Source organism: Campylobacter concisus (assembly GCF_001298465.1).
GTDB classification, from domain to species: Bacteria; Campylobacterota; Campylobacteria; order Campylobacterales; family Campylobacteraceae; genus Campylobacter_A; species Campylobacter_A concisus.
Genome location: NZ_CP012541.1, coordinates 288,358 through 346,028 on the forward strand (window position 1 = coordinate 288,358; position 57,671 = coordinate 346,028).

Here is a 57,671-nt window from a genome sequence, read left to right on the forward strand (position 1 = left end):
AGCGGGCTTGATAATGAGACAAAACAAAAGATCATAAATTTGCTTTTAAGCTTGGATGAAAAGATCAGTATTATTTTCATCACGCACGATATTTTAAGTGCGATGAAGATAGCGCAAAAGGTGCTAATAATCGAATCTGGCAAGCAAGTGGCGTGGGGTAAATTTGATGATCTTGCAAGCCAAAATGTCCTTAAAAAATACCTTGACGCAGCTAAATTTTATGACGATAAACTTTGATATAATGCAAGCAAAAAAGGTCAAATTTGCTAGTTCATATCTGCTGCTCGGTCGATAGCCACTACTTTTTACAGCGCCTACGAAAAGATCATCCAAATGAACGAATAGTAGGCTATTTTTACGATCCAAACATACATCCATATAGCGAGTTTTTACTGCGTTTTGAGGACGTGAAGCGAAGCTGCGAGAAGCTTGGCATCAAGCTAATATGCGGCGAATACGACTACGAAGCGTGGCTTGGTGGCACAAAAGGGCTTGAAGACGAGCCAGAAAAGGGCAAAAGGTGCGAGTACTGCTTTGACTTTCGTATGAAAGACTCAGCTAAAAAGGCACTTGAGCTTGGTCTAAATAAGATCACGACGACGCTTTTGATGAGCCCAAAAAAGGACTTTTCTCAGCTTAAAAAGGCGCTTGATGAGGCGGTGGCTGGCTCAAATTTAGAGGCGGTTGCGGTTGATTATAGAAAAAATGGCGGCACAAGTGAGCAGTTTATCCTCGCTAAAAAAGATAAGCTCTATCACCAAAACTACTGTGGCTGCGTCTTTGCGCTAAAAAAACAGCGCGACTCGCAAAATTTGCCACAAAGTGAGCTAATGAGCGAGCTACATGCAAGGGCGCTTTATGGTAGCATAGAAGCGAGGCTTGAGCTTTATAAAAAGGTGCGCGAGTGCGAGGCAAAGGGGGAGAAATTTCACCTTTTTAGAAGACGATTTTTAAACTACAGACTTTTACGTGCTTATGTAAAATTTGAAGGTCACGTGACACCGAGTTACTTTGTGCTCTACTCTGGTTTTAAAAGAGAAAATTTAAAGCTAAGTGTAGCAAGAGATTGCGAGATGGATGATGAGCTAAAAGAGGGCGTGGTTTTTATGAGCTTAAATCGATTTAATAAATTTACAAATAGCAAATTTAAAAGCGTAGATGAGCTTTGCAAAAGGCCGCTTGAGCTTGATAAGGAGCTAAAATTTCGCCGTGATATAAGCGGAGAATTTTCGCAAAATCCTATCATCGTCTTAGACGAGGTCAAAAAGGGTAGCTACGAAATTTACGCAAAGGCTGTTTTTTATAACGATAGCGAAGAAATTTTGGTTTTAGACTAAAAGGTGGGTTTATAAAATTTATCTTAAAGCAGTGAATTAAATTTTTGCCACATAAGGCGAAATTTAGAGATTTTTAAAAGAGGCTAATAATTTTTTTCTTAGTATAAATTTGTTACAATCGCCACAAATTTACATTACTAAGGCTAAAACGTGATAGACGTCGTAGAAATTCAAAAAATTCTCCCACATAGATTTCCATTTTTACTTATAGATAGAGTTGTTGAGCTAGAGCCAGCTAAGAATATCGTGGCTTATAAAAATGTAACCATTGGCGAGCCGATATTTCAGGGACACTTCCCAGGTCACCCGATATATCCTGGCGTAATGATAATCGAAGGCATGGCGCAAGCTGGCGGTGTGCTAGCGTTTAAGAGCATGAGTGATGAGCATCAAGCTGGTATTGAGAATAAAGTGGTTTATTTTATGAGTATAGACGGAGCAAAATTTCGCCATCCGGTCCGTCCTGGAGATAGACTAGAGTATAGACTAAATGTATTAAAACACAAGGGAAATATCTGGGTGCTTGAAGGCAAGGCATATGTAGATGACGCACTTTGCGCTGAGGCTGAGCTAAAAGCGATGATAGTCGATAAATAGGCTTTAAGAAAAAGAGAGACAATGAAGAATATCCACCAAACAGCCGTTATAGAAGATGGAGCGATCATTGGAGATGACGCAAATATCGAGGCTTATGCATTTGTAAGTAAAGATGCAGTCCTTGGCAATAACGTCACGATAAAGCAAGGCGCAAGGGTGCTTGGCAAGACTAAGATCGGCGATAACTCTCGTGTATTTAGCTACGCGATCGTGGGCGATATCCCGCAAGATATCAGCTATAAAGATGAGATTGATACCGGCGTTATTATCGGAGAGCACGCAACTATACGTGAGTTTTGCACGATAAACTCAGGCACGCACAAGGGCGATGGCATAACAAGGATCGGAGATAATGCCTTTATCATGGCATATTCTCATATTGCACACGACTGCATAATAGGCAACAACGTCATTTTAGCAAATAACGCAACTCTAGCAGGTCACGTCGAGCTTGGTGATTATGCTGTTGTGGGCGGTCTTACACCTATTCATCAGTTTGTTAGAGTGGGTGAGAGCTGCATGATAGCAGGTGCAAGCGCGCTAAGCCAAGATGTAGTGCCATTTTGCCTAGCTGAGGGCAACAGAGCATATATAAGAAGCTTAAATTTAGTCGGCATTAGGCGTAGATTTGACAAAGAGCAGGTTGAAGAGCTTGTTCGCGCTTATAAATTTTTGTTTAATCAAGGTATAAGCTTAAAAGATCAAGCAAATGAGCTGATCGCAAAAACCAGCGACGAAAACGTAAAGAAAATGTGTAAATTTATATTAGAAACGACAAGAGGAATTCCGCTTGCAAAAGGAAGAGATTAATGGCTAGAAAGTGTAATTTTTGTGGAGAGGCAGAGTCTGCCGAGAGAAGATTACTCGCTGATATCGAAGGAAATGCCTATATATGCGAGTACTGCATAGCAGCCGCATACGATATGATACATGGAGATACTAGCGTAGAAGAGAGTAAAAATGACGAAACGATAGAGTATCAAAAGCTCACTCCAAAGGAGCTAAAAGCTGTACTTGATAACTATGTGATCGGTCAAGATAGGGCTAAAAAGGTCTTTAGCGTCGGCGTATATAACCACTATAAGAGAATTTTTAAACAAAGCGACATCAAAGACGATACTGAAATTTCAAAATCAAACATCTTACTTGTTGGCCCAACTGGAAGCGGAAAGACGTTGATGGCTCAAACTTTAGCGAGATTTCTTGATGTGCCTATCGCAATTTGTGATGCCACAAGCCTAACTGAGGCTGGATATGTCGGTGAGGATGTTGAAAACATCCTAACAAGGCTCTTACAAGCTGCAAATGGTGACGTGAAAAAGGCGGAGCAGGGCATTGTTTTTGTAGATGAGATTGATAAGATCGCTAGAATGAGTGAAAATAGAAGCATTACAAGGGATGTTTCAGGTGAAGGTGTACAGCAAGCGCTTTTAAAGATCATTGAAGGAAGTGTTGTAAATATCCCACCAAAAGGTGGCAGAAAACATCCAAACCAAGACTTCATCCAGATAGATACGACAAATATTTTATTTGTTTGTGGCGGTGCATTTGACGGGCTTATTGATATTATCGAGAGAAGGGTTGGTAAAAACGTACTTGGATTTAACCAAGAAAAACGTGGTAAAAATGAAAAAGAAAATTTACTAAGCCTACTTGAGCCAGACGATCTTGTAAAATATGGCCTCATTCCAGAGCTTATCGGCAGACTTCACGTAGTAGCCACTTTAAATGAAATAACAAAAGATGACATGGTAAAAATTTTAACTGAGCCAAAAAATGCGATATTAAAACAATACCAAAAGCTTTGTGCGATTGACGGTGCTACACTTAAATTTGATGATGAAGCACTTGAAGAGATAGCAAGTTTAGCTATCGAGCGAAAAACCGGGGCTAGAGGGCTTAGAAGTATAATGGAAGAGCTTATGACAGACATAATGTATGAGCTGCCAGAGTTAAAAGAGTATGATATTGTTATCTCAAAAGAGACTGTAAAAGATAAGGCAAAACCAATTTTAATAAAACACGATAAGAAAATAGCGTAAAGGAAATAGATGTTTTTAGATCAGGTTATAGGTTTTTTCTCAAGTGATATGGGCATAGATCTCGGTACGGCAAATACACTTGTTTTGGTAAAAGATAAAGGCATAATAATAAACGAGCCTTCTGTTGTTGCAGTAAGACGTGAAAAATATGGCAAACAAAAAATTTTAGCGGTCGGACATGCCGCAAAAGAGATGGTCGGAAAAACTCCAGGCGATATTGAGGCGATAAGGCCGATGAGAGATGGCGTTATTGCAGATTTTGATATGACCGAGCGCATGATACGCTATTTTATAGAAAAGACTCATAAAAGAAAAAGCTTTTTACGCCCAAGAATCATCATCTCGGTTCCTTATGGACTAACTCAGGTTGAAAGAAAGGCCGTTAGAGAAAGTGCCTTAAGTGCTGGTGCAAGAGAGGTATTTTTGATCGAAGAGCCTATGGCAGCAGCGATTGGCGCAAATTTACCAGTTCGTGAGCCACAAGGTAACCTAGTAGTTGATATCGGTGGTGGTACGACTGAGATAGGTGTTGTCTCGCTTGGTGGTCTAGTCATCTCAAAATCAATCCGCACAGCTGGCGATAAGATTGATATTAGCATTGTTAATTACATAAAAGAGAAATATAACCTACTAATAGGCGAGCGAACTGGCGAGGAGATAAAGATTGCCGTAGGTTCTGCCGTGCAGCTTGAAAAAGAGCTAAGCGTAGTGGTAAAAGGTCGCGACCAGGTAAGTGGTCTTTTAAGTAGAGTTGAGCTAACTAGCGAAGATGTGAGAGAGGCGATGAGAGAGCCACTAAAAGAGATCGCAGATGCGCTTAAAACTGTACTTGAAATGATGCCACCTGATCTTGCTGGCGATATCGTGGAGACTGGTATCGTGCTAACTGGCGGCGGTGCTCTTATTAGGGGACTTGATAAATTTTTATCTGATATCGTTAAACTTCCAGTTTTTGTGGCAGATGAGCCACTTCTCGCGGTTGCTAGAGGAACGGGCAAGGCACTTGAAGAGATTGGGCTTTTACAACAGCTGACAAATGAAGAGTAAGATTGTTCTTTTTGTTTTTATAGCATTGCTTGCTATGGTCTCAGTTTTCAAGGGAGAAATTTTAAGTAATCTTTCTATTGGGTTTAGTAACTATGCTACAAATTCATACGACAATTTTGCTAAAAGCGTGAAAGATTATATAAACGAATATTTTAGGCAGGCTAGCGAGATAGAAAAGCTAAGAGCGCAAAATGAAGAGCTAGAGCGCTCAGCCACGCTTCTTTCTACTTTTGCGAACGAGCTAAATCAAATTTTAAAAGATAAAAACTCAACTGCCTATGCCCCAGCTGTAAAGCTAGTAAAAGGGCTTAGCTACGTGCATATCGGGGATTATAATAAAATTTGGATAAGTGAGTTTGAAGGATATGACCCAAATAAAATTTACGGGCTCATCTATCAAGGAAATAGCGCTGGCATCGTCATCGCAAAAGATGGCAAGCCACTAGCTTATTTGCAAAATGACCCAAAAAGTATATTTGCAGTTTATATAGGAAATGACAAAATTCCAGGCGTCGCACATGGAAATCAAGGCCAAATAATGGTGAAATTTATCCCACAATGGCTCAGTCCAAAAGAGGGCGACGAGGTCTTTACGAGTGGGCTTGACGGGATATTTTTTAGTGGAGTGCCAGTAGGGCGCGTGAGTAAAATTTTAAAAGAGAGCTCCTATCAAAGCGTGATAGTTGAGCCCTATGCAAAACTAAACATACCAAACTATCTATACGTTGTAACAAAGGAAAAATGATGCCAAAAAGAACAGATATAAATACCATTTTGCTAATCGGCTCAGGCCCTATCGTCATCGGTCAAGCGTGCGAATTTGACTACTCAGGCACACAAGCAGCCAAGACACTAAAAGAGCTTGGATACCGCGTAGTGCTTATAAACTCAAACCCAGCCACTATCATGACTGACCCAAATTTCGCCGACGCAACGTATATAGAGCCGATCACAAAAGATAGCATTTTAAAGATCATCGAAAAAGAAAATATTGATGCCATTTTGCCAACGATGGGCGGTCAAGTAGCGCTAAATGCCGCTATGGAGGTCTTTGAGAGTGGTCTTTTAAAGGATGTTAAATTTCTTGGTGCAAATCCAGAAGCGATAAAAAAGGGCGAAGATAGGCAAATTTTTAAAGCGACTATGCAAAAGATCGGCATGGACTTGCCTGAGAGTAGATATGCCTACAACATGGACGACGCGCTAAATGCGGCAAACGAGATAGGCTTTCCGCTCATCATAAGAGCTAGCTATACGCTTGGTGGTGCAGGAAGTGGCGTGGCTTATAATATGGATGAGTTTAAAGAGCTAGCCAACACTGGCCTTGACGCAAGCCCGATACATGAAATTTTGATAGAAGAGAGCTTGCTTGGCTGGAAAGAGTACGAGATGGAGGTCATTAGAGATAGAAATGACAACTGCATCATCGTCTGCTCGATCGAAAATTTCGACCCAATGGGCGTGCATACAGGCGATAGCATCACGGTTGCGCCAGCTCTCACGCTCACAGATAAAGAGTATCAAGCTATGCGTGACGCTAGCTTTGCCATACTTCGCGAGATCGGCGTTGATACGGGCGGCAGCAACGTGCAGTTTGCTATAGATCCAAAAACAGGCCGCATGATCGTTATCGAGATGAACCCACGCGTTAGCCGAAGCTCTGCACTTGCCAGTAAAGCTACTGGCTACCCGATCGCAAAGGTCGCGACACTACTTGCAGTTGGTTTTAGCCTAGATGAGATCAAAAACGACATCACAGGCACGCCTGCTAGCTTTGAGCCGGTGATCGACTACATCGTGACAAAGATCCCGCGTTTTACATTTGAGAAATTCCCAGGATCAAACCCATATCTAGGCACTGCGATGAAGTCAGTCGGCGAGGTCATGGCGATAGGCAGGACATTTAAAGAGAGTATCCAAAAGGCTCTTTGCAGCCTAGAGCGTGATCTTTGCGGATTTAATAGCCTTAGCCTAGAGAAAAACGCTTTGATTTATGGCATCAGAAATGCAAATGAGAGGAGAATTTTATATCTAGCACAAGCCTTTAGAGATGGCTTTAGCGTGGCTGAGGTGTATGAGTTTAGTAAGATCGATCCATGGTTTTTAGAGCAAATTTATGAGATAGTTAAATTTGAAGATAAGATCGATATGGATATCTTAAACAACGAGGAGTTGCTACGAGAGGCCAAAAGCATGGGCTTTTCAGACAAGATGATAGCTGTGCTTATAAATGAAAAAGACGATCTTGAGCTTAGCCAAAATGATATATACTTTGCTAGGCAAAAGCTTGGCATAGAGCTTGAATATAACGAGGTCGATACTTGCGCAGGCGAATTTAAGGCGCTAACGCCGTATCTTTACTCAACCACAAATATCACTAAATTTCCTAAAAAAGAGCTAGTAAAAGACGCTAAAAAGGTGATGATAATAGGCGGCGGTCCAAACAGGATCGGTCAGGGCATAGAGTTTGACTACTGCTGCGTGCATGCAAGCTACGCTCTAAGAGACCTTGGCATAAAAACAATAATGTACAACTGCAACCCAGAAACCGTCTCAACCGACTACGACACGAGCGATATTTTGTATTTTGAGCCGATCGATTTTGAGCACGTTAGATCAGTCATCGAGCGTGAAAAGCCAGACGGCGTGATCGTGCATTTTGGCGGTCAAACTCCGCTTAAATTCGCAAAACGCCTAAGCGTGATCGGCGCTAAGATCATCGGCACAACCGCAAGAGTGATCGATGTGGCCGAGGATAGAAAGAAATTTAGTGAATTTATAAATAAAATAGGCGTCCTTCAACCTAAAAATGACACTGCCACTAGCTTAGAGGAAGCCTTACAAAAGGCCGCAAATATCGGCTATCCAGTGCTAGTTCGTCCAAGCTACGTCCTTGGCGGTAGGGCGATGAGAAGGGTACACAACGAGAGCGAGCTAAAAGAGTATATGAGTGAAGCGGTCAAAGTTAGCAATCACTCGCCAGTGCTACTTGATAAATTTTTACAAGATGCAAAAGAGCTTGATGTAGATGCGATATGTGACGGCAAAGAGGTCTATATCGGCGCGATAATGGAGCACATTGAGGAGGCTGGAATTCACTCTGGCGACTCAGCTTGCATATTGCCACCGATGAGTTTAAGTGATGAAATGATAAAAAAAGTGGAGAAGCAAACCAGAGATATCGCGCTAAATTTAGGCGTCGTCGGCCTTATGAATATCCAGTTTGCTATCTATGAAAACGAGCTTTATATGATCGAGGTAAATCCTCGCGCGAGTAGGACTGTGCCGTTTGTGAGCAAGGCTACTGGCGTGCCTATGGCAAAGGTAGCGACAAGAGTTATGTGGCAGGGAAATTTACGTGAGGCGCTTAAATTTTATGATGATTACAAAGTTGTTTATGAGGATGGCGACATCTTAAAACCTCGAGTTAGCTCGCATATTTGTGTAAAAGAGTGCGTGTTGCCATTTAACAAGCTAAGTGGCGCCGATCTCATCCTTGGTCCTGAGATGAAGAGTACGGGCGAGGTTATGGGTATCAGTCACGATTTTGCAAGCTCATTTGCAAAGAGTCAGATCGCTGCGAGCAATACTTTGCCAAGCAAGGGCAGGGTATTTTTAACGCTAGCTGACGCTGATAAATCTTACGCGCCTGATCTTGCAAGAGAACTAATAATGCTTGGCTTTAGCATCATCGCAACTGGCGGTACACATAAAATTTTAAGCGAGGCTGGTGTGGAGGCCGAGTTTGTCTATAAGATAAGCGAGGGTAGGCCAAACATCGAAGATAGGCTAAAAAACGGCGACATCGCACTTGTCATCAACACTAGCGATACTAAATCAAGCGTAGATGATGGCAAAAAGATCCGCCAAAATGTGCTTAGATTTAAGATCCCTTACTTTACAACGATCCGTGCAGCACTCGCTGCTGCTAAGTCGCTAAGCTCGGTACAAACCGGCAAAGCACTTGAAGTAAAAAGCTTGCAAGAGTATTTATCTAAAAAATAATAAATTTAAGGCAGTTTAGCTTATAGCTAAACTGTTTTTAAAGTATTATTAGAAGCAACAGATGTCCATATATGGCATTTTGCTTTGAATTTTAGTCTAGCTTTCATCAATCTAGTAATATTAAAGCTTATGTTTAATATAATCTCACCCAAAGGAGAGCTTATGAAAATTTTAAATGCTTTTTTTACAGGTATTATATTTGTCCTTGCTCCTATTTTTACGCTATTTGTTGGAATTTACAACAACTACTTTTCTTACTATGGCATAAGCGAGTATTTTAATGTTATTTTTGTTGATAACGTGCCTTTCTTATGGCTTTTGCCCGTATTTTTTATATTTGGGTATTGCTTTTTTTACGCGCCTTTTAGAAAAATTTTTAGAGCCTTTTATTTAGTTTTGCTGATAGTTTGTGCTTTTAGTTGGTATCCTGACTTTGGACGCACTTTAGGAGAGAATTATTTTATGAGCAAATCGCTATCTTTAGAAGATATCTCATCAAATTTAGAAAATGAGCAAAAGACTGATGGAAAGATACTTTATGAAGGACGAAGAGAAATTTATTTTTTAAGAAGCGATAATAATAAAGTCGTTAAAATTTCAAAGTAAAGTTTTACCTTTATTTAGTTAAAATGGCATAAAAATTTAAAGGTTTAAAATGCGTTTAAAACTCCCACACGTTCCGTATATTTCACATAAAATAGCAATAGATCTTCTAAATTGTGGTTTCGTAAGATTAAATAAAGGCATTGAGCCAATCGTATCAAAAACAAGCGAAATTTTAACAGTCGATATTCAAAAAGAAAGAGCTTTAGATGAGCGAGTAAATGAGCTTTTGGAGAAAAATGAAGATGAGATGCAAACTATGCAAATTGACCGCAAAAATATGTTTTGGCTCGTTAAAAAGAAGCTCGCAGGTGAATTTGATGTAATTTTAACCCACGAAGATAGATTTAGCAATATCGCTCACAAAGTGCTTGAAACTATTTGGAAGAGCGGTCTTGTTGATTATAATGTATCTGAAAATCGCGTAAAAAATGTGATTTATAACTCAATAGATGAGTACTTAAAAAGCTATGAGAAGATAGAAGATGATGTCTATGAAATGATACAAAATTATAAACATAAGCTAATCCCAGGAACTGATGAATATGATCTTGTCTTTGAGCGTTTATATCAAGATGAGCTTAAAAAAAGAGGCATGCTTTAATGAAAGCTTATATCTATATTGAAAATGGTGTTTTTTTAGAAGCAAAAGCTTTTGGTGCTCATGGTGAGTGTGCAGGTGAGCTCGTTTTTAATACCTCGATGACTGGCTATGAAGAGATCATGAGCGATCCAAGCTATGCTGGTCAGTTTATCGTCTTTACGATGCCAGAAATAGGCATAGTAGGTATAAATGAAGATGATATGGAGAGTCTTAGAATTCATGCAAGTGGCGTTATAATGAGAAGCTACAACGAGACCCCGTCAAACTACCGCTCGCAAAAATCTTTGGGTAAATTTTTCGAAGAGCAGGGCAAATTTGGCGTTTATGACATTGATACTAGATACCTTACAAAGATGCTACGTGACGAGGGTGCGCTTATGGCCTATATTTCAACGCAAATAAGTGATAAAGATGAGCTAAAACGCAGGCTTGAAAGTAGCGGGCGCATCGAAAATATAAACTACGTAAAAACAGTTAGTGCGATGGATGAATATGAGCACAAAAGAGGTGCATGGGATAGAAATTTAAAGTCATATAAGCCGTTAAAAAGTATTGGTAAAAAGATAGCTGTTTTTGACTTTGGTGTAAAGAGAAATATCTTAAACGAGCTATGTGAAACTGGTCTTGAAGTCATTGTCGTGCCACACGACACTAAGGCTGAAATTTTGATAGAAAAATTTAAAAATGGCGAGATAAATGGGGTATTCTTATCAAATGGTCCTGGTGAGCCAAAAAATTTAAAGGCTGAAATAGGCGAGATCAAAAAGATGATAGAGGCTAGGATACCTATATTTGGCATTTGCCTTGGACATCAGCTACTATCAAATGCCTTTGGATATGAGACATATAAGCTTAAATTTGGTCAGCACGGAGCAAATCACCCAGTGCTAAATTTAGAGACAAAAGCGATCGAGATAACAACACAAAATCACAACTACAACGTACCTGAGAGTATCGCAGAAGTAGCTGTTGTGACTCATAGAAATTTATTTGACAACACGATCGAGGGTGTGAGATACAAAGACTATCCGATCTTTTCAGTTCAGCACCACCCAGAAGCAAGTGGTGGTCCAAGCGAGAGTAAATATATATTTAAGCAGTTTTTAGAAATTTTATAAGATGCAAAACATAAACCTTTACATGATTGTCTCAGTTGCATTTTTAAGTAGCTTTAGTCATTGTGTAGGTATGTGTAGTGGATTTTTAAGCTTACAGACTCTATTTTTTAAAGGCAAAAGTAAGAGAGAAATTCTAATGCTAAGCACACTTTATAGTCTAGCTAGAATTTTTGCTTATGTAGTTTTAGGAGCTTTGTTTGGCGCCTTTGGAGCTGTTATTAGCTTTAGCATGCAAGTAAGAGGTTTGATATTTTTCATAATTGGCTTAATGATCGCGTTTATCGGCATTGCCTTACTTTTTAGGGGCGAGCTTTTAAAATTTGTAGAGAATCAAAAGGTGCTTAATTTTGTAGTAAGAATTGCAAAAACAAGGATTCAAAAGAAAAATTTAGCAAATTTTTTATTACTTGGTTTTTTAAATGGCTTTTTGCCTTGTGGTGTGGTTTATTATTTTTTGGCACTTGGGATTTTAAGTGCAAATTTTATTAATTCAGCTTTTATAATGCTTGTATTTGGTCTTTGTACATTGCCAGCCATGCTTTTAGCTAGCTTTGTATTTGGGATTTTAAATGAAAAATTTAAAGACATAATGTTTAAGATTTCGGCTAGCATAATGATAATAAATGGAATTTATCTATCATTTTTAGGATATAGAGCAAATGCCTAAGATAGTTAAAGTAAGAGAGATAATTGTTAATTGCGTCAAAATTTATGATGTTTGATAAATATAACCAAAAAGGAAGAATAAATGAGCAAGATTCTTAATAATCTAACCGTTCTTATCGTTGAAAATGAGGGAGATGGTAAAAAAATAGTACAAGAAGTTATGCGAGATAAATTCGAAAAAGTTATCACTGCTCAAAATGGCGATGAAGGACTTAAGAAATTTAAAAAATATAATCCAAATATGGTTATAACAGACGTTTTTATGCCTATAATGAATGGCCTTGATATGGCTAAAAGCATTAAAGAAATTTCAAAAGATACACCTATTATAGTTTTTAGTACAAATAGTGAAAAAGAAACACTTCTGAAAGCGATAGATGTTGGTATTGATAAATACGTTTTAAAGCCGATTGATCTTGATGATTTTTTAGTTACGTTAGAAAATGTCGCTAAAAATAAGATAGAAACAGCAAATATTATTCAGGTTACAAATGGATATAGTTTTAATAAAATAAAACGTGTGCTTATCAGAGATGGTATTGAAATTTCTCTTACAAAAAAAGAACTTGCTTTTATATCTTTACTCATAAAAAGACTTGGTACGCTTGTGCTTCACGATGAAATAAAAAATGTTGTTTGGGTTGGTGAGAGCGTGACAGAGGCTGCTATTAGGACCTTTGTTAAACGTGTTAGAGATAAAGTCGGTAGTAATTTTATAAAAAATGTTCCTGGACTTGGTTACAAAATAGATAGAAGACTCTCTTAGTAAAAGATAATTTATATTAATTAAGTCTTTTTATAGTTTTTCTACTCTAAAATAACCGAAAATTAATATAAATTTAACTAGGAGGAAAATTTATGCGACCATCCCAGTTGCTACATTATGATTATAGTGTGGCAAAACTCTTTATGTTTTCCACGATATTTTTTGGTATTGTTGGCATGGCTATTGGTGTTTTGGTGGCTTTTCAGCTTGCCTGTCCTGATCTAAACTATATAGCTGGTGAGTATTCGGCCTTTGGAAGGTTGCGTCCTCTTCATACCAATGGCATTATATTTGGTTTTATGCTTTCAGGTATTTTTTCTACTTGGTACTATATCGGACAGCGTGTTTTAAAAGTTTCAATGAGTGAGTCGCCATTTTTGATGTTCATTGGTAAGCTTCATTTTTGGCTTTATATATTTGTTATGATTCTAGCTGTTGTGACGCTTTTTATGGGCGAGAGTACATCTAAGGAGTATGCCGAGCTCGAGTGGCCACTAGATATTGCAGTAGTAGTAGTCTGGGTGCTTTGGGGTGTTAGTATATTTGGACTTATTGGTATACGCCGCGAGAAAACACTTTACATCTCAGTTTGGTATTACATTGCTACATTTCTTGGCGTTGCCATGCTTTATCTATTTAATAACATGGAAATTCCAACAAGGCTAGTTAGTGGATATGGCTCATGGCTACACTCAGTTTCGATGTATGCTGGCTCTAATGATGCTTTGGTTCAGTGGTGGTACGGTCACAACGCAGTTGCATTTGTATTTACAGTAGCGATCATTGCCCAAATTTATTATTTCTTACCAAAAGAGAGCGGACAGCCAATATTTTCTTATAAGCTTTCGTTATTTTCATTCTGGGGCCTTATGTTTATCTATCTTTGGGCTGGCGGTCACCACCTAATATATACTGCTGTGCCTGATTGGATGCAGACTATGGGTTCGGTTTTTTCTATTGTTTTGATTTTACCTTCTTGGGGTTCAGCTATTAATATGCTTCTTACAATGAAAGGCGAATGGACACAACTTCGCGAGAGCCCGCTTATTAAATTTATGATCCTAGCTTCAACTTTTTATATGTTTTCAACTCTTGAAGGCCCTATCTTAGCCATCAAATCTGTAAATGCACTGGCTCACTATACTGACTGGGTGCCAGGACACGTACATGATGGCGCACTTGGCTGGGTTGGTTTTATGACTATGGCAGCACTTTATCATATGACGCCACGTGTCTTTAAGCGCGAAATTTATTCAAAATCCTTAATGGAAGCTCAATTTTGGATACAAACAACAGGTATCGTTTTATACTTTGCTTCGATGTGGATTGCTGGTATTACGCAAGGTATGATGTGGAGAGCAACTGATAGCTATGGAAATTTACTCTACTCATTTATTGATACTGTTGTAGTGCTTATACCTTATTATTACATTAGAGCTATTGGTGGACTTTTATATTTGATTGGCTTTTTGATGTTTGCTTACAATATCTACAAATCAACTTCTGCTAAAGCTATTTTGGTAGAGCCAAAAAGTGCAACGCCTATGGGCGGTGCTAAAGCCAATGCGGAGGTGATGTGATGTTTGCTTGGTTAGAAAAAAATCCATTCTTTTTTGCAGTTTGCGTCTTTATCGTCATAGCTTATGCTGGCGTGGTAGAAATTTTACCTGACTTTGCAAATAGAGCTAGACCACTTGAGGGTACAAAACCTTATACAGTTTTAGAGCTTGCTGGAAAAAATATATATATACAAAATGGTTGCAATACTTGTCACTCACAGATGATACGTCCGTTTAAAGCAGAGACTGATAGATACGGCATGTACTCACTAAGTGGCGAATTTGCTTATGATCGTCCTCATCTTTGGGGTTCAAAAAGAACGGGCCCAGATCTTATGCGTGTGGGTAATTATAGAACAACAGATTGGCATGAAAATCACATGCTAAATCCAGCCTCTGTAGTGCCAGGCTCGATCATGCCAGCATATCCATTTTTATTTAAGAAAAATGCTGACATAGAGACTGCTTACGCTGAAGCACTAACTGTTAAAAAGGTTTTTAACACACCTTATGATGAGAAAGATATGCCAGCTCTTGGTACTTTTGAGCAAGCAAATGCTAACGTGAAAGAGCAGGCTGCAAGTATCGTTGAAAATATGAAAGATGAGCAAGTAAAAAGTGCTTTTGCAAAGGGTGAAATTCGCCAGATCGTGGCACTTATCGCCTATCTAAATAGCCTAAAATAGGAGTTAATAATGGATATTAGAGAACTTCAAGCTTATGGCTATTTTATTTTGACAGCATTCTTAGCTATCACTTTGTACGCTTATTTTTTTCATCTTTACAAAAGTGAAAAGCAAGGTAGAAGAAATTATGAGAAATATTCGAAATTAGCCCTAGATGATGAGATCGGAAGTAAAATTTTAGAGCAAAAGGCTACAAAGGAGAGCGTATGCAATGGCTAAATTTAGAAGATAATATAAATTTACTTGCGTTAATAGGTGCCATCTTAATTATCGTACTAACTGTCGTTGTAGCTGGCAAGTATGTTGGTCAAATGAAAGTTAAAAAAGATGAAAGCGTAGAACTTAGCGAGCATAACTGGGATGGGATAGGCGAGTATAAAAATCCAGTTCCATTTGGTTGGGCAGTAGTTTTTTTACTAACGCTTGTTTGGGCGATTTGGTATTATTTACTTGGTTATCCACTAAATTCTTACTCACAAATCGGTGAATATAATAAAGAGGTAAAAGAGGCAAACGCTAAATTTGAAAAAGAGTATTCAAACCCAAGCAAAGAAACGCTTCACGCTATGGGAGAGAGCGTATTTTTGGTGCAATGCTCAGCATGTCATGGCATCACAGGCGATGGCATTGGTGGCAAAGCTGCAAATTTACAAATTTGGGGTAGCGAACAAGGAATAGTTGATACGATACTAAATGGCTCAAAAGGGCTTGATTATCCTATGGGTGAGATGCCAGCAGGGCTAGCTGATGCTGATGGAGCAAAGGCTATCGCAGCTTATGTTGCAAAAGAGATAAGTGCTATAAAAAGTACAAAAAATGAAAATTTAGTAGCTATGGGAAAAGAGCTTTACGTAGCTTGTGCAGCTTGTCACGGAGATGATGGCAAAGGCATGGATGGTATGTCGGCTGATATTAGTAAATATGGTTCAAGTGAGTTCATCGTAGATGTACTAAATCGTGGTAAAAACGGCAACATCGGTGTTATGCCTAAATTTAATGATGGTAGATTAAACGAGATACAACAAAAAGCAGTTGGCGAATATGTCATATCGCTATCAAAGGGCGAATAATGGAAAATAAAAATAGAAACATCTTTGCTTTAAATGGCATTAGCGGTTATTTGGTGGCAGTTTTGCTTTTGCTATCTATCCTTGGTGTACTTACTTATATTGGTATTGGCTTGCAAAAAGATGTAGCAACCAAGCCTTACTCATTAAAAGATGCAAGTAGCATTGAGATGAAGAGCGTTGATAACGCTAAACACGTCATTATAAAGGAGTAGTGATGCTAAGCATAATAGAAAAAGCCATAATCTTGCTTATAGTTGTTGCAGGAGCTATTTGTGCGTGGTCAGTGCTTACATCAAACCACCTTTTTGTAGGCTAGGTGTGAGAAAATTTATACTCATTTTTATATTTTTGCTCTCACAAAGTTTGGCTTTGGGAGCAAATTTTGTGATAAATAATGATGAAATTCTAAGCCAAAAAGTAAGTGTAAAGCTAAATGAGATCGGCAGTGAGCTTTACGCAAAAAGCGGTATAAATTTAGTAGTTGGCGTATATAAAGATGGTGAGCTGGAAGCTCTTTTTAAAGATCAAAACCTTAGCTCGCCTTATGCTTTTTTACTGCTTATAAAAGGCAAAAAGAAAGTAGAAATTTTTGCCGATGCTAATACTTCAAAGCTTTTTAATAAAGAACAAATTTTAAGTGTAAATCCAGAATCAGGAACGATAATTCCTATTTTGGTTTCTAAAAATGGCAAAGATGTCTATAATGCTGCTATATTAAATGGCTACGCTGATATTGCCGAGCAAATCGCATCTAGCTTAAATTTACAGCTTGAAAGTAGTGTTGGAAATTCAAATAAAACTACGTTAAATTTTTTAAGATTTTTCATATATGGCTTGGTTGCATTTTTTATAATTGTTATCTTTTATAAAAAGGTAAAAAATGGATAAAAAAACCTTTTGGCCTTATGCTATCGTACTTAGCTTCATTGCTATCATTATCGCTTGCGCAGTAACGATCATCATAGCACTGAAACATCCAGTCGAAATGGATAGCTCTTATATGCAAAGCTACCAAAATGTCGATGAAAACATAACCTTTATCAAAGAGAGTGAAAAACGTTTTGATGAGAAATTTGATCTAAAATTTGAGCCAAATTTTAATGCTCTAAATGCTAAGTTTAAATTTCATCCAACTCCTAAAAAAGGAGAAATTTCAGCTTTAAAATATGAAATTTTACTCACTCGCCCACAGACAAATAAAGAAAATAAAATTTTAAGAGCTTCATGGCAAGAAAATGATCTAGTAAGCGAAGAAACAAGTCTAAAAGAAGGCAGGTGGCAGCTACTTTTAAGGCTAAGTGACACTAATGATACAAGGTATTATAAATTTGACCTTAATGTCACAAAATGATCTTAAAATCGCAGCTTTGGTATCTAAGAAAGATCTCAAAGCCAGATTTAAATTTTAATAAACTAATCTTTTTGGCTAAATCTAAAACCAAGTTGCTAAGTTCTTATCAAATAAAGCTATAAATCAAATCTCTTTAAATCCAAAATTTAATCCCAAACGCTCGCAAGTGCCGACATATTCTTTAAATTTATAGATTAGTGGATGCCATTTTTGCGTATCTATCTTTTCATCTTTTAGTAAATTTTCATCTACAAAAATGCCTGTAATCTTGCAAGTAACGATGCTAAACCACTCTTTTAACTCTATCTTTTCTACAACCGTTTCTATCTGTATCTTGCACTCTTTTATCCTGACGGTTTTTGCATTTATGCCAGGTTCTTTGCTGAGATTTGCTACCTTAAATTTGTCGTGCTCGTAGGTGTAGCCAAGATTCTTTTTTTCTTCTGGCACGTCACTATCACCAGTTAGTTTTTCCATTTTTTGCACAGCTTCTAGCAGACTCTCATCACATAAATTTAGCGTGATATCTGAACCATTTTTGATATTTTTAAAGCCTTGATTTTCAATGCCTATGCCAAGCACCACTGTATTTCCTAACGTCCAAGAGGATGAAAGCACTGTGATATCATCGTTTGCATTTTTATCTTTTGTGGTGGCTAGCAAAACCGGAAAGCCGTAGTAAAAACCTTGTCTGTTTAACTCTTTATGCATTTTCGCTCCTTTTTTGTGATTGTAGCTTTTGGCTCTTTAAGGCTTAAAATTTTAATGTATTTAGATAAAAATTTAAAGCTTTAGCTAAGCGTAAAAAGCGCTCTTTTATCAGCATTTAGCTATCATTGCTTAAAAATTTAAGAGAGAAAAATGCATAACCTAAACCAACTTTTTGTCTTTACGAACTCGCGTAAGATTCGTGAATTTAATGCAAGTTTTAATGATGAGCTAATCCCAAAAAGCCTAAGCATTGCCGAGTTTTATAAAAAGATAGTTTATGTAGATGGTAGATTTGAGATTGATAGCACCTATGCTTTAGTGCTTATGAATAGAGCCTGTGCTAGCGTCAAAAAGGCAAACTCTGTTCTTAAAATTCCAACTGAGTTTTTTGAATTTTTGAAAAATAATGACTATCTTTTTTCATTTTTTAAAGAGCTAGCTATTAGTAAAAAGAGTATCGCTGAGATCAAATTTAACGATATTTACGCTGACTTTGAGGAGCATTTAAACATACTTGAAGAGGTTTTAAAAGAGTATGAGAGCTTGCTTGATAGAGAAAATCTCTACGATGATATAACCTTGCCAAAAATTTACTCCATTAATGAAGGCTATATCAGAAGCTTTAGTGAAATTTCACTGCACATAGATGGCATTTTAAGTGAATTTGAGTGGGAAATTTTAGAGAAAATCTCAAAGCTAACTACGCTAAAAATTATCTTTCAAACCAGTGTTTTCAACACAAAGCTAATCAATAAAATAAAACAAATTTCAGCTATTAGCGAGATTGAAAATTACAAAAAATATGAGCTAAATTTAAAGACAAATGAGCTAATTTGCTTAGAAAATATCAAAAAATTTGAGCCAGTTTTAGAAAAGCGATTTGCCACTAGAAGCCTGCAATGTGCCTACGCTATGGCAAAGGCGAGCGAGTTTGTGCGTGATGGAATAAAGCCTGAAAATATCGCTGTCATATTGCCAGATGAGAGTTTTAGTGAAATTTTAAGGCTTAATGATAGCAATAAAATTTTTAACTACGCTATGGGCGAGAGCTTTAAAAATACAAAATTTTATGAAGCGCTTTACTACATCACAAGAGCGATAAACGAAGAGGCAAGACCGGTTTTTGATCAAAGCAAGTGTGAGAGCTACGAGGAGCTTGGCTTTATCTTGAACACGCTTAGCGTAAGTGAAGAGCTTTTTAATAAATTTAAATCAAGCTACTTTGATCTTTATGACTTTGCTAAATTTAAAGAGCTAATAGACGAGCTTTTAATGCTTGAAAATGAGCCAAGATGCGAAGAGAAGCTCGCGCTTGAGCTTTTTAGGATTGAGAATTTATGTAGGTATTTTAGCTTTAGCTTAAAGCAGTTAAGTGAAATTTTTTTGCTAAATATCTCGCGTCTTAGCATCGATGATGTGGGTGGTGGAAAGATCAGTGTCATGGGCATGCTTGAGAGCCGTGGAATGAAATTTGATGGTGTGGTCATAGTTGATTTTAATGATAACTTCATCCCAGCAAGAAGCACAAACGAGATGTTTTTAAACTCGAAAGTGAGGCAAAAAGCAGGGCTTATAAGCTACCTTGAGCGTGAAAATTTGCAGAGATTTTACTACGAAAGCCTTATAAACAATGCCAAAAAGGTCGCCATAAGCTGTGTTTTAAACGAAGAGAGTATTCCTTCAAGATTTTTAAAAAATTTCAAAACAATAAAAGACGAGAAATTTAGTGACGAGGCGTATTTAAAATTATTTTTAAAAGGAAATACAAGCCTAAATTTAAGCGATGATGAGATCATTTTGGAGCATGATTTTTTCACTAAACCGTTATCATTTTCTACACTAAATTTATTTCTAACCTGCCCAAGAAAGTATTATTACGCAAAGATAGCTGGTATAAAAGGAGCAAAAGCAATAGCAACTGAGCCAGGATCTAAGCAAGGAAATAGCGTGCACAAGGCGCTTTATGAATACTACACAAGTGATTTTTATAGACAAAAAAATATATTTGATTTGGCTATTTTTAAAGAAATACTTGCAAAGCAAGATTTTTCTTCGCTTGAGCTTGAGATTTGGTCACAGAAATTTAAAGAATACGCAGAGTTTGAAAATGAACGCTTAAGTGCTGGCTTTAGGGTGCTTGAGTGTGAAAAAGATATAGAGAGTGATTTTTGTGATGTAAAGATAAAAGGCATTATCGATAGGATCGATGCTAGCCCCGATGGTGAACCTTTTATACTTGATTATAAAACTGGTGAGGCAAATGCGAACTCGCTTCAGCTTGCATTTTATGAAGCACTTTATGGTAGCGAGGTAAAAAGTGCTTATTTTGCTCTAAAGAATGAACCTGTGCTTATTAGCTCAAAAAAAGGCGTGGATGATCTAAAGGATGAGATAGAAAATCTAAAGAGCATAAATAACACTAAGATAAATTTTGAAAGAAAGAGCGGAGCTTGTAAATTTTGCGAGTATGCCATACTTTGTAGGAGAGAGTTATGAAAGATTTTTTAGCCCTAAAAGCAAGTGCTGGAAGTGGGAAAACATTCGCTTTAAGCGTTCGTTATATCGCTTTGGTACTTAGAGGCGAAAATATAAACGAGATCATCGCTCTAACCTTCACCAAAAAAGCGGCCAATGAGATGAAAGAGCGCATAATCACAACTTTTTTGGACTTGCAAAACAAAAAAGACGAGCTTGATAAGCTTTGCAAAGAGCTTAGTTTGAGCCAAGGTGAGGTCATAAAAAGACGCGATGAGAAGCTTGATAGATTTTTGCAAAGTGAGCTAAAAATTTATACATTTGATGCATTTTTCTCTGGAATCCTAAAGAAATTTAGTCAAAATTTAGGACTTAGTCCTGATTACAGCGTGCAAGATAGTCTGCAAGATCTGGCGTGGAAAAAATTTGTAAAAGAGGCAAGTAAAGATCAAAAGCTTCTTAGTGAGCTTGCACTCATGATGATCATTTCAAGTCAAAAAGAGGCGAGCTTTTCGCAGACTTTGGCTAAATTTTATGAGAGTTTTGGCGGCGAGCTAAAAGATAGTGGCGCGAGCTATCCAGATGATAGCAAGGTAAGGGCAGCACAAAAGGAGATAAATGAGCATATAGCCTTGCAAAATGGTGCTAGCGATGCGGCTAAAAAGACATTTAATGAGCAAAATTTATTTGAGCTTTTTAAAAATAAGGTCTTTGAAAGAGAGAGCCTAAATTACCGCACTTTTAGCAAAATTTACACAAGTGAGCTTGACGAGCTTTTTGTAAAGCTAAAAGAGGCGGCAAAAGAGTATATTTTAGAGGTTGAAAGATACAGACTTAGCGGTTTTAGCAAGCTCTTAAATGTTTATAAATACTCAAATTTAGAGCTAAACAAAGAGATAAACGCTTTAAGCTTTGCTGATATAAATAAGCTGGTCTTTAAGCTTTTGGTTGAAAATTTTGATAAAGATGTGCTTTATTTTAGGCTTGATGGCAGGATAAATCACCTTTTGATAGATGAGTTTCAAGATACAAATGTGATCCAATATGAGATCATCTTGCCACTTATAACTGAGATCGTTTCAGGATACGGACAAAACGGGCTCGGGAGCTTTTTTTACGTGGGCGACACAAAGCAGAGTATCTATAAATTTAGGGGTGGTAAAAAAGAGCTTTTTGATAAGCTTGGAGAGAAATTTGAGCAAATTTTGGTAGAAAATTTGCCTCGCAACTACCGTAGTTTAAAGGCTTTGGTGAAATTTAATAACGCTGTTTTTGAAGAAATTTATCATAGATATGGGCTTAGCTTTGAGCCACAAGAGCCAGCTAAAAAAGATAAGGAGCTAAGCTACAAAGTAAGTGGCGAGTGTCCTTATTTTGAAGCCGAGGAAGACGACTACGGCTACTTGCGTGTGCTAAGCGATGAAGATATCGCGGGTGCAGCACTTTCACAAGTAAAAGAGCTACTTGCTGCTGGCGTAAATGCAAGTGAGATAACTGTGCTTTGCTGGAAAAATAGTGACATCAGTCTCATCTCAGAGGTGCTTAGCAGTGAGGGGATAAAAAGCGTAAATGAAGGCACCTTGGAGCTAAAGCGAACGCCGTTTGTTGCAGCGATCATCGAGTATGCGAAATTTTGTCTTTTTGGCGAAGAAATTTATGAAAAAAATGTAAAAGCACTCGTAAATACAAATCCTAAAAGGCTAAAAATAAAAGCTGAAGATAGTGCGACAAAAAGCCTATTTTATCTAGCTAAAAATTTATACATAAATATGGCTGATGTTGATATATTAAGGCTTTTTGAGCTAAGTAACGGCTACAAAAATTTAAGCGATTTTATCTTTAATCTTGAAAATTTTAGTTCTAAAATCAGTCCTAAAAATGCTGACGGCGTAAAGATAATGACTGTTCATAAGTCAAAAGGGCTAGAGTTTGCTCACGTGATAGTTTGTGATATGATGAGTAAGGGCAGGGGCGATGACTCAAACTTTATAACAGAATATAACGAAAAAGGCGAGTGGATAGTAAAAAGTAGAATTTCTGGCAGAGAAAATTTTGACCCTGAGTATGCTGGTGTGTTAGAGCAAATAAAAGAGCTTGAGAAGCAAGAAAATATCAATAAAATTTACGTTGCTTTCACTAGGGCTACAAAGTCGCTTATCATCATTAAACAAGCTGCTCCAAGTGGAAATAGTCCTAGCTTTTTTTCTTTTTATACTAGAAGCGATAAAAGCAAAGTAAACGATTATCTTGATCTAAAAGAGTTTAGCTTTGGTAAAATTTTACCTAGCAAGAGTGAGCAAAAAGAGGCAAAAAAAGATGAAAGAATGCCTGAAATTTTAAAGATAGAAAGGCAAGATGTAGAGGCAAGAGAGCAAAAAACGAGCGGTAAAAATTTAGAGGCAATCTATTTTGGTTTAGCGTTTCACTATTTGCTCGAGATGAGTGAGAAATTTGATGAAAAATCGCTTTTAAAAGCTAAGAGTTTAATGCTAAATAAATTTTATAAATTTTTCTCACCTGATAGACTTGAAGATGCCTTTAAACGGGCAAAAATGCTAATAAATGAGCCAAAATTTCTAGAGTGTATAAAAGATAAAGAAATTTACAAAGAGCAGCCATTTAAAGTAAAAAACGAACTAAAACAGATGGACTTATTTTGTATTGGAAAGAGCGAAATTTGTGTGATTGACTATAAAACGACAGATAAAAATATTGAGGAAAATAAAAAACAAGTTGGAGAATACAAAGAGGCATTAAGTAAATTTTATCCAAAGCATAGTATAATCGCCGTCATCTTCTACGCTCTTAATGGAAAAATTTCATATATTGAAGTTTAAATGCTACTTAATTTAAGCTTTATAAAAGCATTGTTTAAATACAATCACAACTCAAAAATTAACTTGGCAAAGGTAAGAAAATGACAAAAATAACAAAGCCAAACGAAGTTAAGCGAGACTGGATCGTTGTTGATGCAGCTGGTAAACGTTTTGGTAGATTGCTAACTGAGGTAGCAGCTATACTTCGTGGCAAAAACAAACCATGCTTCACGCCAAACGTAGATTGTGGCGACTATGTTATCATCATAAATGCTTCAAAAGTAGAATTTACTGGTAATAACAAAGCTGAAGATAAACTTTATCACAGACACTCAGGATACTTTGGTAGCGTAAAGAGTGAAAAATTTGGCGATTTGATAGCAAATAAGCCAGAAAAACTATTTAAATTAGCTGTTCGTGGGATGCTTCCAAAAACTAAACTTGGAAGAGAGATGATAAAAAAACTAAAAGTTTATGCTGGCAGTGAGCATCCTCATACGGCACAAATAGCTAAAAAAGAAGGAAAATAATTATGGCAAAAGTTTATGCAACTGGTAAAAGAAAAACTGCCGTAGCAAAGGTTTGGGTAAAAGCTGGAAGCGGTAAAATCATAGTAAATGGTATGGATCTTAATACTTGGCTTGGTGGACATGAAGCTATAAAGCTTAAAGTAATTCAGCCACTTCTAGTTACTAAACAAGAGAGTTTAATAGATGTAGTAGCTACAACTTTAGGTGGTGGTTATTCAGCACAAGCAGAGGCTTTAAGACACGGTATTTCACGTGCTTTAGCTGATATGGATGCTGATTTTAGAGCAGCACTTAAACCAAAAGGCTTATTAACTAGAGATTCTCGTGTTGTTGAACGTAAGAAATTTGGTAGAAGAAAGGCAAGAAGAAGCCCACAATTCTCTAAACGTTAATGAATTTTTGCAAGTGCTTTTGCATTTGCAAAATTTAAGTTGTGTAAATTTTAAATTTACATTGTTAATTAAATTATGATTTAGAGTCGGTTAAATTTTATTCAGTTAAAATGTAACCACTTTAAAATAAATCCTAAGAAAGGAATTCTAAATATGAAAAAGATTGCTTTAGCTATGGTTGCCGCAACAGCGGTTTTTGCGTCTAACGCAGCATACAATTATGAAGTTACCCCAACTATTGGTGGCGTTCACCCAGAGGGAAATTTACGTGTAAAAGATCACAACTTCGTTGGTGTTAGAGCTGCTAGAAATCTTGAAGATTTTTTCTTTGATCAAGTAGAGCTTGGTGTTGATTACACTCAAAAAGCAAAAGAAAAAACAGGTAGCTTAACAAGAGAAGGAAGAGTTCTTAGATATCATGCAAATCTTGTAAAAGATATAGTTGATTTTGGCCCAGTTAGTCTATATGGCTTAGTTGGCGCTGGATATGAAGATGTTCCAGCTATTTTTGTTAAAAATGAAGATGGCGGTTTTGGCCAATATGGTTTTGGCTTAAGATATCAAGTAACTGATAGATTTGCTCTTAAAGCAGAAGCAAGAGATGCTATCAAATTTGAACATGCTGATCATAACCTATTTTATTCACTAGGCTTTGGTATCGGTCTTGATTCAAAAGCAGCTCCAGTTGTGGCAGCAGCTCCAGTTGTAGCAGCAACTCCAGCAGCAACTCCAGTTCTTGATGATGATAATGATGGCGTACCAAACGATATAGATCAATGCCCTAACACTCCAGCTGGCGTAGTTGTTGATGAAAGAGGATGCGAGAAAGTTATCGTTCTTAGAGATCTAGATGTTAACTTTGCATTTGATAGCTACAAAGTTGGACCAAAATACGCAGCTGAGATCAAAAAAGTAGCTGACTTTATGGGCGAACACCCAGATTATAAAGTTGTACTTGCTGGTCACACTGATAGCGTAGGCGCAGAAGCTTATAACCAAAAACTATCTGAAAAAAGAGCAAAAGCAGTAGCTGATGTTCTTGCTGGCTATGGTGTAAGCGAGGATAAAATTTCAACAGTTGGCTACGGTGAGCTTAAGCCAATTGCTACAAATAAAACTAAAGAAGGCCGCGCGCAAAATAGACGCGTTGAAGCTACTTTCAATAAATAATCTTATTATTTAAGGTTACTTCTTTTAGGGGCTTAGCTTCGGCTAGGCCCTTTTTTATTTCTACGGAGAAAATAATGAAAAAAACCATACTTTTTGATTTGGACGGTACGCTTATTGATTCTACTTCTGCTATTTTAAAAGGATTTGATAGAGCTTTTTTATCCCATGGTAAAAAAGAGCCAGACCATAATGTATTAAAGTCTTTGGTTGGTCATCCGCTTGAAATAATGTTTGAAAGACTTGGTGCAAGCAAAAATTTAATTGATAGCTATATAAAAGAATATAAAGCTTGCTACGAAAAAATTTACCTTGATGAGACGGTACTCTTAGATTATGCAAATGAAGCATTGAAGGAGGCAAGTAGCTTTGCTGATGTAAGTATAGTTACTACTAAAACTTCAAAATTTTCTATTATCTTACTTGAGCATTTAGGGGTTATGAAATATATAAAAACTGTTATTGGAAGAGACGATGTTACTAATCCAAAACCAAATCCAGAGCCTATAAATTTGGCTCTAAATAGACTTAATAAAGATAAAAATAATGCATTTATGGTAGGTGATACCATTATGGATCTAATGGCTGCACAAGCCGCTTTTATTACAGGCGTGGGTCTAACTTGTGGATATGGTCAAAAGAGTGATTTAGAGAAATTTAGTAAACATATTTTCTCAAATCCATTTGAAGCCGTTAGCTTTATAAAAGAAGTTTGACAATTTAATATCCTCAAACTGCTTATACTTTAAATTAAATTCAATCTAACGTTTAGCTTGCTTGGCTATAAAATTTACTCCAAAATTTATTACCTTTGTTTGGTACAAAATCTTTTTAAAGTATTCATTATGAATTTTTAACATCTAAATTACTTAAATTGATTTTCTTAAAAGCCTACTTTCATAGTAAATCTATCTTATTTAAAATATGAAAATTTATCTAAAAATTAGCTAACTTCTAGGAGATCATAGATTTAAGACCCTAGCCACCTTTAGAGCGCTTGCAAATGCAAAATGTAAGTTATATCCGCCAAGCATGCCAGTGATTTCCAAGACTTCACCAATAAAATAAAGCCCATTAACGTTAGAAGCTTGTAAATTTTCATCTAAAAATTTACTCTTTACGCCACCTTTTGTAACTTCCGCTCTTTCAAAGCCAAATGTCCCAGCTGGGGCAAATTCATAAGCAAAAAGCCTTTTTATGATTTGTCTCTCATTGTCATTAAATTCATAAAAGGCTCTGTCTTTTAAGCCAAAATTTCTTAAAAATTCTAGCACAAACCTCTTTGGTAAGGGCAAAACCGAGCTAAGCTGCTTTTTGCCATCTATTAAATTTTTCTCACTAAATTTGGATAAAAAATTTATGCAAATTCGCCCCTTTTGCCAAAATAGCGAGGCATTTAGTATCGCTGGTCCGCTTATGCCCCTATGTGTAAAAAGTAAGTCCCCACTAAATTTATGGCTTTCATTTTTACTATTTATCTCCACTTCGGCGTTTAGGCTAACACCACTAAGTTCTTTAAACCAAAACTCATCTTTTTGCACGCTAAATCCAACAAGTGCAGGTGCAAGAGCTGATGTTTCAATGCCAAAATCATTTGCTATTTTATAGCCAATGTCACTTGCGCCAAGAGCTTTGTAGCTTAGTCCGCCACTTGCGATGACTAAATTTCTAGCTCTAAATTTCTCATCTTTTGTCAAAATTTCAAAAATTCCATCTACTTTTTTAGCGCCAAGAACCTCTTTGTTATAAAAAATATCTGCATTTTGCCTTTTTAAAAGTACGCTCAAGACACTCTTTGCGCTGCTATCGCAGAAAAATTGATTTTGCTTTTGCTCGCTAAATTTAAGCTCGCAAAAAAAATTTAAAACTTGATCTGGAGTCAGTACTTTTAAAATTTGCTCTATAAATTTTTGCTCACCAAGGTAGTTTTTAGCGCTTATAAAGCGGTTTGTGATGTTGCATCTACCTCCGCCACTTGCTAGAATCTTTTTGCCAGCGCTGCTATTTTTCTCTAAAATCGCAACCTTTTTACCCTTTAAATTTGTCCCTAAAAAGAGCCCACTAGCGCCAGCACCAATTATGATGACGTCGTAGATCAAAACTTCAAACTCTCTTTTAAAGCCGCCTCGCTTGTAAGGCGAGAGTCAAATTTTATCACTTGATTTTTCTCGTTTTTGTAATAATCGACTACACCTTTTTGTCTGTTTAGCAGCTCTAAATTTAAGCTAACTTCAGGACTTAGATAGATGTTCTTAAAAATTCTTGGATCGCTTAAGCTAAAGAGCAAAACAAGCCATATCACGCAAAGTACTACGCAGATGATGGCGAGTACTTTAAAGCCAAAGGCATGCAAGATGTATCCACCAAACGCACCTCCAATAAAGCTTCCCAGATAACCAAATGAATTAAATACACCAAGGGCTGAGCCTTTTTGTGAGGATTTTACAAATTTTGTTGCGGTTGATTGCATGATGGGCTCGTGAAGGTTAAATCCTATAAAAAATATAGCAACTCCCAAAACGAAGATAAAAAGTGTAAAGCTAATGGCAAAAATAGTGTAGGTTAGGGCAAAAAGTAGCGTACCAGCTATTAAGATAACCTTGCTAAGTCCCTTGCCATCGCCAAGGGCACCAGCTAGCCCCATAGCCAAAAAGCCAAGTACGGCACCAAGTGTATAGACCTTGTAAAGCTCACTACTTTCGTAACCATACTCTTTTACCAAAACGATAGGGATCACCAAAAATGCGATGCTTGCTAGCATCTTTTGCATAAAAGAGGTGAAATTTATGATCATGTAGTCTTTTTGTAAAAAAAGCTTACCAAATGGCACTTTTTCACTTTTAGCACTCACTTTTATCTCTTTTGGTACAACGGTGTAAAGAAGTACAATGCAAAGTAGGCTAAGAGCGGCACTTAGGTAAAAGAGGCTTGAAAGTCCATAGTCTTTGGCAAGAAGCGGCCCAAGCACCATAGAAAGTGTGAAACTAAGCCCTATAAAAGCACCCATTATCGCCATAGCTTTTGAGCGTTTTTCTTCTGTTATATAGTCACTTATCATCGCAGTTGCAACTGCTCCGATAGCACCTACGCCTTGTAAAAATCTACCAAATAGCATGGTAAAAATATCGCTTGTAAGTGCACAAATTATTGAGCCGATGATAAAAACCAAAAGTCCGATCGTTAATGTCTTTTTGCGTCCTATCCTATCAGAGAGTGCTCCAAAAGGCACTTGAAATATCATCTGTGAGATCGCATAGACGCCTACTATTAGCCCTACTAAAAACTCGTTTGCTCCGCGTAAATTTAAGGCATAAAGGCTAAGCACTGGCAAAACTATAAAAAGACCTAAAAATCTGCTTGCTATGATAAAAGATAATGGTAAAACGCTTTTTAACATAAAATTTTCCTTATTTTTAAAAGGACTAAGTTTATCATTTTAACGCTAATTTAAATTTAAAAATTTAATCTACTTTTTTGTAAAATACGCCCAAAAATCAAGGAGCTCTTGCAATGAAGATCGTGCTTGCGACATCAAATTTAGACAAAGTAAAAGAAATAAAAGAGTTTTTAAAAGGCTATGAAATTTACGCCTTAAGCGAGATTGTAAAGCCATTTGAGATCGTTGAAGATGGCAGTAGCTTTCAGCAAAATGCACTCATAAAGTCAAGAGCCGTCTTTGCAAAGCTTAAAGAGCATGGGCTTGATAATGAGTTTATCGCTCTTAGCGATGATAGTGGCATTAGCGTGGATGCACTTGGTGGTGAGCCAGGGATCTACTCTGCACGCTACTTTGATCTTGATGAAAATGGCAAGGTATGCGGTAAAAACGCAAATGACGCAAACAACAGAGCAAAACTCATTAGCAAGCTAAAGGCGCTAAATTTAAAGAGTTCACCAGCTCACTACACCGCCTGTATCGCTATTAGCTCGAAATTTGGCGACTACACGACGCATGGCTTTATGTATGGCAAAGCGATAGATGAGGAGCGCGGTAACAACGGCTTTGGCTACGACGCGCTCTTTACCCCAGATGGCTTTACTAAGACGCTTGGCGAGCTAGATAATGAGACGAAGCTTAAAATTTCTCACCGTTCAAAGGGACTTGAGCTTGCAAATTTTGTGCTAAAAAGTCTAAAGAAAAACTTTAGTTAAGCTCTTTTAGTCCTTTGTTGGCTCGCTCTAAAAGATCCCGTGCTCGAGGATTTTGCTCTTTGCCATTTAAAATTTCAAGCACTTTTTTGTAGTTTTGGGTAGCTTCGTCCTTTTGATTAAGCTTTGCTAGGTCGTTAGCAAGCTCTACTAAAAGCTCTGATCGCACAAGCTCGTTGCCACTTAACTCCGGCGTGATATCAAGTAAATTTAGCGCTAAAAGGTGGTTTTCGTGGGCTTTGTCAAAGTCGTTTTTTAGGTAGTAGGCGCTAGCGATGCCTTTTATACAGATGAGTTCGTCGTTCATTGGGGCATTTGGCGCGTTGTCATAAATTTTTAGAGCTTCTTGAAAATTAGCAAGTGCTTCGTCGTATCTGCCTAGCGCCTTTTGTGCCGCACCTAGGCTATGATAAGAGCGAGCTAGTAGCAGCTTGTCGCTAACGTTTGCCGCAAGCTCTAGGGCTCTTTGTGAGAGCTCTAACGCCTTTTGTGGCTCTTTATTTACCATGCAAATGCTAGCGCTATTTATGAGCGAAGTGATCGCCTGCTCGGTGTTGCCCTCTTTTAAGCAGAAATCAGTCGCTTGCTCGGCTAAATTTATGGCTCTCTCCAAATTTCTATCGCTTTTATAAAACTCCCTCACACTCTCTTGTATTAGCTCGTCACAGCTACTTGCAAAGAGGCAAATAGGCGCTAAAAATGGCAAAATTTTCTTCATGTTTTTACCTTTAAATTTCGAGCTATTGTAGCGATTAAAAGCAAATTTTGTTCAGTATTGCCTCATAAATCATTATTATTTCTTGGTAAATAAACTTGTGACATTATTTTTATGTCTTCTTCTGGATTTTCGATTTGAGTATCAATTATCTGCCTCATTAGCGCCATGCAAAATTTCATACCCATCTCTTCTGCGATTATATCTTTTAGATAAATATTTGTTATTTCATTGTATTCACTGGGAAATTTAACAGAAAAATAAGTCATTTTTTTCTTTTTTACTTCCCATATTCTATATTTGACCTCTGATTTATCATCAATTTTATATTCTTTTGCCTTGATGAGAAATTTATTTATTTGCCCAGCCTTATCCCAAGTGGCAAGACTTTTATTTATATATACTTCATCCCATGTGTCAAAAATAGGAAAGTGCAATAAGAGGTTTCTAATAAAACTAAATAGATCATCGGCAATCAATCCTTCAAAAAAAGGTCGTCCTCCTTTTTTCATCCACTTTAAATATTCTTTAATTGGTTCATAATTAGAAATCTCTTTAAATACCGAAAATGCTTCTCTGAGTCTATAAAATCTAAAGCATGGCTCTTGAGTTTTAAAATTTTTATTAGAAATTTCATCATATAAAAAATAGAATCTATTATAAAAAAGAGTTAATGCTTCTACCTCTTTTTTATTCGGTCTTTGCTTGCCATTTTCAATCATTGGTGTCTCTTTTTGTGTCCTCTTGCCAGGCGCTAATCCATCCAAGTTTTTTAAATCGGTTGCGATATTTTTCTAGATTTAAATATGTTGATTATACCTAAAACAGCTAACTTAATAATGTATCGTTGTACGCTTTAGAATAAATTTAGGCACTCAAATTTTAGCGACAAAATTAAACCTAAAAAATTTAAGCTTATTTATTATACAGCCCATCTCAAACTAAAAAATAGAATCTGAGAGAAAATTCATCGTGCGTTGTCAGGAGGTAAATTTAATTTTCTGCCGCCGGCAATTGATATGCTACTTATCTGTGTTAGTGCTATCTGCTTTTTATCTTTCTTGTTAGACTTTGTGCTGGCCATAGCCAACTTTATAATCAATAGCACCCCGTCTCTTAAAATTCATCTTAAATTTGCTAAAATCACTAAAATTTAAAGGAGCTTAAATGTCAAATATCTTAATCATAGGCGCGGGCGGCGTGAGCCAAGTCGCGACCGTAAAATGCGCGATGAACGCGGACGTTTTTAGCAAGATCACTCTTGCAAGCCGCACAAAAAGCAAATGCGACGCGATCGCCAAATTTATCAAAGACCGCCTAGGCGTGCAAATTGACACCGCCCAGATCGACGCGGACGACACCGATGCCGTAGTCGCGCTCATCAAAAATACGGGTGCCGATTTACTTTTAAATGTCGCGCTGCCTTATCAAGACCTAACCCTCATGGACGCGTGCTCTCGCGCCGGCATCCCATACATCGACACCGCAAACTACGAGCACCCCGATACCGCTAAATTTGAATACAAATTGCAGTGGGCAAAAGACGAGGATTTTAAAAAGGCGGGCACCATGGCGCTTCTTGGCTCTGGCTTTGATCCGGGCGTGACGAACGTATTTTGCGCCTATGCGCAGCAAAATCTCTTTGACGAGATCCACGAGATCGACATCCTAGACTGCAACGCGGGCGATCACGGCTATCCGTTCGCGACGAATTTCAACCCAGAAATCAACCTGCGCGAAGTGAGCGCAAAAGGCCGCTACTGGGAGCGCGGCGAGTGGAAAGAGACCGAACCGATGGAAATAATGTTTAAATGGGACTACCCGAAAGTCGGCGTCAAGGACAGCTACCTGCTCTATCACGAGGAGCTTGAAAGCTTAGTAAAAAACATCAAAGGGCTGAAGAGAATCCGCTTTTTCATGACATTCGGACAGAGCTACCTCACACATATGAAATGCCTAGAAAACGTCGGCATGCTGCGTATAGACGAGGTCGAGCATAACGGCGTCAAGATCGTGCCGATTCAATTTTTAAAGACGCTTTTGCCTGATCCTGCGAGCCTCGGCCCTCGCACGAAAGGCAAAACAAACATCGGCTGCGTTATCCGCGGTCTAAAAGATGGCAAAGAGCGCCAGGTCTACATCTACAACGTCTGCGACCACGAGGCTTGCTACGCCGAGACGGGCGCGCAGGCCGTGAGCTACACGACGGGCGTGCCCGCGATGATCGGATCGATGATGGTCGCAAAGGGTATCTGGAGCGGTAAAGGCGTCTTTAACATGGAAAATTTCGATGCCAAGCCTTTCATGGACGAGCTAAATAAACAGGGCTTGCCGTGGGAGATGATCGAAATGAAGCCTGGCGAGAGGTATGAAGTCTAAATTTAGGCTTGTCTTTTTCTACTTATACTTCGTTGAAATTTGATTTTTATGCTCACGTATCAAATATACGCTCCGCTTAAAAATCAAATTTCGCCTCGTCTAAGCGAAAAATACTGCGCCTTGCTCTACCGTATTTAAATTTCTAGTTTAAATTTTGCACCGCCTGCATTCAAATTTTGCATCAATTTAATTTAAGCTTCCACACCGAAAAGCGTTTAAATTTAGCTATAATCGCTCAAATTTTATCAAAACAAATTTGAGTAAATTTAAAGCTTCCAATCTCTAGTCGTGCAAACTCTGCACTCACTCAAATAACAACAAAAGGAAAAATTTGAACTCTTCAAAAGCTTCACTATCTTTTTTAGTCGTACTAATTGTACATCGCTATCTACGGACGTATATCTACCTGCTATGCCTACGATGGAGCGGCAGCTGCACGGCGATGCGGAGCTTACGATAACGGGCTTTTTGATCGGCTTTGCTATCGTGCAGCTCGTCTGGGGGCCTATCAGCGATAGGATCGGGCGTAAAATCCCGCTTTTCATCGGTATGGCGCTCTTTGCGATCGGATCAGTAGGATGCGCGATGTCGGACAATATGGCTAGCGTCGTGTTCTGACGTGTGTTTCAGGCCGTAGGCGCATGCGTAGGACCGATGCTAAGCAGGGCGATGATTAGCGATCTTTTTGGTAGCTCGCAGGCCGCACAGATGCTCTCTACGCTGGTTATCATCATGGCGATAGCGCCAATAGCGGGTCCGTTATTGGGCGGCGCGATAATGGAATTTGGCTCTTGGCACAGGATATTTTGGCTGATGGCGCTAGCTAGCGCGGTTATGTTTGCGATGATTTTTTCTCTGCCAGAGACCTTGCCGCCGCAAAAGCGCTCCACAAAGCCCATCGCATCGTCTTTTAGAAACTATCTAAGATTATTGCAAGACGCCAAATTTATGCGCTACACTCTTAGCGTGACGTTTTTCTACGTAGCCGCCTATGCCTTTATCACGGGCTCATCGTTTGTATATATCGATTATTTCGGCATTCCTAGCAAATACTACGGATTTTTATTCGGTATAAACATCGTGGGCGTCATGGCGCTAAGTTTCGTAAACAAAAAGCTGGTAAAGCGCTATGCGCTAAACCGCCTACTCATAGTCTCCACGCTCGTCGCCGCGCTTGCTGCCATCGTGCTGTTTGCGTTTGCGTTTCTCAAAACGGGCGGCGTTTTTGGCGTGATAATCCCGATGTTTTTCGTTTTTAGCATGAACGGCATCATCGCTTCTTGCTCCAATGTCGCCGCTCTTGATAGCGTGCCGCAGGAGATGAAGGGCTCGGCCGCTGCGCTCATCGGCTCGCTGCAATACGGTAGCGGCATCCTCTCCTCGGCGATGCTTGCGGCGTTTTCTGCGGGTACACCGTGGACGATGTCTTGGATCATAGCTCTGTTTGTTTGGCTAAGCGCGCTCGCGGCGTATTTTAATAAATAAATTTAGCCTTGCTGGTTTGGCTCAAATTTTAGTCAAATTCGCAAATTTGGGTCACTAAAGCTAAAAATCAAATTTGATGCTGGCGGGCCTAGCCAAATTTTACTTTTTCTTATTTTCGCTTTTTTGCGTGCTTAGCACCTCAAATTTTTGTTTTAAAATTTTAAAAATCTCGTGCTTTGAGAGTTCGTATTTGTCGTATATCACGGCGTTATCATCGCCGCTAGGCTGCATCAGGCCATATGCTAGCCCGCCTTTTTTTAAATTTTATGTTTGAAACACTAATTTTGCGCTTGGCGTCTATCTCGGGGATGCCTCGTCGATATCTTTAAAATAAAATTTCGCATTCTTGCTGCCTTTTTTGTATCAAAAATCCGTCATCTTCGATTTTTCGGCATCACAGAATAAGAAACTAGGATAAAGAGGTAACTTCGGCGCAAGCTAACTTACTGGCGCCGAAATTGAAAGTTATTTTATCGCTGCCTCAAATCCAACATCTACATCCGGATAGCTCTTTCCACCGTGAAATGGTTTGGCAGCAGCAGCAAATTTATCAAAGCTCTCATTTAACTTCAAATCATTTACAAGATCAACCGAAAATTTTGCTATTAGCTTGCCATTTTGTACTTCATATTTTGTTTTAAAAATTTTTGAATTGCCATTTATGCTAAGCTCAACATCCATTTCTCCAGCCTTATCGTCGCCATTTACTGCTACGATCTTGCCATCTACTGCCTTGCCATCGAAAATAATGCCAATTCTTTTATCGCGGTCAGGTAGCTTTGTGTCTATATCTTTTGGCTCTAGCTTAAATTCAAAGCTCTTTAAAAAATCAGCAAAATTTGCATTTTCTTGACTTTTAAAATTTATCGTTTTAAAAGTACCTGGTACGGCTGTTTTATTTGCTAGCTTGTAACCAGTAAATGTTACCTTTGGTTCACCTTCTACGCTAAATGCAAGAGCTGAAACTGCAAAAAATGAAGCTGTTAAAGCAACAGAAGTAAGTTTGTTCATAAAGAATCCTTTTTATAATATTGATAATAAATATCGCAAATTATATACCCACTTACTTCAAAAAAGACTTAAAATCTCTTTTTAATTAATGAATAAATTTTTAATAGCTTCTTACTCTGGATCATCGCTAAAATCGTTATCTCTAAAGATCACATAAAAATTTATGAGCCAAAATATAAAAGCGATCGCTATGAGCGTTGCTGGCAAATGGATATAAAAGCCACTCCAAAAATAAGCCAAAATTCCTCTACTAATGCCAGCTAAAAGAACTAAAATAAAAGCAATTCTACTAAGGCGTAAAAACTCAAGTTCTTGTCCGCTGTGACGAAGTCCTGCAACATTAAATATAAGCATCACACTAAAAACTACTGCATTTATCGCTATTAGATGCATAAAATTTGTCTCAAGATGGAGCCCAAAAATACCGCTAAAGCCGATCCCTAAAAATCCAATCGCTAAAAATAGTTGCATAAAATAGTATAAAAGTACAAAGCTATGCCTAAAAAGCTCTTTATAGTGCCACTCTTTAAGCTTTGCAAGTACCGCGCTTCCACAAGCTACCGCAGCATAATAGACACCCATGCTTGCTTCAAAAAATATATTTAAAAGTAAAAAAGTACAAACGCAGCAGATAGCGATATTTTTATAGATAAAATTTGGCACAAAAACAGCTTCATCCATACCTTTTTCTCTTTTTAACGCTTCTTTTCCAAGTACGACACTAACGCGGTATGAGATGAGTAAGATAGCGATCACGTGGATAAAGACTTGTAAATTTAAAAATTTTTCATTGCCACTTATTAGATAATAAATTTCAAAGCCTAAAATACCAAACAAAAAGCCAAGCACGCCAAATTGATCATCATTTTTATCTCGCCAGATCATATAAACACAAAGCAAAACCAAGTAAAACCAAAAAAGAGCGATAAAGCAGTGTGCTAAAAATAGGCTAAAAAATGCCAATATAAAGCTTATGAAAAAGAGTGAAAATAATATATAGGCGTGTATTTTTAAAGATGCTTGAAAATTTGTCCAATCAGTTAGTCCAGTTAGCAAAAATCCAGCATAAGCAAGCGCTAAAAAAAGTTGCAAAAATATAAATTTATGCAAACTCACAAAATCAGTTGGAGTAAAAAACACACTAGCACCAAGAACCGCACAGGCGGCACTCATTAAGAAAAATATCCTCATAGGATGAGTAAAAAAGTTATTAATCATAATAAATTTGCCCTTTGAAATTTTCATCTATCATCTTGCTAATAAACGTAAAATCGCGCTCTTTGAAATCTTTGTCTATTTCAAGTTCTCTTTGTATGACTGCACCTTTACTTGATAGGAAATAAATTCTATTTGACATCTTCACAGCTTCCATTCTATCGTGCGTGACAAGAACTACACTCATACCTTCGCTCACTCTTTGGCCAATAATTTCAATTAAAATTTCTTTCATATCATAATCAAGCCCAGAAAAAGGCTCATCCATCAAAAGTAGATCAGGTTTTGTCACGACCGCTCTTACGAAAGCGACCCTTTGTCTCATGCCACCGCTTAGCTCACTTGGGTATTTTAAAGTGTCCTTTTGACTTAGTCCAACCTTTTTAAAAAGCTCTAAAACGGCGTTAATGTCTGGTTTATCCATAACTAAAAGCACATTTTCAAGAGCATTTTTCCATGTAAGTAGGCGATTTTCTTGGAAAAAATATGTAGTCTTTTTAAAGCTATTAAAAATTTTCCCTTTTCTAGGCTCATTTAGTCCGCTAATAAGCCGAAGTATCGTCGTTTTGCCACATCCAGATGGCCCAAAAAGCGTCACTACCTCGCCACCTTTTACATTTAGGCTAAAATTCCTTACGACCTTATCTCTTAAAATTTCATACTCTACATTTTTAAGCTCAAGCATCATCTTCTCCAAGGCATCAAAGCTATTTTTAGTGGCTCGATGATGAGGTATTCAAAGAGCATGATAAGAGTGATGCTTAAAAGAACATACGCCATTACCTCGGTTGTTTCAAGCATTGCTCTTGCATTTGCTATCTTTGCTCCCATGCCGTTATTTGCACCTAGTAGCTCAGCCATTATGACTATCTTTACACCCATTGCGACAGCTACGCTAATAGAGCTTATTATGTAGCTCGTAAGATGTGGGATGTAAAGGTGTCTTATCTTTTTTAAAATTCCTAGATTATAAGCGTCAAACATCTCTTTTAGCTCCTCATCTACGCTACTCATAGCAACTGCTGAGCTTGCAAAAGTAAGCGGTAAAACGGTTATAAAGATAGTAAAAACGGTACTAAAATTTCCAAATCCAAACCAAAAAATAGCAAGCACTATCCAAATAATCGGTGGCATCGACAAAAGCAAGGTAATAACAGGCTTTAAAAAGGCTGCAAAACTTTTAAAGCTACCTGCTATTAGCCCTAAAAATATACCAAAAAATGTTGCCGAGCAAACTCCAATCAGTGATCTGCAAAGAGTTATGTTTATCTCGCTGTTTTTGTAATCTTTTAAAATTTCACAGGCTTTTAAAAATACATCTTTTGGTGGCGGAAGCAAGAGTGGGGAGCTAAACTCGCTTCCCACTTGCCAAATGGCTAAGATCAAAAAAACTACGGCAAATCCGCTAAATCCGCCCCAAAAATAGTCAATTATTTTTAAAAAGCTTGAGCGATCTTTTTTAATGCCATCAATTAGTATCATAAAAATAGACCTTTATCTGGCATCTTGCCACCTAGAAATTTTGGATTAAACTGATAAATTTCTTCAAAAAACGCCATGATCTCATTTTGTAGTTCATTTGCTTTTGTTACTGTTAGATTTGCCTTGTCAAAGGCATTTGCAAGTGCTACTTCTGGAGCTGGCAAGTAGCTTGAGCCTATCTTTGCTGCACTTTGTTTGTTTTCAAGTATCCATGAAAGTGCATTTTTAAGATCGCTATGAAGCGTGTCAAATAGACTTAAGTTTTTCTCGTAAAAGCCTCTTTCTACGATAATGCCAGCCATTGGGATTATCGGTTTTGTACCAAAACTCTCGCCCCAAATTTTTGGAAAATCAACTGAGTAATGCACGCTAACGCCTGCTTTTTTACCGCGCAAAATAGTCGCTTCGCCAAGAGGTTGTGGAACTATTAAAACGTCAAAATCTTTTTGTAAAAATAAAAGCAGTGCCTCTGGAGGCGTTGCTGTATAAGTGATATCTATCTTGCTAACGTCTATACCTCGCTTCTTGCAAAGTGCCCTTAGGACAAGATCAGGCATATCACCTCGAAATGGCATGACTAGCTTTTTGCCTACAAAATCTTCTAAATTTTTGATCTTTTCATCCTTAACCATAGCGTTCATTACGCCAAGAGTCAGTAAATTTAACATAGCAAAATCAAGCCCTTGGTTTCTTAAATTTGCAGCGACATTTGATGGTGACATTGTGACTTTAATATCTCCACTAGCTACGCCTGCACGAAGCTGATCTGGTGTTTTCCAGATATTTAGGCTTACATCATAAGTTTTATTTAGCTCCCCTTGCAGCGCAGCAACTGCCATGATAACGCTTGGGATCGCTGGTGCGCCCCACATAGTAAAGCTCTCTTTTGCAAATAAATTTGGTGCAAATGCGCTAACGCCTAAAGCTGTGCTAAGTCCTAAAAATTTTCTTCTATCTAGCATATTTTTCTCCTTTAAAAACTGCTGTGGAAACTAATGAAAAATGTCCTGCCAGGGGCATGAACGACTACTGGATCAAGTGCTGCCACGTGATCACCGCTGATAAATTCCGCATAATCTTTATCAAATAAATTTGCTACGCCAAATCTTATGCCAACTTTATTTTTAAACTCTACGCCGCCATAAAGATCAAGCAAACCAAATCCTTTTGCAGCTTCTTTTTTGTCGATACCTAGGCCATTTTGCTTGCTGAAATCGCCTCTAGTTTGCTTTGAAACTAGCCTTAGCGCAGTGCCAAGGTTGTAGCTACCAAAGCTTGCATAGTCTTTGTAGTCAAATGCAAAATTTGCCTCAAAAGGTCTTATTTGATAAAGCGGTCTGCCATCGGTTTTGTTTTGTCCGTAGTTGTAGTAAAGTGAGCTTTTTAAGCCAAAGTGCCTTGCAAAGCTATATTCTGAGTTTAAATTTACACTATAAAGCGTTGCATCAACGTTTCTTGAGATGACGGCATTTTTATTTAGCGGCATCGTAGCTTTTGAGTGGCGTCTATCAAAAATGATCAAATTTTTAACGCTATCAGCGATGAAATGTCCTCCAAAGCTAAATGCATCTTTGTTTTGTAAAGAGTTTAGGTATTCTTTGTAAAACTGGCTGCCAAATTTAAAGCCAAGAACTGCTCTATTGTGCCTTTCTGGCTCTAAATTCGGATTTGCTATCCAGCCATTATCGCCTGCACCATAAAGTGCATTAAAACGCTCCATATTACTTGGCAAGCGAGATAAGCTCTCAAGTTTTGCAAAATAGCTATCCTTGTCGTTTGGTGTAAATTTATATTTTAAACTTGCGCTAAAAGCGTCTTTTTTGATCTTGTCACTTACGTCCTCACCGTAAATTTGACGAACTAATTTGCGAGTGGTATTAGGTGCGATCGGATTTGGTGCAAAAAATTTAGTGTCGATGCCATTTAATTTACTTCTTTGCTCTTCATATTTTAAGGCAAGAGAAGCTTCATTTGCTTCATTAAATTTATAAGCGAGTGTGTCAAAGAGCATAAATTTATCATTTCTAACATCAGCAAATCTGTATCCGTTAAAGACCCAGTTGTTGCCTTGCTTCATGTATCTTTTGCCGTCATGTTTATCTTTTTCAAAGCCAGTGCCTATTTGATTGTGAAAGCTTGCAAAGTCAGCGTCATACTTTAAATTTGCCTCAAATATATTTCTCTTTAAATCCACTTTCACATTTGGAGTGGCATCTCTTAGATGAAAATTATCAGCTTTTCGCTCAACCTTTTTTACAGCAAGCTCAAGATTTAGTGTGTTTGATAGATCTTCTTCACCCAAGCGAATATTTAGCTTGCCGACTTTTCTGGTTGTTTTAAAAGCATCCATTGCATGCTCTGGTTGCTTATCTTTATCGATATTGTCCCTTAAAAAAGTAAGCCTAAGCTCGCTAAGCTCATTTGGTACGAAACCTAAGATAGCGCTTTGACCTTGTCTGTTGTAGCCATAGTCCCATCTTTTGCCACTGCCATCTTTGTAGTTATTTGCTTTGGTGAAATTTGCGTTTAAAATGGTATAAAAATTTGCGCCGCGATATTTAAAAAGCGATGAGTTGTAAAAGCTTTTGCCATACATTCCAGCTGAAATATGAAACATATCAGCTGAGCTGTCAAGCAAATTCGTAACAAATGGGTATTCACTTCTTTGAGTGCGGTCAAATTGATTTTCTACAAAGGCGCTTTGTGCAACATTTGGTGTGATGACTGGTGGCGGTGCAAATTCTCTAATAGGCTTTATAATGTCTAAATTTGCTTCATTTGCTAAAAGCAGCGATGAAAAAACTGCCAGGCTTAAAATGGGCCTCATAAAAACTCCTTTTAAAATATAATTATGATTTTTTTTATCATAATTCTAATACTAAATTTATTTATAAGAGTTGATATAAATCATTATTTTAAAAATAAAATAAAATTTTAATTTTTAAAAACCATAGAAAATGGAGGAATATTAAATTATTTATTTTTTACAAGGCTGCCAAAAAATATAAAGTTTTAAGTAGTAAAATAGGGCATGAACAAACTAGGCTTTAAATTTACTAAGCCTATCTCTTAGCTCTTTTGAGATGGTAAATTTTGAAAGTTCGTATTTGTCAAAAATAATGATCATGTCATCACCAATAGGCTGTACTAGGCCAAAACAAGCATCTCTATCAAGACGATTTTTTCTAAATTTTACGCTTAAAGTTTCCACTTTTTTCTTATCGCCAAAGCTCCTAATGGCTATCTCATCAATATCTTTAAAGTAAAATTTGATGTTTTTTGATCCTTTTGTGATGATAAATCCATCATCATTAATACGCAAAAAGTTGTTTTGTAAAATTTTTCTGATACAAAAAAATGCCGAGAGAGCACCGACAATGATACCAAGAAGAGATGGCGTGCCAAGAGCTAAATAAAAGTAGCCAAAAATGCTAAATATAAATAGCCCAACGCCAAACGCCAATGTTAAAAATAGATCTTTTTTACTCTCTTTTGTTATCACCATATCTCCTTACTAAGCTAAAATCCCAGCACCATTTATCGCTTGGCTGCGTTCTTTTGCATAAATTCTCTCGCCATTTATCACGTCGTATTTCCAGATCGGTGCATTGGCCTTAAAGTCCTCGACAAATTCGTTTATAAGCCTTAGTGCGACCTTTCTTTGAGGGCTCACAATGCCTGCTACATATGAGCTCGTATGCACTGCCACATCGCCTTTTGAGTGAGCAAAGAGCACGTAGGCATTTTCTTTTTTGGCTCTCTCTTCCCAAGCTTCGAGCCATTTTTTAAGTATTGGCTCATAGATGTCAAAGCTAAGTGCCGAAATGCCACCTTCTTCTCTTACAATTCCAACAAAAGTGATGAGCGCGCCGCAGTTTTTATCCTTAAACCTATCATACCACTCGTTTGTGATTCTTTGGACATCCAAGCTTCCGTTATAAATTTGCATCTTAACCCCCACAAACTGGCGGTAAGATAGAAATTTTATCGCCTGATTTAAGGGTAAAATTTATATCACTTACGATCTCATCGTTTACGGCGACTGCACAAATATTTAGCCATTTTTTTAGCTCCTCTTTATCGCTTAAAGCCGCTTTTACCTCGCCTAAATTTTTTGCTTCTATTTTTATACTCTCAAGCCCGATAGGCCCAAGAAATTCGATCTCTATCACATTTTATCCTTTGAAATTTTTGGTGATTTTACTTAAAAATAAATTTAGATATACTTATTTGAAAATTTAAAAAGTGAGAGAAAATGAAGGAAAATTTAAAGAAAATAAAAACCCCAGCCTATGTCTGCGAAGAGGCAAAAGTACGTAAAAATTTGGAGCTTTTAAAATACGTCAAAGAACAAAGCGGAGCCAAAATTTTAGTAGCACTTAAGGGCTTTGCATTTAGTGGAGTGATGGATATGGTGGGCTCTTATCTTGATGGCGCGACTTGTAGTGGGCTTCATGAGGCAAAATTTGCAAACGAATACGTAAAAGGCGAGATTCATACTTATAGTCCAGCCTTTAAGGATGAGGATTTTGATGAAATTTTAAAAATTTCGAAACACATCACATTTAACTCTTTTGCACAGTGGCAAAAATTCAAGGGTATTGCCCTGCAAAATGGCATAATCTGCGGCCTACGCGTAAATCCAGAGGTCTCGCTAGCCCCAACTGACAGCTATAATCCATGCGGTAAATTTAGCAGGCTTGGCATTACAAGGGTAAATTTTAAGCCTGAGCTTCTTGATGGTATTAGTGGGCTTCATTTTCACGCACTTTGCGAGGAGAGTGCGAGCAGCTTGCAGATCGTACTGGAAGCGTTTGAAGAGAAATTTGGCGAGTTTATCCCAAAGATGAAGTGGATAAATATGGGCGGCGGTCACCACATCACGAGGGCTGATTACGACGTTGAGCTACTTATAAATATCATTAGGCGCTTTCGCAAAAAATACGGCGTAGAGGTATATCTGGAGCCTGGTGAGGCTGTGGGCTGGCAGACTGGCTTTTTGATAAGCAGCGTGCTTGACATCGTGCATAACGAAAAAGACATAGCCATCCTTGACACCTCGGCCGAAGCACACATGCCTGATACTGTGCTCATGCCTTACCGCCCAGCTGTTAGATGTGAGAGTAAAAATGGTAAATTTGCTTATAGATTTGGCGGCAATACCTGCCTAGCAGGTGATATAGTAGGGCTTGAAGCGGGCGATGCGGAGTATAAATTTGATAGCGAGCTAAAAATTGGCGACCGAGTCATCTTTGAAGATCAAATTCACTACACTATCGTGAAAAACACGACATTTAACGGCATAAAACTGCCTGATCTTCTACTTCTAAAAGAAAATGGCGAGATCAAGATGATTAGAGAGCTAGGCTACGAAGAGTATAGGCGTAGAAACTAGAATTTTGCTTTTTGAAGGTAAATTTGGCTTTTTAAATTTAGGTCAAATTTATCTACCTTGCCAATTTTGCCAAAATGCATTTGAACTGCCGCCTAAATTTCAGCCCTAAACATTTTGGATTTGTCTTTAATATAAAATATAAAAAGATGGAATAAATTTAGTTTCTACAAATTTATCTTGGTGGCATTTTTGGTAAAGATATTTTTATTTTAAAATTTAAACTTACTAAATTTGGATTTGGCGAATTTGTATTTAGACTGCAAGCTGCAAATTGATTTAAATTTATTCTCTACAAATTTTATCTTGACGCTTCTTGCTAAAGATATTTTGCTTGCTATCTTTTTAAATTTAAAATCGAAATTTGATCGCTAAATTTAGTAATTTTCTGACTTTATCTAGAATTTTAAAATTTAATACCCATAAATTTTGGCAAATTTATCTATCTTTGAGCTTTTTTGCCAGTTGTATTCGGTTTCGGTTGCGATATTTTGGGCTAGCTCCTTGCCAAAATGATCGCCGATAAAGCCAAGCACCATATCCATGCCAGCAGCGACGCCTGAAGCTGTGTAAAACTTACCTGCTCTCACCCACCTAGCGCGCTCTTGCCATTTTACAGCCTTGCCGCAACTTTTTACCCACTCAAGCGATCTTTTGTTTGAGGTAGCCTTAAGGCTGTCAAGCTCTCCAGTGCGAGCGATGAGAGCCGAGCCAGTGCATACACTTAGGCAAATTTGAGATGCCAAAACGCACTCTTTAAGCTTTAAGATAAACTCACTATCATTTACAAGCGCCCTTGTGCCCTGACCTCCAGGGAGTAGCAAAACGCTCTCTTTTGGCATCTTGCTAAGCTTTTTTGTTTTTATAAAAAAGCCTTGCTTGCTTCTTTTCATCCCACCATCAAACGAGACGTAGCTTATCTTCATCCCAGGCACCCTTGCTAAAAACTCTACCGGCCCCATAAGATCAAGCGTCTCGTAGTCATCAAAGATAAGAGCGTAAATGTCCATTGCTTCGCCTTTTATTAGAGATCTAAAATGCTTTTGATATTTTAATTCAATTTTTAGAAAATATAAATTTAAAAAGGTATTTTGAGTTAAAAAGCTAAATTTATAAAGCATTGGCTTTTTGATAAAAATATTCAAATTTATTTAGTACTATTTCCAAATTTGAGTTTAACCACGTTTTTAGGTGAAAAATTGAGATTTTTACTGCTCAAAATTTATATCAGCGTTTATCAAAATTAACAAAACTTAAATATTTTTTATAAAAATTTTAGTAATCTTTTTTGCTAAGGTTTGCTTGTGATTAGCTCTGATATAATAGCCACAAAACGGCATAGCTGTGTGATTTTAGCATATTTAACCAAAGCTTAAATCATTTAAGCTTTAGCAAATAAAGGAATAAAATGACGAGAATTCTTACTCTACTTTTTACATTGTCCGTTGCGGCAATGGCCATTGAAGGACCAACTGGTGTCAATCAATTTGACAGCACCATTTGGGCAGCACAGAGGATAGAAAATATCAAGCCTTATGAGCATGGCTGGGGCCCGATATTTACTTTTATACAAGGCAACGACTACTTCGCGATAGCTGCACTTTCTATCATTTTAGCTGTTATCGGCGCGTTCGTGCTACACTTCTTGATCATCGGACCAAAACACTTTAGTCACGATGGCAAAAAAGTATTTGCGTTTTCACTGATCGAACGTATAGCTCACGGCTTAGCTGCGATCTCTTGGATCATCTTAGTGCCAACTGGCATCATCATCATGTGGGGTGCAGAGCTTGGTGGTGGCACATTTGTGCGTTTCTGTAGATACTTGCACGATATAGCGACTATTATATTTGCTATTTCTGTGCTTCCTATGTTATTTGCTTGGACTATCAGAATGCTTCCAGCTGTTTATGACATAAGATGGATGATGATAGTTGGTGGCTATCTATCAAAGAAGAAAAAACCAGTCCCTGCTGGTAAATTTAACGCTGGTCAAAAGGCATGGTACTGGATCGCTATCCCTGGTGGTATCGTTATGATAATTACTGGCGCGATTATGTATTTTACAGACTTCAAAGAGCCAGCGGTTGCTTCTTGGTTTGGTCTTACACAAATTGATCTTTTAAGATACAGCGTAATTATCCATAACTGTCTTGGCATCGCATGTGCAGTATTTTTCTTAGTTCATATTTATATGGCAGCTATTGCTATTCATGGTGCTATTTGGTCGATGATTACTGGATATAAAGAGGAAGAAGAAGTTTATGTTCTTCATCACTACTGGTACCAAGAGCTCGTTAGAGAGAATAAAATTCCAGTATCTGATTATGAAAAGTCTTATACAAATTTAAAATAATTAACTTTACTTTGACCTTGCTAGTAAGCGAGGTCAAAGCTCTCTTTTATCTCAAATTTATACATTAAAATTTTTAAAATAATTAATATTTTTTGGCTATAATCCAAACTAGTTTCAAGGTTTGAAATACTAATCACAAAAGGAAAAATAATGACAACAACAATTGATTGTAGAAATTTAGAATGTCCAAAGCCAGTCATCATGACTAAAAACGCGCTTGATGGCTTAAATGAAGGCGACAACTTGGAAATTTTAGTAAATGCATTAGCACCAAAAGAGAATATCTCAAGATTTTTAAAAAATCAAAATATAAATTTTAGCCTTGAAAACAATGGCAACGAGACTAAAATTTTAGCCACGAAAGGCAAAAACGCAATTGAGCTTACAAATTTTGATGAATTTGTCTGCGATATCACACCAAAAAGCGAAAAAGTTCTCTATCTAAACGACGAGCGCGCAGGAAGCGGCGATGTTGGTATAAGCTTACTTGCAAAATTCCTTGGAGCTTTTCTTCAGGTGGATAAAAAACCAAAGATAATAATATGTGTAAATAATGCTGTAAAAATGACAACAAATCGCTCACATCCAAGCTTTAAACCACTTAAAGACCTTGAAGCTGCTGGAGTGCAAATTTTAAGTTGTGGGAGCTGCTTAGAGTCATATAAACTAGTAAGCGATCTTGCAATTGGTGAAATTTCAAATGCCTATGAGATCATTGATATACTTTCAACTCACGAGCAGATCAGCCTATGATCTATCATGATAAAAAGCTTACGCAGTTTGTTAGAGCCGCTGGCTGAGCTGCTAAGCTTGACCCGTCGGGTCTACACAAAACGATTAGTAGTTTAAATTTATCTCATCCAAACCTACTCTCAAGCACTAACTCAAACGAAGATGCAAGCGTTTTTAAAATTTCAAGTGACCTTGCATTGGTTCAAACGCTTGATTTTATAACGCCTGTGGTAAATGATCCATTTATATATGGACAGATCGCAGCTGCAAATAGCTTAAGCGACGTTTTTGCTATGGGCGGTGAGGTGATGAATGCACTAAATATTGTTGGCTTTGATAGTTGTAATCTCGCGCCTGAAATTTTGGGCGAAATTCTGCGAGGTGGAGCCGATAAGGTAAAAGAGTGCGGCGGTATCATAGTTGGCGGACATACGATAGAGACGCAGCAGATGTATTATGGGCTTAGCGTCACTGGAAGGGTGCATCCTGATAAATTTTGGGCAAATAATACAGCCACAAATGGCAATGTTTTAATCCTTACAAAACCACTTGGAAGTGGTATTTTAAGTACAGCGATAAAGGCTGATTTACTAAGCATAGATCAGATAAAAGAGGCTGTAACTATCATGGCGCAGCTAAATTCATACGCCGTAAAAGCGCTTGAAGGTATCAAAGTCTATGCGGCTACTGATGTGACTGGATTTGGCTTTTTGGGGCATTTAAGCGAAATGCTAAATGAAAAGATCAGTTTTGAAATTTATGAAAAAAATGTGCCAATCATTGCAAGTGCAAAGGAATTTGCAGATATGGGCATCATTCCAGAGGGAAGCTATAAAAACCGCGAATTTGCAAAGCATTTTATAGACAAGGAAGCTGATATTTTACTATTTGACGCACAAACTTCTGGTGGGCTTTTGCTTGCAGTTGGTGAAAAGGACGCGATGCTTGCAGTAAAACGCTTAAAAGAAGTAGGTTATGAAAGCTCGGCTATTGTTGGCTCTGCGGTGCCAAAGAGCGAGTTTGGTATATTTTTAAGATAAATTTTTAAAAATAGCATGCTATTCATTGCGTTAATGAAATCTTTTAATTTACTTAACCATTCTATAATTTCAAAAACTACAAAGGAGAGATGATGAATTATCTTGAAATTTTAAAATTTCGTCATGCTTGCAAGGTTTTTGACGAAAGCAAAAAAATCGGTGCTGGAGAGTTTGATTTTATACTAGAAGCTGGCAGGTTAAGTCCTAGCTCAACTGGACTTGAGCAGTGGGATATCTTAGTTGTTCAAAATAAAGAGCTTAGAGAAAAAATAAAAGCTCTTTCATGGAATCAAGCGCAAATCACATCTTGCTCACATTTAGTTATCGTTTTAGCTAAGATCAAAGAGGTAAAATTTGGAAGCGCATACGTTAATAAAATGATTGCTAGAAATACTAATAAAGATCCTGAAGCAATTGCTGTAAGGCAAAAATTTTATCATGACTTTTTGCTAGCAAATTTTAAAAATGATGATGAGCTAACATTTCAGTGGTCACATGAGCAGTGCATGATAATTGCCACAAATATGATGAATGCAGCTGCGAGTTTGGGCATTGATAGTTGCCCGATAGAAGGCTTTGACAGACACGCTTTAAATGAGCTTTTAGGGCTTGATGAGAGCTTTCAAAGAGTGGCTATCATGGTGCCATTTGGCTACCGTCTAAATCCACAACCAAAAAAACTTCGCAGAGAAATTTCTGATATCGTTACTTGGATCTATTAAGATATTTGAGCCAAATTTTAAATAAATTTTTGGCTCAATTTTAAATAAATCAATAAATTCTAAATAAATACTTACTTTTATAAACCCAAATCAAGTAAAAATGGGATAAAATCAGAGCCAAAACCTAAACTAACGAGGTGTCTATCGTGCTTGAGAAACAAAAAACCAGCCTTCAAATAGTAAAAATGTTTTATACAAAGTCTATTTTACTTTTACTCTCATTTATATTTTTAGCATTATTTGTAGTTTGTGCTGGTACGAACGATATAAAGTATGATCTTAGCTCAACTAATTCAAATATAAAATCATCAATCTCAAATAGCTTTTTTATAATAAAAAACGATCTATTTTTAAAATCAAAAATGGTTGAAGCAGGTCTTAGCGATATGCTATTTGATAAAAATTCAACAAAAAACGATCTTTATATAGCTTTTTATGTTTTTGATAAAAATAGAAATTTAATCTATTCAAAGAGATTTTTAGGTGCTGATGACATAGCTGAAAAGGATCTATCTCAGCTTAGTTTAAACGAGACAGATGCTGGGAAATTTACAGTATCAGATCGTGTCTATAAAAATAATCGTTTTAGAGACATTTATGCATCTTATGGGCTAAAAAATGGAGGCAGCATTTTAGTTCAAATTGATATAAAATTTTTGCAAAGCTACACCAATGTAGATTACGATGAAAAAAGCAAAACTTATGCTTATCTGGTGGATAAATATGGAAATTTATCAAGAGATGAGTTTTATAAAAAATTCGATGAGTCGATGTTTTTGCCTTATGTGAGTCTTGGCGATGAGTTTAAAGAGGATAAAATAATATTTTCTTTAAGCCATATGAGCTTTTATCTCATAAGCTATATGCCAGAGTATAAAATTTTTGTTATTACCGCTTCAACGAAGCATTTTCATATCTTTATGCAGTTTGTGTTATTTTGGCTATCGATCTTTTGTTTTATATCTTCCATATTTTTATGGGTTAGAGATGTAAAATTTATAAAAAATAGAATAATGCCAGCTTTAAAAGAGGTAAGAGATACTTTAGATGGCGATGAATACAAGATAAAACGAAGCCTTAATGTAACAGAATTTGAAGATATAAAAAATGGAATAAACAAACTAAAGATAGAAACCAGAAAAGCAACTAATGGACTAGAAGAATACAAAAGTAGATTTGGCTATATTTTTGAGCAAAGCTTTTTGAAAATAGTAGTTTATGATGCTTATAGCGGCGATATTATTGATGCTAGTAATGCATTTTTGTCTTCCATTGGCTACACAAAAGATGAGATTATAGAGCTAAATTTAAATGATTTAATAGATGGCGATTTTGCATTGTTTATGCAAATGAAACAAGACGCTCAAAATAGCGATATAAGTTTTAAAATCAAGCTAAAAACAAAAGATGGCGGCACTAAAGAGGGATTTTTACAAGAGTCGCAGATCGAGCTAAGGGATTCTAGGCTAAATTTTATGCTTATACACGAGCTTGACGATGAAAAATTTACGAAAAAGGATAACGAAGCAATAAATGATTATTCCTTTTTATCGCCAAATGTAATAGCAGAAGCATTAAGCAGCGATCCATTTTCTATCGTAAGAAGTACTCAAAATATCGATAGTGTCTTTAAAGTCCCGCAAGATAAGAAGCTTATAAATTTAAAAGACCTAATAAGCCCTGAAAGTTTAGATGAGTTTGCTGTAAATGTTTCTAATGAATCTAAAAAATTCTTTGAAAAAGGTAGCAAAAATAGCGAGATAAATCTCGTAGCCAATATGCAAACAAATGAAAACAATAAAACGCCATTTAAGATAAAAGTAAAATTTATAGATAATGGTGCTGATAAAGAGCGAAAGATCATTTACTTTTTTAATGACTTAAGTGATATAGCAAAGTTGCAAGAAAAATACGATGCTGAATTAAAATATTTTCAAAGCATACTTTGGGCAAGCCAAGCGCTTGTCTTTTCATGGGATAAAAAAAGCGACACCCTTTATATCCCAAATGCTATTGCTAAGTCGCTCGGATATGCATTAAATGGAGATATGAGTATAAATTTTGAACGCGCAAAAACTATATTTGTAGATGAATTTGTAAGCTTTAAGGACTTTTTTGACCTTATAAAAAAAGGTGAAGTATATGATGGCGAAGTGCGTTTTTATAGAGCTGATAAAGAGATTATTTATGTAAGGATTAGAGCAAAAGCAATAGCTTTTTATGATGGTGAAGCAAGCGTCATAAAGGGCACAATGCAAGATCTTAGTGTGCAAAATAGCTTTTTTTCTTATCAAGACCTTTTAGCAAAAATTTTCTCATACGCAAAAGAGCAGATTATTATGCTTGATGATGAGTTTAGGATCATAGATGCTAATGACGCTTTTTTCGATACGCTTAACATTTCTAGAGATAAAAATTTTATAGAGAAAATTTACTCAAAAGATATAATAAATTTTAAAAACGGACTAAAAGATATTAAAGATGAAATTTTAAATTCACTTAAAATAACTGGCTTTTGGCAAGGTCTTATTCATGATGTTCGAAGCAAAAATAGACTTGAAGTCATAAGTATAAGCAAGCTTTTAAACGCGTTTGGCGATCAAGAGGGATATATATTGTTAGCTTCAAGCGCAAATGATGACTGCTACAATAAAGAATATCTCGAATTTATCGCGTATCACGATACGCTGACTGGACTACCAAATAGATTTTTACTTTTTAATAAGCTAGAAAATCTACTAAAACAAGCGAAAAAAAGCTTAAAAATAGCAGCATTTTATATTGATTTTGATAATTTTAAATCGATAAATGACGGATACGGACATCAAGTAGGCGATAAAATCCTAATAGAAATTTCAAAAAAAATAGATGAAATTTTTCCAAAACAAGGAATATTTGCAAGAATAGGCGGGGACGAGTTTATAGGTGCTATGCCTTATGAAAATTTGGGAGAAATTTACGAGACTGCTGAGAACATCTTAAGAGTGGGTCAGAGTAAAATTTCTATTGATGATGATGAAAAAAAACTTAGCGTAAGTATTGGTATTAGCTTAAGTAGCGATGCGCTTAGCGTTGATGATCTAATTGAAAGAGCCGATTGGGCTATGTATCAAGCAAAGCTTAATGGAAAAAATAAATATTATGTATTTAATTCGAAAAAAGATACATATTTTAAAAATGAATATAGAGATGACTCAAAGATCATTGAAGCTATCGATGCTGGCGAGATGTTCTTACTATATCAGCCTGAGATTGATATAAAAAGCGGGGAAGTTAGCAGCTTTGAGGCATTTATTAGATGGAAAAATGGCGATAAGATATTAAGGCCATCAGATTTCTTACCACTTGCAAAAGGCTCAAAAGCAGTTGTGGCTATCGCATTATTTACACTAAAAGATGCTTTAAAAGCTAGGGCTGTATGGCTAAAAGAGGGGATAAATGCAAAAGTTAGGGTAAATTTATGCATTAAAAAGCTAATGACTTCTGAGTTTTTTGAGAAATTTAAAAAGCTTTTAGAAGATGAACAACTAGATACTAGTGGGCTAATCATAGACATCGTTGACTCCGCAAGTGGCGTAAATTTAGATGATGTTGTTAGATATATCGATGCTTATAAGGAGCTAGGCGTTAGCTTTTCGCTTGATGATTTTGCGTCTTATTCAGGCTCGGTAGAAGCTTTAGGCATGTTAAAAATAAATAGATTTAATATAGATAAAAGATTTTGCAAACAGATTTTTGATTCAGTAGAAGCGCTAAAGACAATACGCATGATAAAGTATGTATCAGATACATTTGATTTTGATGTCATGATAAAAAATTTAGAAGATAAAAGCATGCTTGAAATTTTTGTTGGATTTGGATTTAGTAGATTTCAAGGGCGGCTTTTTGCGCCAGAGCTTAGCCTGGATGATGTGCTCAAATTTAAATTTGCTCTATCATCTCCGCTAAATGTAAGAAATTTTCAAGATGATGAGAACTACAATATGCTTTGCAAAATAGTAGGTGCAAAAGAGCTTATGACTCGTTTGATAAATTTGCTTAAATGCGATGAAAAAGTAAGCGAAAAATTAAAAGACGAAATAGCAAATCAAGTAGATGATATCAGAATAATAAATGAAAAATTAGCTGAAATTTTAGATACGATCCTTGTAAAAATAGACAAAGAGAATGTAATAAATTTAGCTAATGAGGCAATTTTATTATGCGATAATGATCTAAATTTAAGTGGAGCGAACAAAAATAATGAATGAAAATGTTTTAAATGTTTATGAGCATGAAATTCCAAATGGAAGCAAACTCTACTTTGCTGGTAGCGCAAAGCTAAAGAGGCAAATCGAACAAAAAGCTAGTGAAATTTTAGAAAAAGAAGGCTTTAGCGAGATCGTCACACCATTTTTTTCATATCATCAACATTTAAGTGTAGATGCTACAAATCTTTTGCGTTTTAGCGACAGCCTAAATCACGAGATAAGTCTAAGGGCTGATAGCACGGTAGATACTGTAAGGATCGTGCTTAGAAGGTTAAAAGCAAACGAATCAAAAAGATGGTTTTATATCCAGCCAGTCTTTCGCTATCCAAGCCAAGAAATTTATCAAATCGGAGCCGAGCTAATCGGTGAAAATGATGTTTTAAAAAGCATAAATATCGTAGCAAAGCTTCTTAATGAGCTAAAAATGGATACATTTTTGCAAGTGAGCAATATACAAATTCCAAGAGTGATTTGTGAAATTTTAAGCGTGCCTATTGAAATTTTTGAAAATGGACAAATGGAGAAAATTTTATCTCAAAATGTTCCATGGCTAAGTGCTCTTGCTCTTTTAAAGTCAGTTGATGAACTGGATGAGGTGATTAAAATTTCTCCAAGCAAACTAAAAGAACCGCTTGAAAATTTAAGGAATTTAGCCAGCGATTTAGAATATAAAAATTTAAGAATAGTTCCGCTATATTACTCGAAAATGAGATATTACGATAGTTTATTTTTTAGATTTTTAAGAAATAACAGCATAATAGCAAGTGGCGGTAGCTACGAAATAGACGGAAAAATAAATAGTGGTTTTGCTGTTTATACAGATGCATTGATAGAAGAAAAAATTAATTTAAGGAAGTAAGAATGAGAAAGGCTGATTTAGTAGTTGGAGTTCAATGGGGTGATGAGGGTAAAGGCAAGATAGTTGATATGCTAGGACTAAACTATGATATGATTTGTCGCTCACAGGGTGGTCATAATGCTGGCCATACGATCTGGGTTGATGGCGTTAGATACGCGCTTCATCTTGTTCCAAGCGGAATTTTGCATAAAAATATTATAAATATCATTGGCAATGGCGTTGTTGTTTGTCCAGAAGTGTTAATCACTGAAATGGCTCAGTTTGAAAATTTAGAAGGAAGGCTTTATATTAGCGATAAAGCACATTTAAATCTAAGCTATCATAGCCAAATCGATCAAGCAAAAGAGAGACTAAAAGGCGAAAAAGCAATCGGTACTACTGGCAAAGGCATAGGACCAACTTATGCTGATAAAATAAGTAGAAGCGGTCACAGAGTAGGCGAGCTACTTGAGCCAGAGCGTTTGTGCGATGCTTTGATGCATGATTTTGAGACAAATAAATGCGTATTTGACGCACTTGGTGTAAAAATTCCTAATGAGAACGAATTGCTTGAAGAGCTAAAAAGATATAAAGAGGTTTTAGCTCCATTTATCGCAAATACTACAAACCTAGTATGGAAGGCACTTGATGAAAATAAAAAGGTATTACTTGAAGGCGCTCAGGGCACGCTTTTAGATATCGACCATGGCACATATCCATACGTAACTAGCTCAAATACCATAAGTGCAGGTGCTTGCACAGGTCTTGGACTAAATCCAAAAGAAATCGGTGAAGTAATAGGCGTCATAAAGGCATATACGACTCGTGTTGGCTTTGGCCCTTTCCCAACAGAAGATAAAGGCACGAGTGGCGATAAGATGTGTGATATTGGTAAGGAATTTGGCACAACAACAGGTCGCCGCAGACGTTGTGGCTGGTTTGATGCTGTGAGTGTAAAATATGCTTCAAGGCTTGACGGTGTCGATACTTATGCGCTTATGAAGCTTGATGTACTTGATGGATTTGAAGTGGTAAAAATTTGCAAAGCTTATCAATATAACGGTGAAACTATCGATTATATGCCGACAGATCTTGAAAATGCAACTCCTATTTACGAGGAACTCGCAGGCTGGGATAGCGTAAAAGGCATAAGCAAATATGAAGATTTGCCAGCAAACGCAAGAGCTTATATTGAGAGAATAGAAGCGCTAACTGGCGTAAAGATCGGCTATATCTCAACAAGCCCTGAAAGAAGTGATACAATCATTAGATGAAAAGCAAATTTACCTCTATTGTTCGTGTAAAAAAGCAAGAAATGGACAAAGTAGAGGCCAAGCTCGCCGTTGCCAGGCTTAATGTGAGAAATTTTGAAGAAAATTTATCGCGTTTAAGAGCTAAACTTGGCGAGTTTGTTTTGCCAAAAAGTGGCAATATAGGCGAACTAAAGGAAAATTTAGAGCTGATAAATATAACAAGGCAGGAGCTAAATGCTTGCAAAGAGAGCCTTGAAATAGCCAACAAAGAAGTTTTGCATTACGAGCATAAATATAAAAATGCAAATTTAGAGTACGAAAAGATGAAATATCTAGAAAAAGAAGAGTTCAAAAAAGAGATAAAACGCATACAAAAGGCTGAAGCACTTGCACTTGACGAGTTTGCTGTGATGAAATTTGTTACTAAAAGTGAGCAGTGATGAGAGGATTTTTGTTATTTTTTGCGGTCCTAAATTTTGCATTTTGCTATGAAGTGCCTGTTGATTGCACACAAATTTTTGAGGCCAGAAAAGAAGAAATTTCAAAGGAACTTGAGATTATAGATGAACAGCGCCAAGCTTTAGAGGTATTTCGCGCAAGCTCGGCAGCAGCCTATGAAGAAAATAATAAAAAACTTGCCAAAAAAGAAGCTGACCTAAATGCGACAATGAAAGTGATCGAGCAAAAACGCAAAGAGATCGATGAAGTGGTCGCCAAAAATGAAAAAATTTTAAAAGAACTTCGCACAATGACTAGCGATAAAGTCAATGAGTCGTATTCTAAGATGAAAGATGGCGCGGCAGCTGAGGTACTCTCTAAAATGCCTAGATTAAACGCAGCCACCATACTTTATGCCCTTGATGCCAAAAAGATATCAACCATCATGGCGAAAATGGATCCAAAAGTAGCATCTGAGATCACTACTTTGCTTCAAAAAGGACCACCATTTGCTGATGAAAAAGGCGATATGCCAACTCCAGCCGGTAGCATAAATATACAGTAATAAATTTTTGCACAAGCAAACAAAATTTTAAAAAATTTAGACACCAAAATATAAAGCACTTGCTTATAAATTTTTAATTTTAAGCTCATCTAGCTTTAGCTTGTATACTTTTATGGTAGTTATTTTTTAACCAAACTTACTAGGACACCAACTCCAAGGATGGCTAGAATGATAAAAAGGCTAATTTGTGCAGAAATTTCAAATCCGTGATGAAAGATATGAGTAGTCGCATTTACAGCTAGCTTTGCTACGATAAAAAACAAAAGCACGATCACAGAAATTTCTAAATACTTTAAAAAATTTTTGAGTGCTTCAAGCACAAAATAAAGCGTTCTTAGCCCAAGTATCGCAAATATCATTGCTGAATAAACAATCACAGGATCTTTGCTCACAGCAATGACGGCTGGAACGCTATCAAAAGCAAATATCACATCGCTTAGCTCAATCACGCAAAGACACAAAAATAATGGTGTTGCTATCCAAGTGGCTTTTAGCCTTAAAATTTGATCGTTAAGAGTAGTTTTTTGACTATCTGAAATTTGCTTAGAAATTTCGCTAAATTTAACAAAAAAGCTATGTCCAAAAAGCTGTGGTAAAACCGGAAAGAAGCGATAAACTGCCCTATAAGCTATGTGGTTTGAATAATCTTTTATATCTTCATCGCACTTATCTTTTTTTATCATCATTACGGCACTATATGCGACTATTGCTGCAAATATTAGCTCCATCCAAGGTGAGATGGCAAAAAGCATCGTACCTACGGCTACAAAGATGAGCCTAAATATCATAGCTCCTATAACGCCAAAATAAAGCACTCTGTGGCGGTAAATTTCAGGTATCTTAAACCATGAAAAAATCGCCATCATCACAAAAAGATTATCTACCGAGAGAGATTTTTCTAGCGCATATCCTGCAAAATAAAGACTTGCTATCTCACTGCCTCGCTCAAAATATAAATATATGCCAAAAAGTACTGAAACTCCTATCCAAAAGATAGACCAAATGCCAGCTTGTTTTAGTGAAATTTTCTCATCATGTTTATGAGCAAAAAGATCTATTCCAAAGGCAAGTGATGCCATTAGCAGAAAAACTATAATTGTTTGAATTTCTAATGCGTTCAACTTTTATCCTTAAAATTTTAACAAGGCATCATCAATACTTCTACTATCTCGCCTTTTTTGAGAATTTCTTTATCCATTGGGATCATTAAAAGTGCAGCCTTGTTTGTTAAATTATTTACTATCGCTGAACTGCCAAGCTTTTTGCCATTTAGATTTACAAAATTTTTTCCTTCACGATTTTCTAAATTTACAGCCGTAAATTCTAAAAATGGCGAACGCTTTTTATAGTCTTCGTCCATTATCGCCGTGATCTTTGGCTCTTCTTGACCAAACCACGCATTTATTAAGACCCTCACGTAAAGCACACACATAACCATTGCCGAGTACGGAAATCCTGGCAGTGCAAAGATATATTTGTCGCCTGATTTTGCCACTCTGATATGACGGCCCGGTTTTATGGCAGCACCTTCGATGATAAGACTAAAATTTTCATTTAAAGCGCCTTTTACAAAGTCATAGTCCCCCATACTTATGCCACCAGTTGTCACTAATATATCAGCTGATTTTAGTGCGTTTATTATCGCTTTTTCGACAAGCTCGGCCTTGTCTCTTACGATCTCGCAAAGGACCGGCTCTGCACCCATTTTGAGTATCTGCATAGCGATGCCTACGTGATTTGAGCTATGAATTTGTGCTGGATTTTCTAATGGCTCGCCAAGGTCTTTTATCTCGCTACCAGTTGCAAGTATCGCCACTCTTGGGCGTATGAAAACGCTTATGTGAAAGTGGCCAAGCTCAGCAAGAAGTGCTATTTCGGAGTAGGTTAGACGAGTGCCTTTTTTGATTAAAATTTCACCTTTTTTGTAGCTCTCACCCACTTCACGCACGGCAAAGCCCTTTGGCACGCTCTTTTTGATGAGTATTTTTGATCCGACAACCTCGACATTTTCTACTGGCACAAGAGTATCAGTGCCTTCGCTCATTAGTGAGCCAGTGAAAGTTTTTACACATTTACTACCCTCTATGACTAGTCCTTTGTCGCTTCC

General features: G+C 37.1%; 56 protein-coding genes and 1 pseudogene (2 of these 57 only partly in view). 39 read left to right on the forward strand and 18 right to left on the reverse strand.

What is annotated here, in order from left to right:
- The 20 genes from CCON33237_RS01440 to CCON33237_RS01535 form a co-directional block, all read left to right on the forward strand.
- Positions 1 to 237, forward strand: partial view of an ATP-binding cassette domain-containing protein gene (locus CCON33237_RS01440; protein WP_054196082.1) — the final stretch only. Its footprint begins 513 nt before the window's first position; 237 of the gene's 750 nt are visible here — the last part of the coding sequence; its start codon lies off the left edge, out of view; the stop codon is at positions 235 to 237.
- Between the two features lie 26 nt (positions 238 to 263).
- Complete coding sequence (locus CCON33237_RS01445; protein WP_054196083.1) at positions 264 to 1,337, forward strand: epoxyqueuosine reductase QueH; 1,074 nt, start codon at positions 264 to 266, stop codon at positions 1,335 to 1,337.
- Positions 1,338 to 1,487: 150 nt separating this feature from the next.
- A complete protein-coding gene (fabZ, locus tag CCON33237_RS01450; protein ID WP_021091063.1) occupies positions 1,488 to 1,934 on the forward strand; it encodes a 3-hydroxyacyl-ACP dehydratase FabZ in 447 nt (148 codons plus the stop codon).
- Between the two features lie 21 nt (positions 1,935 to 1,955).
- Positions 1,956 to 2,744: an acyl-ACP--UDP-N-acetylglucosamine O-acyltransferase gene (gene lpxA, locus CCON33237_RS01455; protein WP_054196084.1), complete on the forward strand. Its 789-nt coding sequence runs from the start codon at positions 1,956 to 1,958 to the stop codon at positions 2,742 to 2,744.
- Positions 2,744 to 3,976, forward strand: coding sequence for an ATP-dependent Clp protease ATP-binding subunit ClpX (gene clpX, locus CCON33237_RS01460; protein WP_054196085.1), 1,233 nt, complete (start codon positions 2,744 to 2,746; stop codon positions 3,974 to 3,976). The genes lpxA and clpX overlap by 1 nt, the downstream gene beginning before the upstream one ends.
- A 9-nt stretch (positions 3,977 to 3,985) precedes the next feature.
- Positions 3,986 to 5,023: a rod shape-determining protein gene (locus tag CCON33237_RS01465; protein WP_021090637.1), complete on the forward strand. Its 1,038-nt coding sequence runs from the start codon at positions 3,986 to 3,988 to the stop codon at positions 5,021 to 5,023.
- Positions 5,013 to 5,768 carry a rod shape-determining protein MreC gene (gene mreC, locus CCON33237_RS01470; RefSeq protein WP_054196086.1) on the forward strand — a complete coding sequence of 252 codons (756 nt, stop codon included), beginning with the start codon at positions 5,013 to 5,015 and terminating at the stop codon, positions 5,766 to 5,768. Before CCON33237_RS01465 ends, mreC begins: the two co-directional genes overlap by 11 nt.
- On the forward strand, positions 5,768 to 9,028 hold the full coding sequence (gene carB / locus CCON33237_RS01475) for a carbamoyl-phosphate synthase large subunit (protein WP_054196087.1): 3,261 nt from the start codon (positions 5,768 to 5,770) through the stop codon (positions 9,026 to 9,028). Before mreC ends, carB begins: the two co-directional genes overlap by 1 nt.
- A 162-nt stretch (positions 9,029 to 9,190) precedes the next feature.
- Positions 9,191 to 9,634 (forward strand): hypothetical protein, encoded by a 444-nt coding sequence (locus CCON33237_RS01480; RefSeq protein WP_054196088.1) that lies wholly within the window; start codon positions 9,191 to 9,193, stop codon positions 9,632 to 9,634.
- A gap of 49 nt (positions 9,635 to 9,683) precedes the next feature.
- Positions 9,684 to 10,235 (forward strand): DUF507 family protein, encoded by a 552-nt coding sequence (locus CCON33237_RS01485; RefSeq protein ID WP_021091020.1) that lies wholly within the window; start codon positions 9,684 to 9,686, stop codon positions 10,233 to 10,235.
- Complete coding sequence (carA, locus tag CCON33237_RS01490; RefSeq protein ID WP_054196089.1) at positions 10,235 to 11,353, forward strand: glutamine-hydrolyzing carbamoyl-phosphate synthase small subunit; 1,119 nt, start codon at positions 10,235 to 10,237, stop codon at positions 11,351 to 11,353. Before CCON33237_RS01485 ends, carA begins: the two co-directional genes overlap by 1 nt.
- A gap of 1 nt (position 11,354) precedes the next feature.
- Complete coding sequence (locus CCON33237_RS01495; protein ID WP_236842016.1) at positions 11,355 to 12,020, forward strand: sulfite exporter TauE/SafE family protein; 666 nt, start codon at positions 11,355 to 11,357, stop codon at positions 12,018 to 12,020.
- Positions 12,021 to 12,101: 81 nt separating this feature from the next.
- Entirely contained in the window at positions 12,102 to 12,785 is a 684-nt protein-coding gene (locus CCON33237_RS01500; RefSeq protein ID WP_054196090.1) for a response regulator transcription factor, read from the forward strand.
- A 92-nt stretch (positions 12,786 to 12,877) separates the two neighbouring features.
- A complete protein-coding gene (gene ccoN / locus CCON33237_RS01505) occupies positions 12,878 to 14,365 on the forward strand; it encodes a cytochrome-c oxidase, cbb3-type subunit I (protein WP_054196091.1) in 1,488 nt (495 codons plus the stop codon).
- Positions 14,365 to 15,030, forward strand: a complete 666-nt coding sequence (gene ccoO / locus CCON33237_RS01510) for a cytochrome-c oxidase, cbb3-type subunit II (protein ID WP_054196092.1) — start codon at positions 14,365 to 14,367, stop codon at positions 15,028 to 15,030. Before ccoN ends, ccoO begins: the two co-directional genes overlap by 1 nt.
- Positions 15,031 to 15,036: 6 nt before the next feature.
- The gene (locus CCON33237_RS01515; RefSeq protein ID WP_081004420.1) at positions 15,037 to 15,249 is read left to right on the forward strand and encodes a cytochrome c oxidase, cbb3-type, CcoQ subunit; all 213 of its coding nucleotides are present in this window, start codon (positions 15,037 to 15,039) and stop codon (positions 15,247 to 15,249) included.
- The gene (locus CCON33237_RS01520) at positions 15,237 to 16,100 is read left to right on the forward strand and encodes a cbb3-type cytochrome c oxidase N-terminal domain-containing protein (RefSeq protein WP_054196094.1); all 864 of its coding nucleotides are present in this window, start codon (positions 15,237 to 15,239) and stop codon (positions 16,098 to 16,100) included. Before CCON33237_RS01515 ends, CCON33237_RS01520 begins: the two co-directional genes overlap by 13 nt.
- Complete coding sequence (locus CCON33237_RS01525) at positions 16,100 to 16,312, forward strand: DUF4006 family protein (protein ID WP_021090794.1); 213 nt, start codon at positions 16,100 to 16,102, stop codon at positions 16,310 to 16,312. Before CCON33237_RS01520 ends, CCON33237_RS01525 begins: the two co-directional genes overlap by 1 nt.
- A 106-nt stretch (positions 16,313 to 16,418) precedes the next feature.
- Positions 16,419 to 16,988, forward strand: a complete 570-nt coding sequence (locus tag CCON33237_RS01530) for a hypothetical protein (RefSeq protein WP_054196095.1) — start codon at positions 16,419 to 16,421, stop codon at positions 16,986 to 16,988.
- Positions 16,981 to 17,451 (forward strand): FixH family protein, encoded by a 471-nt coding sequence (locus tag CCON33237_RS01535; protein ID WP_054196096.1) that lies wholly within the window; start codon positions 16,981 to 16,983, stop codon positions 17,449 to 17,451. The genes CCON33237_RS01530 and CCON33237_RS01535 overlap by 8 nt, the downstream gene beginning before the upstream one ends.
- A gap of 123 nt (positions 17,452 to 17,574) precedes the next feature.
- On the opposite strand, the gene CCON33237_RS01540 is transcribed toward CCON33237_RS01535, so the two are convergent.
- Positions 17,575 to 18,162, reverse strand: coding sequence for a flavin reductase (locus tag CCON33237_RS01540; protein ID WP_054196097.1), 588 nt, complete (start codon positions 18,160 to 18,162; stop codon positions 17,575 to 17,577).
- A 150-nt stretch (positions 18,163 to 18,312) separates the two neighbouring features.
- On the opposite strand from CCON33237_RS01540, the gene CCON33237_RS01545 reads away from it, so the two are divergent.
- The 6 genes from CCON33237_RS01545 to CCON33237_RS01570 all read left to right on the forward strand — a co-directional run bounded on the left by CCON33237_RS01545 (position 18,313) and on the right by CCON33237_RS01570 (position 26,258).
- Positions 18,313 to 20,658, forward strand: coding sequence for a PD-(D/E)XK nuclease family protein (locus CCON33237_RS01545; protein ID WP_054196098.1), 2,346 nt, complete (start codon positions 18,313 to 18,315; stop codon positions 20,656 to 20,658).
- Positions 20,655 to 23,474: a RecB-like helicase gene (locus CCON33237_RS01550; RefSeq protein WP_054196099.1), complete on the forward strand. Its 2,820-nt coding sequence runs from the start codon at positions 20,655 to 20,657 to the stop codon at positions 23,472 to 23,474. The genes CCON33237_RS01545 and CCON33237_RS01550 overlap by 4 nt, the downstream gene beginning before the upstream one ends.
- An 80-nt stretch (positions 23,475 to 23,554) precedes the next feature.
- The gene (gene rplM / locus CCON33237_RS01555; protein ID WP_054196100.1) at positions 23,555 to 23,983 is read left to right on the forward strand and encodes a 50S ribosomal protein L13; all 429 of its coding nucleotides are present in this window, start codon (positions 23,555 to 23,557) and stop codon (positions 23,981 to 23,983) included.
- Positions 23,984 to 23,985: 2 nt separating this feature from the next.
- Complete coding sequence (gene rpsI, locus CCON33237_RS01560; protein WP_054196101.1) at positions 23,986 to 24,375, forward strand: 30S ribosomal protein S9; 390 nt, start codon at positions 23,986 to 23,988, stop codon at positions 24,373 to 24,375.
- A 153-nt stretch (positions 24,376 to 24,528) separates the two neighbouring features.
- Positions 24,529 to 25,545 (forward strand): OmpA family protein, encoded by a 1,017-nt coding sequence (locus CCON33237_RS01565; RefSeq protein WP_054196102.1) that lies wholly within the window; start codon positions 24,529 to 24,531, stop codon positions 25,543 to 25,545.
- A gap of 74 nt (positions 25,546 to 25,619) precedes the next feature.
- Positions 25,620 to 26,258 carry an HAD family hydrolase gene (locus CCON33237_RS01570; protein ID WP_054196103.1) on the forward strand — a complete coding sequence of 213 codons (639 nt, stop codon included), beginning with the start codon at positions 25,620 to 25,622 and terminating at the stop codon, positions 26,256 to 26,258.
- A gap of 246 nt (positions 26,259 to 26,504) precedes the next feature.
- On the opposite strand, the gene CCON33237_RS01575 is transcribed toward CCON33237_RS01570, so the two are convergent.
- Together CCON33237_RS01575 and CCON33237_RS01580 are read right to left on the reverse strand one after the other, a co-directional pair.
- A complete protein-coding gene (locus CCON33237_RS01575) occupies positions 26,505 to 27,641 on the reverse strand; it encodes a BaiN/RdsA family NAD(P)/FAD-dependent oxidoreductase (RefSeq protein ID WP_054196104.1) in 1,137 nt (378 codons plus the stop codon).
- On the reverse strand, positions 27,638 to 28,939 hold the full coding sequence (locus CCON33237_RS01580) for an MFS transporter (protein ID WP_054196105.1): 1,302 nt from the start codon (positions 28,937 to 28,939) through the stop codon (positions 27,638 to 27,640). Before CCON33237_RS01580 ends, CCON33237_RS01575 begins: the two co-directional genes overlap by 4 nt.
- Positions 28,940 to 29,052: 113 nt before the next feature.
- Here CCON33237_RS01580 and CCON33237_RS01585 point away from each other — a divergent pair, with 113 nt between their 5' ends.
- The gene (locus CCON33237_RS01585; RefSeq protein WP_054196106.1) at positions 29,053 to 29,694 is read left to right on the forward strand and encodes a non-canonical purine NTP pyrophosphatase; all 642 of its coding nucleotides are present in this window, start codon (positions 29,053 to 29,055) and stop codon (positions 29,692 to 29,694) included.
- Here CCON33237_RS01585 and CCON33237_RS01590 read toward each other — a convergent pair.
- Positions 29,687 to 30,409 (reverse strand): tetratricopeptide repeat protein, encoded by a 723-nt coding sequence (locus CCON33237_RS01590; protein ID WP_054196107.1) that lies wholly within the window; start codon positions 30,407 to 30,409, stop codon positions 29,687 to 29,689. The genes CCON33237_RS01585 and CCON33237_RS01590 overlap by 8 nt on opposite strands.
- A gap of 62 nt (positions 30,410 to 30,471) precedes the next feature.
- Positions 30,472 to 31,128, reverse strand: a complete 657-nt coding sequence (locus tag CCON33237_RS01595) for a hypothetical protein (protein WP_054196108.1) — start codon at positions 31,126 to 31,128, stop codon at positions 30,472 to 30,474.
- Positions 31,129 to 31,573: 445 nt separating this feature from the next.
- Between CCON33237_RS01595 and CCON33237_RS01600 the strand changes: the two genes are divergently transcribed.
- Positions 31,574 to 32,785: a saccharopine dehydrogenase family protein gene (locus tag CCON33237_RS01600; RefSeq protein WP_054196109.1), complete on the forward strand. Its 1,212-nt coding sequence runs from the start codon at positions 31,574 to 31,576 to the stop codon at positions 32,783 to 32,785.
- A 420-nt stretch (positions 32,786 to 33,205) separates the two neighbouring features.
- Positions 33,206 to 34,270 (forward strand): annotated as a pseudogene (locus tag CCON33237_RS01605) (multidrug effflux MFS transporter).
- A 99-nt stretch (positions 34,271 to 34,369) separates the two neighbouring features.
- Here the strand turns inward: CCON33237_RS01605 and CCON33237_RS10005 are convergent.
- The 10 genes from CCON33237_RS10005 to CCON33237_RS01655 all read right to left on the reverse strand — a co-directional run bounded on the left by CCON33237_RS10005 (position 34,370) and on the right by CCON33237_RS01655 (position 42,150).
- Positions 34,370 to 34,501 (reverse strand): hypothetical protein, encoded by a 132-nt coding sequence (locus tag CCON33237_RS10005; RefSeq protein WP_257719890.1) that lies wholly within the window; start codon positions 34,499 to 34,501, stop codon positions 34,370 to 34,372.
- A 234-nt stretch (positions 34,502 to 34,735) separates the two neighbouring features.
- Positions 34,736 to 35,281: a hypothetical protein gene (locus CCON33237_RS01615; RefSeq protein ID WP_054196110.1), complete on the reverse strand. Its 546-nt coding sequence runs from the start codon at positions 35,279 to 35,281 to the stop codon at positions 34,736 to 34,738.
- 111 nt (positions 35,282 to 35,392) lie between these two features.
- Entirely contained in the window at positions 35,393 to 36,499 is a 1,107-nt protein-coding gene (locus CCON33237_RS01620) for an NnrS family protein (RefSeq protein ID WP_054197367.1), read from the reverse strand.
- A complete protein-coding gene (locus CCON33237_RS01625; protein WP_054197368.1) occupies positions 36,492 to 37,181 on the reverse strand; it encodes an ABC transporter ATP-binding protein in 690 nt (229 codons plus the stop codon). Before CCON33237_RS01625 ends, CCON33237_RS01620 begins: the two co-directional genes overlap by 8 nt.
- Positions 37,181 to 37,978, reverse strand: coding sequence for an ABC transporter permease (locus CCON33237_RS01630; protein WP_054196111.1), 798 nt, complete (start codon positions 37,976 to 37,978; stop codon positions 37,181 to 37,183). Before CCON33237_RS01630 ends, CCON33237_RS01625 begins: the two co-directional genes overlap by 1 nt.
- The gene (locus CCON33237_RS01635; protein ID WP_054196112.1) at positions 37,975 to 38,940 is read right to left on the reverse strand and encodes an ABC transporter substrate-binding protein; all 966 of its coding nucleotides are present in this window, start codon (positions 38,938 to 38,940) and stop codon (positions 37,975 to 37,977) included. The genes CCON33237_RS01630 and CCON33237_RS01635 overlap by 4 nt, the downstream gene beginning before the upstream one ends.
- An 11-nt stretch (positions 38,941 to 38,951) precedes the next feature.
- A complete protein-coding gene (locus CCON33237_RS01640; RefSeq protein WP_054196113.1) occupies positions 38,952 to 40,805 on the reverse strand; it encodes a TonB-dependent receptor domain-containing protein in 1,854 nt (617 codons plus the stop codon).
- A 213-nt stretch (positions 40,806 to 41,018) separates the two neighbouring features.
- Positions 41,019 to 41,480 carry a hypothetical protein gene (locus CCON33237_RS01645; protein ID WP_054196114.1) on the reverse strand — a complete coding sequence of 154 codons (462 nt, stop codon included), beginning with the start codon at positions 41,478 to 41,480 and terminating at the stop codon, positions 41,019 to 41,021.
- Between the two features lie 12 nt (positions 41,481 to 41,492).
- Positions 41,493 to 41,927, reverse strand: coding sequence for a molybdopterin synthase catalytic subunit (locus CCON33237_RS01650; protein WP_054196115.1), 435 nt, complete (start codon positions 41,925 to 41,927; stop codon positions 41,493 to 41,495).
- 1 nt (position 41,928) lies between these two features.
- Positions 41,929 to 42,150: a MoaD/ThiS family protein gene (locus tag CCON33237_RS01655; RefSeq protein ID WP_054196116.1), complete on the reverse strand. Its 222-nt coding sequence runs from the start codon at positions 42,148 to 42,150 to the stop codon at positions 41,929 to 41,931.
- Between the two features lie 83 nt (positions 42,151 to 42,233).
- Here CCON33237_RS01655 and nspC point away from each other — a divergent pair, with 83 nt between their 5' ends.
- Positions 42,234 to 43,373 carry a carboxynorspermidine decarboxylase gene (gene nspC, locus CCON33237_RS01660; RefSeq protein WP_054196117.1) on the forward strand — a complete coding sequence of 380 codons (1,140 nt, stop codon included), beginning with the start codon at positions 42,234 to 42,236 and terminating at the stop codon, positions 43,371 to 43,373.
- 410 nt (positions 43,374 to 43,783) lie between these two features.
- Here nspC and CCON33237_RS01665 read toward each other — a convergent pair whose 3' ends face one another.
- Positions 43,784 to 44,380 (reverse strand): DJ-1/PfpI family protein, encoded by a 597-nt coding sequence (locus CCON33237_RS01665; protein ID WP_054197369.1) that lies wholly within the window; start codon positions 44,378 to 44,380, stop codon positions 43,784 to 43,786.
- 398 nt (positions 44,381 to 44,778) lie between these two features.
- On the opposite strand from CCON33237_RS01665, the gene CCON33237_RS01670 reads away from it, so the two are divergent.
- From CCON33237_RS01670 to CCON33237_RS01710, 9 genes are all read left to right on the forward strand, one after another.
- Positions 44,779 to 45,726, forward strand: coding sequence for a formate dehydrogenase subunit gamma (locus CCON33237_RS01670; RefSeq protein WP_054196118.1), 948 nt, complete (start codon positions 44,779 to 44,781; stop codon positions 45,724 to 45,726).
- A 150-nt stretch (positions 45,727 to 45,876) separates the two neighbouring features.
- Entirely contained in the window at positions 45,877 to 46,479 is a 603-nt protein-coding gene (gene yedF / locus CCON33237_RS01675) for a sulfurtransferase-like selenium metabolism protein YedF (RefSeq protein ID WP_054196119.1), read from the forward strand.
- Positions 46,476 to 47,498: a selenide, water dikinase SelD gene (selD, locus tag CCON33237_RS01680; RefSeq protein WP_390622017.1), complete on the forward strand. Its 1,023-nt coding sequence runs from the start codon at positions 46,476 to 46,478 to the stop codon at positions 47,496 to 47,498. The genes yedF and selD overlap by 4 nt, the downstream gene beginning before the upstream one ends.
- Positions 47,499 to 47,590: 92 nt before the next feature.
- On the forward strand, positions 47,591 to 48,220 hold the full coding sequence (locus CCON33237_RS01685; protein WP_054196121.1) for an NAD(P)H-dependent oxidoreductase: 630 nt from the start codon (positions 47,591 to 47,593) through the stop codon (positions 48,218 to 48,220).
- A 146-nt stretch (positions 48,221 to 48,366) separates the two neighbouring features.
- Positions 48,367 to 52,470: a diguanylate cyclase domain-containing protein gene (locus CCON33237_RS01690; RefSeq protein WP_054196122.1), complete on the forward strand. Its 4,104-nt coding sequence runs from the start codon at positions 48,367 to 48,369 to the stop codon at positions 52,468 to 52,470.
- Entirely contained in the window at positions 52,463 to 53,329 is an 867-nt protein-coding gene (locus CCON33237_RS01695) for an ATP phosphoribosyltransferase regulatory subunit (protein ID WP_054196123.1), read from the forward strand. Before CCON33237_RS01690 ends, CCON33237_RS01695 begins: the two co-directional genes overlap by 8 nt.
- Positions 53,330 to 53,331: 2 nt before the next feature.
- The gene (locus tag CCON33237_RS01700) at positions 53,332 to 54,582 is read left to right on the forward strand and encodes an adenylosuccinate synthase (protein WP_054196124.1); all 1,251 of its coding nucleotides are present in this window, start codon (positions 53,332 to 53,334) and stop codon (positions 54,580 to 54,582) included.
- 41 nt (positions 54,583 to 54,623) lie between these two features.
- Positions 54,624 to 55,001 (forward strand): flagellar export protein FliJ, encoded by a 378-nt coding sequence (locus CCON33237_RS01705; protein WP_234402264.1) that lies wholly within the window; start codon positions 54,624 to 54,626, stop codon positions 54,999 to 55,001.
- The gene (locus CCON33237_RS01710; RefSeq protein ID WP_054196126.1) at positions 55,001 to 55,564 is read left to right on the forward strand and encodes a MotE family protein; all 564 of its coding nucleotides are present in this window, start codon (positions 55,001 to 55,003) and stop codon (positions 55,562 to 55,564) included. Before CCON33237_RS01705 ends, CCON33237_RS01710 begins: the two co-directional genes overlap by 1 nt.
- 119 nt (positions 55,565 to 55,683) lie before the next feature.
- On the opposite strand, the gene CCON33237_RS01715 is transcribed toward CCON33237_RS01710, so the two are convergent.
- Both CCON33237_RS01715 and CCON33237_RS01720 read right to left on the reverse strand, forming a co-directional pair.
- Complete coding sequence (locus CCON33237_RS01715; protein WP_081004421.1) at positions 55,684 to 56,685, reverse strand: TerC/Alx family metal homeostasis membrane protein; 1,002 nt, start codon at positions 56,683 to 56,685, stop codon at positions 55,684 to 55,686.
- A 17-nt stretch (positions 56,686 to 56,702) separates the two neighbouring features.
- A protein-coding gene (locus tag CCON33237_RS01720) for a molybdopterin molybdotransferase MoeA (protein WP_054196127.1) crosses the window boundary here: on the reverse strand, positions 56,703 to 57,671 show its 3' portion. Its footprint extends 231 nt past the window's final position; only the last 969 of its 1,200 coding nucleotides appear in the window; its start codon lies off the right edge, out of view; its stop codon occupies positions 56,703 to 56,705.

What these genes read in the sequence shown, in the direction of transcription:
- lpxA (WP_054196084.1), top strand. Translation starts at nt 1,956, where the DNA reads ATGAAGAATATCCACCAAACAGCCGTTATAGAAGATGGAGCGATCATT.
- clpX (WP_054196085.1), top strand. Translation starts at nt 2,744, where the DNA reads ATGGCTAGAAAGTGTAATTTTTGTGGAGAGGCAGAGTCTGCCGAGAGA.
- CCON33237_RS01465 (WP_021090637.1), top strand. Translation starts at nt 3,986, where the DNA reads ATGTTTTTAGATCAGGTTATAGGTTTTTTCTCAAGTGATATGGGCATA.
- mreC (WP_054196086.1), top strand. Translation starts at nt 5,013, where the DNA reads ATGAAGAGTAAGATTGTTCTTTTTGTTTTTATAGCATTGCTTGCTATG.
- carB (WP_054196087.1), top strand. Translation starts at nt 5,768, where the DNA reads ATGCCAAAAAGAACAGATATAAATACCATTTTGCTAATCGGCTCAGGC.
- CCON33237_RS01480 (WP_054196088.1), top strand. Translation starts at nt 9,191, where the DNA reads ATGAAAATTTTAAATGCTTTTTTTACAGGTATTATATTTGTCCTTGCT.
- CCON33237_RS01485 (WP_021091020.1), top strand. Translation starts at nt 9,684, where the DNA reads ATGCGTTTAAAACTCCCACACGTTCCGTATATTTCACATAAAATAGCA.
- carA (WP_054196089.1), top strand. Translation starts at nt 10,235, where the DNA reads ATGAAAGCTTATATCTATATTGAAAATGGTGTTTTTTTAGAAGCAAAA.
- CCON33237_RS01495 (WP_236842016.1), top strand. Translation starts at nt 11,355, where the DNA reads ATGCAAAACATAAACCTTTACATGATTGTCTCAGTTGCATTTTTAAGT.
- CCON33237_RS01500 (WP_054196090.1), top strand. Translation starts at nt 12,102, where the DNA reads ATGAGCAAGATTCTTAATAATCTAACCGTTCTTATCGTTGAAAATGAG.
- ccoN (WP_054196091.1), top strand. Translation starts at nt 12,878, where the DNA reads ATGCGACCATCCCAGTTGCTACATTATGATTATAGTGTGGCAAAACTC.
- ccoO (WP_054196092.1), top strand. Translation starts at nt 14,365, where the DNA reads ATGTTTGCTTGGTTAGAAAAAAATCCATTCTTTTTTGCAGTTTGCGTC.
- CCON33237_RS01520 (WP_054196094.1), top strand. Translation starts at nt 15,237, where the DNA reads ATGCAATGGCTAAATTTAGAAGATAATATAAATTTACTTGCGTTAATA.
- CCON33237_RS01525 (WP_021090794.1), top strand. Translation starts at nt 16,100, where the DNA reads ATGGAAAATAAAAATAGAAACATCTTTGCTTTAAATGGCATTAGCGGT.
- CCON33237_RS01535 (WP_054196096.1), top strand. Translation starts at nt 16,981, where the DNA reads ATGGATAAAAAAACCTTTTGGCCTTATGCTATCGTACTTAGCTTCATT.
- CCON33237_RS01540 (WP_054196097.1), bottom strand. Translation starts at nt 18,162, where the DNA reads ATGCATAAAGAGTTAAACAGACAAGGTTTTTACTACGGCTTTCCGGTT.
- CCON33237_RS01545 (WP_054196098.1), top strand. Translation starts at nt 18,313, where the DNA reads ATGCATAACCTAAACCAACTTTTTGTCTTTACGAACTCGCGTAAGATT.
- CCON33237_RS01550 (WP_054196099.1), top strand. Translation starts at nt 20,655, where the DNA reads ATGAAAGATTTTTTAGCCCTAAAAGCAAGTGCTGGAAGTGGGAAAACA.
- rplM (WP_054196100.1), top strand. Translation starts at nt 23,555, where the DNA reads ATGACAAAAATAACAAAGCCAAACGAAGTTAAGCGAGACTGGATCGTT.
- rpsI (WP_054196101.1), top strand. Translation starts at nt 23,986, where the DNA reads ATGGCAAAAGTTTATGCAACTGGTAAAAGAAAAACTGCCGTAGCAAAG.
- CCON33237_RS01565 (WP_054196102.1), top strand. Translation starts at nt 24,529, where the DNA reads ATGAAAAAGATTGCTTTAGCTATGGTTGCCGCAACAGCGGTTTTTGCG.
- CCON33237_RS01570 (WP_054196103.1), top strand. Translation starts at nt 25,620, where the DNA reads ATGAAAAAAACCATACTTTTTGATTTGGACGGTACGCTTATTGATTCT.
- CCON33237_RS01580 (WP_054196105.1), bottom strand. Translation starts at nt 28,939, where the DNA reads ATGTTAAAAAGCGTTTTACCATTATCTTTTATCATAGCAAGCAGATTT.
- CCON33237_RS01585 (WP_054196106.1), top strand. Translation starts at nt 29,053, where the DNA reads ATGAAGATCGTGCTTGCGACATCAAATTTAGACAAAGTAAAAGAAATA.
- CCON33237_RS01590 (WP_054196107.1), bottom strand. Translation starts at nt 30,409, where the DNA reads ATGAAGAAAATTTTGCCATTTTTAGCGCCTATTTGCCTCTTTGCAAGT.
- CCON33237_RS01595 (WP_054196108.1), bottom strand. Translation starts at nt 31,128, where the DNA reads ATGATTGAAAATGGCAAGCAAAGACCGAATAAAAAAGAGGTAGAAGCA.
- CCON33237_RS01600 (WP_054196109.1), top strand. Translation starts at nt 31,574, where the DNA reads ATGTCAAATATCTTAATCATAGGCGCGGGCGGCGTGAGCCAAGTCGCG.
- CCON33237_RS10005 (WP_257719890.1), bottom strand. Translation starts at nt 34,501, where the DNA reads ATGCAGCCTAGCGGCGATGATAACGCCGTGATATACGACAAATACGAA.
- CCON33237_RS01615 (WP_054196110.1), bottom strand. Translation starts at nt 35,281, where the DNA reads ATGAACAAACTTACTTCTGTTGCTTTAACAGCTTCATTTTTTGCAGTT.
- CCON33237_RS01620 (WP_054197367.1), bottom strand. Translation starts at nt 36,499, where the DNA reads ATGATTAATAACTTTTTTACTCATCCTATGAGGATATTTTTCTTAATG.
- CCON33237_RS01625 (WP_054197368.1), bottom strand. Translation starts at nt 37,181, where the DNA reads ATGCTTGAGCTTAAAAATGTAGAGTATGAAATTTTAAGAGATAAGGTC.
- CCON33237_RS01630 (WP_054196111.1), bottom strand. Translation starts at nt 37,978, where the DNA reads ATGATACTAATTGATGGCATTAAAAAAGATCGCTCAAGCTTTTTAAAA.
- CCON33237_RS01635 (WP_054196112.1), bottom strand. Translation starts at nt 38,940, where the DNA reads ATGCTAGATAGAAGAAAATTTTTAGGACTTAGCACAGCTTTAGGCGTT.
- CCON33237_RS01640 (WP_054196113.1), bottom strand. Translation starts at nt 40,805, where the DNA reads ATGAGGCCCATTTTAAGCCTGGCAGTTTTTTCATCGCTGCTTTTAGCA.
- CCON33237_RS01650 (WP_054196115.1), bottom strand. Translation starts at nt 41,927, where the DNA reads ATGCAAATTTATAACGGAAGCTTGGATGTCCAAAGAATCACAAACGAG.
- nspC (WP_054196117.1), top strand. Translation starts at nt 42,234, where the DNA reads ATGAAGGAAAATTTAAAGAAAATAAAAACCCCAGCCTATGTCTGCGAA.
- CCON33237_RS01665 (WP_054197369.1), bottom strand. Translation starts at nt 44,380, where the DNA reads ATGGACATTTACGCTCTTATCTTTGATGACTACGAGACGCTTGATCTT.
- CCON33237_RS01670 (WP_054196118.1), top strand. Translation starts at nt 44,779, where the DNA reads ATGACGAGAATTCTTACTCTACTTTTTACATTGTCCGTTGCGGCAATG.
- yedF (WP_054196119.1), top strand. Translation starts at nt 45,877, where the DNA reads ATGACAACAACAATTGATTGTAGAAATTTAGAATGTCCAAAGCCAGTC.
- CCON33237_RS01685 (WP_054196121.1), top strand. Translation starts at nt 47,591, where the DNA reads ATGAATTATCTTGAAATTTTAAAATTTCGTCATGCTTGCAAGGTTTTT.
- CCON33237_RS01695 (WP_054196123.1), top strand. Translation starts at nt 52,463, where the DNA reads ATGAATGAAAATGTTTTAAATGTTTATGAGCATGAAATTCCAAATGGA.
- CCON33237_RS01700 (WP_054196124.1), top strand. Translation starts at nt 53,332, where the DNA reads ATGAGAAAGGCTGATTTAGTAGTTGGAGTTCAATGGGGTGATGAGGGT.
- CCON33237_RS01705 (WP_234402264.1), top strand. Translation starts at nt 54,624, where the DNA reads ATGGACAAAGTAGAGGCCAAGCTCGCCGTTGCCAGGCTTAATGTGAGA.
- CCON33237_RS01710 (WP_054196126.1), top strand. Translation starts at nt 55,001, where the DNA reads ATGAGAGGATTTTTGTTATTTTTTGCGGTCCTAAATTTTGCATTTTGC.